We start from the raw sequence: 55,422 nt of genomic DNA, 5'->3' as shown, positions 1-55,422 counted from the left end.
TGGACGTGCCCCCCGACCTGACCCAGCTGGCCAAGGATGGCCGCGCCCAGGTGCAGGGCGGTGTGGTCAGCGCCTCGGCGATGCAGCAAACCGCAGCGGCCGGGCCTGCCAGCAACACCGCACTGGTGGCCAATGTGGCCATCGCCAAGACCGGCGACGTCAGCCTGGAGCGCTCCGGTGACCAGCGCTGGCTTCTGACCAGCCTGACGCCCGAACAGCTGTGGCCCGTGCTGCGCACCTTCTGGCAGGAACGCGGCATGACGGTCAAGCTCGACCAGCCCCAGGTAGGCGTGATGGAAACCGACTGGGCCGAGAACCGCGCCCGCATCCCGTCTGACGGCCTGCGTCGCTTCCTCGGCCCCATCCTGGACAATCTCTACTCGTCCGGCGAGCGCGATATGTACCGCACCCGTGTCGAACGCACGGCCAAGGGCACCGAGATCTACATCGCCCACAAGGGCCTGCAGGAAGTGGCCACAACCCGCGCCAAGGATGACTTCCGCTGGGCCGCGCGCCCGTCGGAGCCGCAGCTCGAGGCCGAGATGCTGTCGCGCCTGATGCTCAAGCTCGGTGGCAAGGAAGAAGCCACCACGGCCGTGGCCAGCTCGGCCAAGCCGGTGGCCGCGAGCCCGTCCACCGCCGGCCTCAGCGAGAACCGCTCGCTGGCCGATGTGCCCAACTCGCTGCAGGTCAAGGACGGCTTCGATCGCGCCTGGCGCCGTGTCGGCCAGAGCCTGGACCGCAACGGCTTCACCATCGAAGACCGCGACCGCGTGCAGGGCCTGTACTTCCTGCGCTATGCCGACCCGACCAAGGCCGGCAAGGAAGAGCCCAACTTCTTCGCCAAGCTGTTCGGCGCCAAGGTGGATACCACCGCCGGCCGCTACCGTGTCTCGGTCAAGTCGGTGGGTGAGGTCAGCACCGTGCAGGTGCTGGACGACAAGGGCGCCGTGCAGTCAGATGACATTGCCAAGCGCATCATCAGCTTGATGATGGACGACCTCCGCTAGGCCAGGCGACTGCCCCTCAGGCCAAGCCCGTCAGCTGATTCAGCTCGACGGGCTTTTCACTTCCAAGCACCCAAATCCCATGCGCCTGCGCAATCTCGGCAGCGGCAGCACCGGCAACAGCACCCTGGTGGAGGCCTCGCAAGGCATCACCACGACGCGGGTACTGGTGGATTGCGGCTTCTCGCTGCGCGAGCTGGAGCGGCGCCTGCAGTGGGCGGGCACCACCGCGGCCGAGCTGGACGGCGTGTTCATCACCCACGAGCATGGCGACCATGTGGGCTGCGCCTTCACGCTGGCGCGCAAACATGGCGTGCCGGTCTTCATAAGCCGCGGCACCTGGCGGGCGGTCGATGAACCCGAACTGCCAAAGGGCAAGCTCTTCTTCGCCCAGGACAGCCAGGCGATTGCACTCGGAGATCTGGAGCTGCAGCCCTATGCGGTGCCCCATGACGCGCAGGAGCCGCTGCAGCTGATCTGCAGCGATGGCCGATCAAAGCTCGGGATACTCACCGACGCCGGCTCCATCACCACGCAGATGCAAGGCCTGCTGCAGGGCCTGGACGCGCTGCTGCTGGAGTTCAACCACGATCTGGAGATGCTCAGGCACTCCAGCTATCCGGCCGGGCTGAAGAAGCGCATCGCCGGCAGCCATGGCCATTTATCGAATGACAGCGCCGCCGAACTGCTGGCGGCGTGCAAGCATGCAAATCTGCAGCACGTGGTGGCGGCTCACCTGAGCGAGCGCAACAACCGCCCAGCGCTGGTGCGCGAGCTGATGGGCAAGGTGCTGGGCCTGCCTGCCGCAGGCTTGGCGGTGGCCGACCCCAAGCTGGGCCTGGACTGGCTGCAGATCGAATAGGGGTCAGCCCCTGAAACGACAAAAGCCGCCCGAGGGCGGCTTTTGCAGTGATCGCGAATCCGATTACTTGCTGGCAGCGGCAGCCATTTCGGAAGCAGCACCGGCAACAGCGGAGGCAGCACCGGCCATTTCGGAAGCGGCACCAGCCATTTCGGAAGCGGCAGCAGCCATCGGAGCCGGAGCCGGCGCAGGAGCGGCGACTTCTTCCTTCTTGCCGCAGGCGGCCAGGGCAACAACAGCGATCAGGGATGCCATCAGAATCGACTTTTTCATACTCGTCCTCAATCTATTAGATTCAAACAATTACCGGTAATTGAGGGGTCCCTCCGAACCGCAGAGCCCCAACATGCTTTTCAAGACGATAGAAAGCTCGAGCGTTTCTATTGCCTAGCCTCGGATTGTAGCCTGAGGCAAACCCTGAGCGTCAGAGGCCCAAGGTCGTGCTGGCAAATGATGGGGTCGATCGTTGCGCAATTGCGTCAACCAGATCCCTGGCCCGGATCTCGTCGGCCCTTTCGTAGGACACGCTGCCGCGCCACACCTGCTTGTCGAACAAGCGCACCGTCACCACCGTGGGCGCCAGCATCAGCGTGGGCAAGACCTCCTGGGTTTCGTCCCCGTCCTCACCGTACTGGCGGGCGTCCAGCACATGGCTGAAACGGGTGCGCCATTGCACGAAACGGCTGTGCGAATGACGCACCTCGTCATAGGTCTGGGCCACCATCACCAGCCGACGGTGCGGCAGACACCAGCGCGTCAGCGCATCCAGCACGGCGGGCTCGCTGAGTGGCCAATCAGCGTAGTCGCTGTCGCACCACCACATCTCGCGGCAGCCCTTCTCGGCGGCCAGCTCAAGGCCCTGACGCAGGGCCTCGATGAAGTCACTGCGGGTGGTGAAGATGCGGTGGCTGGGTTCTGGCATAGCGGCTCCTGTGGTTACCGTCATGGGCAAAGGGCAGTTTCTAGGGTTTTGTCTCTAGACGGCAATGCGTACCCAACCATCCTCGGCCCATTGCTGCAACAGATCAAGCGCGCCTTCCGACAGGCGCGCCAAGTCGGCCGCCGACAGGCACCGCGCATCGGCCAGACGGCGCATCAGCTGCGCGTCCTTGCCTGCGGCGCGGTAAGACTCGCCGTTGATGAAGACATGGGCCTTGTCGTACATCATCCGTGTGCGACGGTCCAGGCACGCGCCCTGACCTTCGGCCAGGGGCTGGCCGGGGTCGAACCAGACGCGGGGCTTGGGCTCGGTCAGCGCCTCGCCCAGGGCCCGCTCCAGCGCCAGCGGCTCGTCCAGCGCTCGCTGCGCCGCATCGCGGGCGAAGGCCAGCAGGGCCTCGGGCACCAGGCCGGGGGTCAGCGTAGCCGGCTCCTTGGGGTCGGTGTAGATGCGGTTGCTGCGCGGTTCGTCCTCATCGTCCATCAGGCGCTGCAGCAGTTCGCGCGCCAGCTCGGCACGCCAAGGCGTACGAAAGCCGACCGAGCAGGTCATGCATTCGCCGATGGCCACGCCGTCATGGGCCCAGCCGGGCGGGAGATAGAGCATGTCGCCCGGCTCGAGCACGAACTCCTGCTCGGGCTCGAAGTTGGCAATGATCTTCAGCGGCACATCGTCGCGCAGCACGGCGCCGGGCTGGCGGCCGATGCGCCAGCGCCGCTGGCCCTGGACCTGGATCAGAAACACATCGTAGGAATCGAAATGCGGGCCTACGCCACCGCCGTCGGTGGCATAGGAGATCATCAAATCGTCCAGCCGCGCCTCGGGCACGAAGCGGAAGCGGCTCAGCAACTCGTAGGCCGCCGGCACATGCTGCTCCAGGCCCTGCACCAGCAGGGTCCAGCCGGCCTTGGAAAACGGCGGCAGCTTCGGAATGGGCCCCTGGCGCATGGCCCATTGGCCGCCGAAGGCGCTGACCAGGCGGGACTCGACGTCCTCGCTGGCGGCCAGGCGGGCCAGCTCGGCGCGGGTGGCCGGTGGCGAAATGCCGGGCAGGGCCTGGCGGACCAGCAGCGGCTTCTTCTGCCAGTGCTTTTGCATGAAGGCGGCGGGCGAGAGGCCGGCCAGCAGTGCGGTGGGTGCGTTGATATCCATGCCCCGCATTGTGCTTGCAGCGGTCATCCCCGGGCTTGACGTCTGGCAACCGGGCATACCAAATGGTGAAACCAAGGAGGCTGGCGGGCTTGGGGATGGATTCGCGTTGGGTCGCCTTGGGGGAGCAAGCTAGGCGCAAAGCACAGCCGGGTTGTACACCCGGCGCGCATTTGCAACGACGCATGTGCCCCCAAAGCGACCCAACCCGAAGGGCCGAAGCGGGTTGCCCGGCCATTCGTTGTTGCCGAAGCCTTGTGGGGGCCATCCCACGGCGGCTCCGGCGCCTAGTCTGGCCGGACAACTCGCTTCGGCGCGAACCCATCCCCAAGCCCGCCAGCCTCCTACTGTGCGATCATGCCGCCCATGCAAATTTCCAACCCCTGTGTCGTCTCCCTGAGCTGGCGACTAGATGATGCCCAAGGTCAGCTGATCGACGAGCTGGCCGAGCCGATGGAGTTCTTCTACGGCGGCAATGACCTGCTGGCAAAGGTCGAGGAAGCCATAGCCGGCAAGGAGGCCGGCTTCGAGGCCAGCCTGCATCTGGAGCCCGAGCACGCCTTTGGTGACTACGACTCGAGCCTGGTCTGCTTCGAGGCGCGTAGCCTGTTCCCCGAGGAGTTGTCGGCAGGCATGCAGCTCGACGGCCTGCCCGAGGGCGCCGTCACGCCTGACATGCCCGCAAGTACCCTGTACACGGTGACCGAGGTCTATCCCGAGCATGTGGTGCTGGACGGCAACCACCCGCTGGCCGGTATCGCGCTGCGCATGCATCTGAAGGTCGTGGCCGTGCGCGCCGCCACCGAGGAAGAAGTGGGCAGCGGCAGCGTCGGCGAGCCGGTGTTCAGCCTGCTGAGCATGCAGCCCCCCAGCCAGCAAGTGCACTGAGGGCCGACGGGGCCGGCCCCGTCACAGCATCGATCCAACAGGCGCTGCACGCGCCAACTAGGCGGCAATGCACCGCCTGCAGCGGGGCGCCCGGCCGCGACGACGGGCGCACGCCACCCGGAGCAAGAACTCTATCCAACGTAACCCCTAGCTCTTGGGGGAGCGTTGATCCGACCGTCATTGACCACGCGCAACGACGGCCCGCGGGCCCGGGGGGAGCATGACTGCAAAGGCAACGCCAATATGCAGTCCACCCTCCGGAGCACCCATGACCAGACTCATCAAGCCCCTGCTTCTCGCCCTTGGCATCGGTCTGACAAGCGCAAGTTTTGCCGCCGACAAGTGGGTCTCGGTGCCATCAACGCCGAGTTCTGATCAGCGACTGGTCATCAATGGAGGAAATCTCGGTGCCAGTGCGCCGGTCACCCTGCGCATCAAGCACCCCGGGGGTGGCGTCACCGTTCACCAGACCGTGGCCGATGCCCAGGGCAAGCTCAAGTTCGAGTACACGCTGAGCATCACCGGCGGTTACGGCGTTGAGGTGTTCGATGCGGCGGGTCAGCTGATTGGCAGCGGCCGCTTGGGCTTCATGCGCTGAAGGGCCTGCCATGACCAAGACCTTGCTTGCCTTGGCCCTGCTCTGCGCCTCGATAGGCAGCACCATCGCCGCGCCGGCGCAACCGCTGCTCTTTGTGTCCAACCGCGGCGGCAACGCGCAAATCCACGTCATGAATGCCGACGGTTCGGGCGAACATGCGCTTACCCGTGGCCCGGCCGAGAACACCGAGCCCGCCTGGTCACCGGACGGCAAGCGCATCGTTTTCACCTCCTACCGCGATGGCAACGCCGAGGTCTATGTGATGCAGGCCGACGGCAGCCGGGCCACGCGCCTGACCGTCAATGACCAGGCCGACAATGCGCCGGTCTGGTTGCCGGACGGCCGCATCGTGTTTCGCTCGCTGCGCAGTGGCTGGGCCAATTTCTATGCCATGCAAGCCGATGGCGCGGACGTCACACCGCTCACCACGGGCGACGGCGACAAGGGCCCCCCGGTGCCCTCGCCCGATGGGCGCTGGCTCGCCTTCGTGGCCTTCAGCGAAAAGGGCGGGTCGGAGATCCATCTCATGCCCGCCGCCGGAGGCAAACCCAGAGATCTGACCAGCGCACTGTCCAAGGGTGGCAAGAGCTTTCCGTCCTGGTCGCCGGACAGCCGTCGTCTGGCCTATGTGGAGGCCAAGTCACCGGCGATGAACGTGCAAGTCGTCAATGTGGACGGCACGCAGCCGGCCAAGCTCACCGACAACGCCTACACGAACGCGTTTCCCATCTGGGCGCCGGACGGCCGGCGCATTGCCTTCGTCTCCAGCCGTGAAGGCACACGCACCGAGATGGCCCGGGGCGACATCTATGTGATGAATGCGGATGGCAGCAGCGTCGTCAACCTCACCCACCACCCGGACGAGGACAACTATCCCGCCTGGGCGGCCGACGGCAGCGCCATCTACTTCGTCAGTCTGCGCGACGGCAATGCCCAGCTGTATGCCGTTCCACTGAACGGTAATGCGCCCTCCCGGCTGACCCACAACAGCGGACATGACGTGGGGGTGCGCCCCCTGCGGCTACAGCCGCCCACACTCACCCACTGACCGACGATTTACCGACGGAGCTCATTCATGACAGTAAAGCCGCACCTCCGACTCACCCCCTTGGCGCTGATGCTGGTACTGGCCAGTGGCAGCACCATCGCCGGCACCAAGACCTACACGCTCGACGCCGACTTCGATCTGGGCACGCTGATCGGCTTGAACCACAGCGCGCCCAACGCGAACCAGTTGCAGCTCAATGTCACCGGCACCAGCTTCCCGGTGCTGTGGATCGCGAACGCCGGTGAGGACACCCTGTCGAAGATCGACTCGAAACAGCAGGGCGGTTCGCCCGGGCGCGAAGTGGCGCGCTACCGCACCTGGTTCAATTCAGGTGCCTATGCGCACGATGCCTGGAGCGGTCCGGCCCCTTCGCGCACGGCGGTGGACAAGGACGGCAATGCCTATGTGTTGAACCGCTGGTTTGGCGGCCACCCCACGGTCCTGAAAATACTCAACAACAGCTCGGTGGATCGCAACGGTAACGGCGTGGTTGACACGTCCGTCGACACGAATGCCGACGGCAAGATACAGACCGCCGAGATGCTGCCGCTGGTGGACGACAACGCCAACGGACTGATCGACAACAGCGAACCCAGGGATGAGCGCGTGGCCTGGGCTCGACGGGTGCCGGACGGCAGCTATGCCAATGGCATCACGCGCAGCAACGGCATCGGCCGCGCCCTGTGCATCGGTACCGACGGGCACCTGTGGGTGGGCCTGTACAACAATGCCGAGTACTTCAAGATCAGCGCGGTGGACGGCAGCACCCTGGCCGGCCCCGTGTCGACCAACGGACGCCCGAACTACGGCTGCCTGATCGATGCCAACGGCACGCTGTGGGGCGCCAACTGGGACCAGGCCACACTGACCCGCATCGCCAACACCGGCAGCAACAGCGGCCCCCACGAGGTGCGCAGCATCCCTATGCCCAGTGCCGTCTATGGCCTGGCGCTGCGCCGTGATGCCAACAACGTGACCCATGTGATCATGGGTGGCTCATGCAACAGCTATGTCGAGCATGTGGACGATGGCACCGACAACTGGGTGCGCCCGGCCAAGGCCAACTATTGCACCTACGCCGTGGGCACCGACAACGACGGCAGCATCCTGGTGAGCAAGCGTGACGGTGGTGTCGTGAAGTTCGATGCCACCGGCGGGGTGCTCTGGGACAAGGTCAGCCAGGTGGGTAGCGCCGACAGCCGCGGCGTGATCGCCGACTCCGAGAATGCCATCTGGCAGGTACACCGCGCCACCCACAATATGGCCAAGTATTCCGGCAGTAACGGCGACTTCCTCGGCGTCATCGGTGTGGGCTATGAGCCCTACACCTATAGCGACGCCTCGGGCACCGCGGCGCTGAGCATCACCACCAAGACCGGCAGCTGGACTGTGGACCATGACGGCGGCGTCAATGGCAGCGCCTGGGGCAGGGTCTCGTGGTCGGCAATGATGCCCAGCGGCACCGGCCTGTCGGCCGAGGTTCGCTCGGCGGACGACAAGGCCCAGCTGGCCGGCAAGCCCTTCCAGGCGGTGACCAGCGGCGCAGCATTCACCGGCCAGTCCGGCCGCTACCTGCAGGTGAAGATGACCTTCAACGCCAACCCGCAGAACCAGTCGCCGGTGCTGTACGACGTGACCGTCACCGGCGCAGCGCTGGGACGCTGTGATGCCGACATGGATGGCGACATTGACCAGAACGATCTCTCGCTCATCAGCCGCGCCCGGGGCACGCCGGCCAGCGGGCCGAATGACCCGCGTGATGGCGACGGCGACGGGCGCATCACGCCCAATGACGTCAAGGCCTGCCTGCCCAAATGCACTGCCACCAGCTGCGCCGTTCGCTGACCGATCCACCCAAGGAGCACGACATGACCCCTTTCTTGCGCAAGACACTCGTCGCTGCCGGCCTCGCCCTGGGCCTGCTGGGCGGCGCCCAGGCCGTACCGCTGGCCGACCTGCTGGGCGGCAGCAGCCTCACGGCAGGCAATCTGATCTTCGACAGCTTCAGCGTCACGGCCTTCAGTGCCAGTGACCCCGCGCGCAGCTTCAACCCGGCCAATGTCGACGTCAGTGCGCTCACCGACGGCGGCGCCCACCCCGGCCAGGGGCTGTTGTTCACGGTCAGCAATGAGGAGCTGGGGGTCGTCGGCGACGACGTCTTCGCCTTTGTCGACCTGGCCCTGAGCTTCCGCGCCAGCACCACCAGCGCGGGCTGGCTCATCAAGGGCGCCACCACCACGATAGCCCTGGCATCCGTCGGCTCGAGCACCGGGCTGAACGATGGCAGCAACGACAACGGCAGCTACATCCACGAGACCTATGGCGGCGGCGCCGGCCTGAGCGACCTCGGGGTGAATGCGGTTGAGTTCAGCTACCTGAACAGCCTCCAGACCAGCCTGCTCACCCAGAGCGCGGCCTTTGCGCCGGTCAGTCAGGTCTGGGCCGCCAAGAACATCCTGGTCTGGGCCACCGAGGCCACGGACGATGCGAGCCTGACGAGCTTCGAGCAGCGCTTCTCGCCGTCACCGATACCCGAACCCACGACGGTCTTGTTGCTGGTGACCGGATTGGCGGTTCTGTTGACGGCCCGCCGGTCGCGGCTCTGACGCCTCGTCAAGCGGACTCGGCTCCGATAGGTTCGGCAAGGTCCGGGAACGGCGCTCGCACAGCCGTGCCCAGCGACGTTGCTGAACGTTTCGGTCCGCTTCAGGCATTCCACTCGGTCAGGACTGCACTGGCGCCGGACCGAGCTGGCTGCCGCTGCCATGCAATGCGCCGCCCTCGCCCTCCCAGGTCGTGACCTCGGTCGGCTTGGCCTTGGCGGTAGCCATCTGCCCCTGCAACTGACGGTTGCGTCGATAGATCTGAAATTGCCAGACAAGCAGTCCGGTCGCCGCCCAGGCTGACCACCGACGTTTGACCCAAGTCCTTGTAGGACTGCATCCCGACTGCCCGAAGCAACTGTGGCGGGGCTGCGCCAGCCGTTGACAGGTTTGCCGCCGTAAGCAGGCTCCTACAACCAGCACCCGCCTTTGCTGACAGCGGCTTGAGGAGTGGGCCTGCCGGTGTCTGCCAGCCGCATCCGTAGAGTCGTGTCATCGCAGCGAATCGTCGGTGCGAATGACCAAGATCCGGCTTCCGGGTCGATCCTCAAGGGGTACGAAATGCTGCACTACGCCGTCGTGTTCTTCGTCATCGCCCTGGTTGCCGCACTGTTCGGCTTTGGTGGCATCGCCGCCGGTGCTGCGGGCATCGCCAAGATACTGTTCTTTGTCTTCGTTGTCTTGGCCGTGGTCACCTTCCTTGTCGGTCTGATGCGGCGCTGACGCGCACAGACCCTCTTCGTCCAACTCATCCAAGCAGGAATTCATCATGAACAGAACCATCAGTACCGAGGTCAATGCCTTCTCCGATCAAGCCAATACCAAGGTTGATCAGGTCGCTTCGGCCGCCCACGCGGCCGTCAACAGCGCGCAGGCCAGCCTCAACGACCTCGGCCAGGCGGCACCGGCTGCGTTGAGCCGCGCTGCGGCCCAGGTTGATGACATGGCCCGCCGCACGCTGGATCGCGCTCGCCAGGCCAGCGGCCAGGTGCGGGATCAAGTGCACCGCGCAGGTGACATGACGGTCGGCTACATCAAGGACGAGCCGGTGAAGTCGATCCTGATTGCCGCCGCGGCAGGTGCCGTCGCTGCAGGCATCTTCAGCTGGCTGACCCGCTCGCGCGCACGCGGCTGAAGTCCATGATCCATCCGTTGATCTAGACCCTGGCCATGCGGCCCGAGCTTCTGGCCGAGCATCTCGGTGCCTATGCCCAGCTTGCCACGGTCGAGGCCAGCGAGATGACGGCGCAGTTGCGCCTGCGGGCGCTGCTGGTCGGACGCATGGCCCCTGCTGCCCCACCGCCTGCCAAGTCTGGCGGCGCAGACGCACCAGTTGAGGCGGATCGCAGCTCCTAGCCTTTGCCCGTGCTGCCGAATCCGCCCGCGCCCCGGTCCGTCACGGTGGAGAACTCCTCGACCACCTGCAGCGCCACCTGGACCACCGGCTGGAACATCAGCTGGGCAATGCGCTCGCCCGGTTGAACGACATAGGGCAGCTGACCATCATTGGCCAGAATCACGCCGATCTCGCCGTGGTAATCGGCATCGATGACGCCTATGCCCTGGGCCACTCGCACGCCATGCTTGAGCGACAAGCCGGAACGCGAGGCCACGATGGCCACCAGGCCTGGATCCATCATATTGATTGCAAGTCCGGTTTTCACCAGCGCGCGGCCGCCCGGCTCCAGGGTGATGGCCTCGGCGATGCAGGCGCGCAGATCCAGGGCGGCAGACCCATCGGTGGCGTAGCTGGGCAGCGGGATGCTGTCGCCCAGCAGAGCGTTCACGATGCGGGTTTCAATACGCCTGAGCATGGATTCTTCCTTCAATCAATCAGTGTGTCTTGGTGCCGAGGCGGGCCGCGATCTCGCGCACCAGCTCGCGGGCGAGGCTCAGCTTGTCGGCGGTGGCCAGCTCACGTTGGCCTTGCGCATCGACCAGCACCAGCGTGTTGTCGTCGCGGCCGAAGGTGGCCGGGCCGAGATTGCCGACCACCAGCTCGACGTTCTTGCGCACCAGCTTTTCACGCGCATGCTTGACCAGATCCTGGCTCTCGGCGGCGAAGCCGACGCAAAACGGGCGCTGGCCGGCCGGCAGGCGCGCCACGGCGGCAAGAATGTCGGGGTTCTCGGTCAGCTCGAAGGTCGGCGCCAGCTTGCTGCCGTTCTTCTTGATCTTGTGCTCGGACAGCTCGGCCGGCCGCCAGTCGGCGACGGCCGCCGTGGCAATGAACAGCTCATGGGCGGCGGCGCGGGGCAGCACCGCATCATGCATCTGCTGGGCGGTCTGCACATCGATGCGTTGCACGCCTCGCGGCGTGTTCAGATGCACAGGCCCGGCCACCAAGGTGACCTGGGCGCCGGCCTCGGCCGCGGCGCGGGCGATCGCAAAACCCATCTTGCCGCTGGAGCGGTTGGTGATGCCGCGCACCGGATCGATGGGCTCGAAGGTCGGGCCGGCGGTGATCAGCAGGCGCTTGCCGGCCAGCAGCTTGGGCTGGAAGAAGCTGATCACCTCGTCGCGCAGATCCAGTGCCTCGAGCATGCGGCCGTCACCAATCTCGCCGCAGGCCTGGTCGCCGACGTCCGGGCCCAGCAACGTGGTGCCGTCCTCGCGCAGCTGGCGGATATTGCGCTGCGTGGCCGGATGGGCCCACATCTCGCGGTTCATCGCCGGGGCCACCAGCAGCGGGCAACGCTCAATCGGCCGTGCCAGGCACATCAGGCTCAGCAGATCGTCGGCCCGGCCCTGCACCAGCTTGGCCAGGAAGTCGGCGCTGGCCGGCGCCACCAGGATGGCATCGGCCTCGCGGCTGAGGTTGATATGGGCCATATTGTTGGCCTCGCGGGCGTCCCACTGGCTGGTGAAGACGGTGCGGTTGGACAGCGCCTGCATCGTCACCGCAGTAATGAATTGCTCGGCCGCCTCGCTCATCACCACCTGCACGGTGGCGCCGGCCTTGATCAGCGCGCGGGTCAGCTCGGCGGCCTTGTAGCAGGCGATACCGCCCGACAGGCCCAGCACGATGTGCTTGCCCTGGAGTTGGAGTGCTTCAGACATGGCCGCGACTGTAGCGCACGCCTTCGCCCCGCGGGCCGCACCGGGCTTTCACTTGAAGTCGCGGCTGCGGCTGACCAGGCCATCCATCAGATGGCTGTGGTCGATGATCATGGCCGCCACCAGATGCTTGACCTCGCCCTGGCATTGCCACTGGCCATAGACCGTCATCAGCCGCGCCGCCAGCAGCGGCTTGCGCTGCGTCTCGACCACCCGGGGCCAGACGATGATGTTGATCTGGCCGGTATCGTCCTCCAGGGTGACGAACATCGTGCCCTTGGCCGTGCCGGGCCGCTGGCGGTGGGTGACGATGCCGCTGGCTCGCGCCAGCCGGCCGTTCGGGAACTGGTTCAGCACCACCGCAGGCTGCACCTTGAATGCGTTCAGCTGCTCGCGCAGCAGGGCCAGCGGATGCGGGCCCAGGGTCAGGCCCGAGCGGCGGTAGTCGGCCTGCGCTTCCTCGGCCACCGTGGGCGCGGCCAGCCGCGCCTCCTCGGCTTCTTCGGTGCGGGCTTCGCGCAGCATCGCCGTGGGCCGCGTGTCCACGCCGGCCACGGCCCAGGCGGCCTGGTGGCGATGGCCGGCCAAGGTGTGCAGGGCATCGGCATCGGCCAGGGCGTTCAGGTCATGGGCCGTGAGCTGGGCGCGGCGGCAGAGATCTTCGACACCGGCAAAAGGCCGTGCGGCACGCGCGTCAACGATGCGCAGAGCCGCATCCCTGCCCATGCCCTTGATGCTGTTCAGGCCCAGGCGCACGGGCTGCAGCGGGCGCAGCAAGGCCCGCGTTTGATCGCTCAGCTCGGCGTCCGGTTCGCCAAAATAAGGCAGCCCGCCCTCGCCAGGCACCAGCTTGGCCTCCCAATCGCTGAGTTCGATACGCGCAGGCAAGACCTGAACCCCGTGCTCCCGCGCATCACGCACCAGCTGCGCCGGCGCATAAAAGCCCATAGGCCAGCTGTTCAGCAAAGCAGCCAGGAAGACGTCGGGGTGATGGCATTTGATCCATGCGCTGATATAGACCAGCAGCGCAAAGCTGGCCGCATGGCTCTCCGGAAAACCGTATTCGCCAAAGCCCTGGATCTGCTTGAAGATGCGCTCGGCGAACTCGGGCTCATAGCCCTTTTTCACCATCCGGCCGACCAGCCGCTCATGGAACGGGCCCAGGCCGCCCTTGCGCTTCCAGGCCGCCATCGAGCGGCGCAGATCGTCTGCTTCACCCGGTGAGAAATCGGCCGCCTTGATGGCCAGCTGCATCACCTGCTCCTGGAAGATCGGGATGCCCAAGGTCCGGCCCAAGGCCTGCTCGACTTCCGGGCTGGGGTAGTCCACCGGCTCCTCGCCGCTGCGCCGCCGCAGATAGGGATGGACCATGCCGCCCTGTATCGGCCCGGGCCGCACGATGGCCACCTCGATCACCAGATCGTAGTAACACTGCGGCCTCAGGCGCGGCAGCATGCTCATCTGCGCGCGGCTTTCGACCTGGAACACGCCAACGCTGTCGGCCTTGCACAGCATCGCGTAGGTGGCTTTGTCGTCGTCCTGCGGAATGAATTCCATCGGCAGAGGCTTGCCGTCCGGCAGGGGAATCTGCAGCTTCTGCGCCAGGAAGGCCAGCGAGCGCTTGATCGCCGTCAGCATGCCCAAGGCCAGGATGTCCACCTTCATGATGCGCAGGGCGTCCAGGTCGTCCTTCTCCCACTGCACGACGCTGCGGCCCACCATGGCGGCCTTTTCCACCGGCACCAGATCGGACAGCCGCTCGCTGGCGATCACGAAGCCACCCGGATGCTGGCTCATATGGCGCGGGAAACCCACCAGGTCGCGGGTCAGCTGCATCCACAACTTCACCAGCGGCGCGTCGACGTCGAGGCCCTGCTCTTTCAAGCGCGTCTGGCCGACCTCGCCGCCATCGAACCATTGCTGCATCTTGGCCACCGCATCGATCATGGCGATGTCTATGCCCATCGCACGGCCCACGTCGCGCAGGGCACTGCGCGGCCGGTAGGTGATGATCACCGCCGTCAGCGCGGCGCGGTGGCGGCCGTACTTTTTGTAGATGTACTGGATGACCTCCTCGCGCCGCTCGTGTTCGAAATCCATGTCGATGTCGGGCGGCTCGCCGCGCTCGGCGCTGATGAAGCGCTCGAACAGCAGGTTCTGGGAATGTTTGCGGCCCACCGCCGTCACGTGCAGGCAGTAACAGACCGTAGAATTGGCTGCGCTGCCGCGGCCCTGGCACAGGATGTTCTGGCTGCGCGCCCAGCGCATGATGTCGGCCACGGTCAGGAAATACGGTTCGTATTTCAGCTGGGCGATCAAGGCCAGTTCATGGTCGATCTGCTGGCTCACCTCCGGCGGCACGCCCTGCGGATATCGCTGGGCCGCGCCGGCCTCGGTCAATTGGCGCAGGTAGCCGGTGGGTGTCTGGCCCTCGGGCACGACCTCGCGGGGATAGTCGTAACGCAGCTCATCCAATGAGAAGCTGCAGCTGGCTGCCCATCTCACCGTGGCCTCCAGCCATTCCGGCCGGTACAGCTGACCGAGGCGCGCGCGCGAGCGCAGATGTGCCTCGGCATTGGGTTGCAGCGCATAGCCACTCTCGGCCACGGTCTGCTTCAGACGCGTGGCGGTCAGCACATCCTGCAGCGGCTTTCGGGAGCGGACGTGCATCAACACATCGCCCACGGCCAGGATGGGCAGGCCGGTGAGGTCGGCCACACGGGGCAGCAGTTCCAGCAGCAGCTTGTCGTGCGCACAATGCAGCAAGGGCAGGCCCAGCCCTGCGCGCTCCCCGAACCAGGTCTTGAGCCATATCGCCTGAGCCAGCAGCGCCTCGAAACCATAGTCCGGGTCGGGCACCAGGATGGCCTTGCAGCCCGGCAGGCCGGTGATGGTGGGCGCGTCCGGCACGCGGCCCTGCAGATCGGTGGCGTGGGCCAGATACTGGCCCTTCGCCGCCCGGCCGCGGGCCACGGTGATCCATTGACACAGATTGGCATAGCCACGGCGTGTCTGGGCCAGCAGCACCAGACGCATCGAGAGCCCGCAGTCCCGTGTCGGCGTCAGCCGCATCTGCGCACCGATGATCAGCGGCAGGCTGCGCGTCCTGGCCTCCACATGGGCCCGCACCACGCCCGACAGCGAGCATTCGTCGGTGATGGCCAGGGCCGCATAACCCAGCTCCGACGCGCGCGCCACCAGCTCCTCGGGGTGCGAGGCACCCACGAGAAAGCTGAAATTGCTGGTGCACAGCAATTCGGCATAGGACGGCAGCGATGTCATTGACGGAGTCTGATCGGAAGCGGTTTGATGACTGTATTTATGTACAGTATATTTCCCAACTCCCTGGCTTCAAGGCAAGGGATAGAGAATCAGCACTGCACAACACAGGAGGCACCGATGTGCAGGAACATCAAGACGCTGTTCAACTTCGAGCCCCTAGCCACCGAGGAAGAAATCCGCGCCGCCGCGCTGCAGTTCGTGCGCAAGCTCAGCGGCTTCAACACCCCGTCAAAAGCCAACCAGCAGGCTTTTGAGCGCGCCATTGAAGAGGTGACGGCGGCGGCCGATCGTCTGATCAGCGACCTGGTGACAAACGCCGAGCCGCGTGACCGCGCGCTCGAAGCGGCCCGGCTGCGCGAGCGCACGCTGGCGCGCTTTGGCAGCAAGTCCTGAATACCTTGTCGTGCAGAATCGCGCCCCGACCCACAAACCGACATCTGACCTCCTGGAGGAGACCCCATGACATCCGCCCTGCTCGTGATCGACGTTCAACGCGGCCTGTTCGATGCCGCACCCCGGCCCGAGGATGCCGACACAGTGCTGGCCCGCATCAACACCCTGGCCGCCGCCGCCCGCCAGGCCGGCGCGCCGGTGATCTTCATCCAGCACGAGCGGCCCGGCAGCGCCCTGGCCCACGGCAGCCCGGGCTGGGCGCTGGAGCAGAGCCTGCAGGTCGAGGCCGGCGACCTGATCGTCGCCAAGACCACGCCCGACTCCTTCTTGCGCACCGAGCTGGGGGCGAAGCTGGAGGCCGCCGGCGTCACGCGCCTGGTGGTCTGTGGCTATGCCAGCGAGTACTGTGTGGACACCACCACCCGCCGCGCCGCCGGCCTGGGCTATGCGGTCGATCTGGTGGCCGACACCCACACCACCCACGACAAGGCCCACGCCACGGCGGCGCAGATTCGCGCCCACCACAACGCCACCCTGCCGGACCTGACCAGCTTCGGCCCGGTGATACGTGCCCTGCCCGCCGCCGCCATCCGTTTCGGCGCCTGAACCGCCCGCCCCCTCAAGGAACACCATGACGACGACAAGCCACGCTGCCGGCACCTTCGAGGTGAAACTGATACCGCAGACACCGGACGACAGCGGCGCAGGCGCGCCCGGACGCATGCTGATAGACAAGCAGTTCCAGGGCGATCTGAGCGGCAGCAGCAAGGGCCAGATGCTGGCGGTCCGCTCGGCGGTCCCGGGCTCGGCCGGCTATGTGGCGATGGAGCTGGTGACCGGCACGCTGGCCGGCCGCAGCGGCAGCTTCGCCCTGCAGCACAGCGGCAGCATGGACCGGGGCGCCTCGTCACTGAGCATCCATGTCGTGGCCGACTCCGCCACCGGCCAGCTGACGGGTCTGAGCGGCAAGATGGACATCAAAATTACCGACGGCCAGCATTTCTACACCTTCGACTACCTGCTGCCCGCCCTGCCCTGAGGGCAAAGGGCGCGGCAGCGGCGCTCATTTGTCACGAACTCCGGCGCTAATCCTCCCATCCGAGGCTCGGGCATGGCGTACGCTCATGGAGCCGCACCGACCGACCAGCAGAATGTGCACACCAGGCCCGGGCGCAGGACATATGAGGTGAGGAGAAGTCGTCATGCAATTTGATATCCAGGAACTGCTGAGCACCTACCTGCTCCCCTTCGTCATTGCCGTGCCCTTCGCCATCCTGCTGTTCGTGCTGGCGCTGCGCCGTGGCGACGACACCCCTGCGCCGCCTGCGCCCAAGCCCGCCAGCGAGCCGCCCCCGTCGCCAATCACCGAAACACCGGTCACCGAGCAACTGCCCGGAGCCATTCTGCTGGTCGATGACTCGGCCGTGGCGAGGGCCAAGCTGCGCAAGCTGTTTGTCGGCGCCGGCTACCAGGTCGAGGTCGCCGGTGACGGCCGGGAGGCGCTTGAGGCCCTGGCCACCGGCTACTTCTCGGTGCTGATCACCGATCTGGAGATGCCCAATATGGACGGCTTCGAGTTGATCGCCGCCGTGCAGGGCAGCCTGGAAACCGAGGACCTGCCCATCATCGCCATCACCGGCCACGACGAGCTGTCGGCCCGCGTGCATGACTATCAAGGCCTGTACGGCATCTTCAAGAAACCCTGGAACGATCGCGAGCTGCTGAAGCGCGTCGAGGCCCTGGCCTCGCTGCGCAAGCGGCCCAGGATCCATTGACTCGCTTGACATGAACCTGAGCATCACCCTGGAGCGTCATGACGCCCCAGGCGTCGCGGCCCTGATTGCCGATCTCGACGCCTACCAGCGCACTCTTTACCCGGCCGAAAGCTGCTATTTGCTGGACCTGTCCAGCGTGCCCGAGCCGCAGCTGCGTTTTGCCGTGGCGCGCAACGCAGCGGACGAGGCGGTGGCCTGCGGCGCGCTGGTCATCTATCCCGGATACGGCGAGCTCAAACGGATGTTCGTGCGCGCTGATCAGCGCGGCCTGGGCCTGGCCAAACAACTGCTGCAACGGCTGGAGGCCGAGGCCCGGCATGCGCAACTGCCGCTGCTGCGCCTCGAAACCGGCCCGCTGCAGCATGAGGCCTTGGGCCTGTACGAGCGACTGGGCTACCAGCGCCGCGGACCGTTCGGCGACTACCGCGAGGACCCCTTCAGCGTGTTCATGGAGAAGGCACTGGCCGTGCCGGTCTAGCCCTCTGCACGTGACTGTGCCCTGCCATCGGGGCAGCGGCGGCCGGGTAGCCAACCGACCTCCAACTCCATGTGAATGCTGGCGTGACGGCTCATCAGACGAAGCACACGGCCTCGATATTGTGGCCATCGGGGTCGAGCAGAAAGGCCGCGTAGTAGGTGGCGCCATAGTCCGGGCGTGGGCCAGGAGCGCCGTTGTCGCGCCCGCCGGCTGCGAGCCCCTGCGCATGAAAGCGCTGCACGGCCTCGCGATCGGCAGCTCGCAGTGCCACATGGGCGCCAGCGTTGATGCCCTTGCCGTATTGGTGCAGCCACAGCGCCGGAGCGCCATCGGGGCCGAAACCGGCATAGTCGTCGCCGCTGGAGGCCAGGCCATGGCCCAGCGCACCCAAGGCTGCTTCGTAGAACGTGATGCTGGCTGCCAGGTCGCTGACCTTGAGCCCGATGTGGTCGAACATAGGATTCTCCTCAATGAAGAGGTGATCTTAGGGAGGGTCTCCCAGACGTTCTTGGAGAATCTTGCGGTCGCCCCGCGCCATTTGCCGAAAGGCCCGGGGCGAGACGCCCGCTGCGCGGTGAAAGCTGCGCACGAAGTTGGACAGGTCGGCGAAACCCACATCCAGCGCCACATCGGTGACGGGCCTGTCCTCGTCGGCCAGCAGCCGTGCCGCCTTGCGCAGCCGGGTGCGCACCAGGTACTGGTGTGGTGTCACGTCGAAGACGGCCGCGAACATGCGGAGATAGTGATAGACGCTCAGCCCCGCGGCGCGGGCCATATCGTCCAGGACTATGGGCAGGGCGCTGTGGGCGTCTATCCACAGGGCCGAGGCGACCGCTCGCCTGTGGTCCGTCGGCGCGGCGTGCGCTGGCGGCCGCCGGGTGCCGGCCAGCAGATCGATGAATCGTGCGGCCAGGGCAAGCCCCACCTCGTCCAGCGCGATGTCGTGCCGCTGCGTCACGGCGGACTGGGCCAGCTCGCCCAAGGCGGCCAACTCGGCCAGCGGCGCCACAGCGCCCGACTGCCAGCGGGCATGGCGCCTGCGCACCTCGTCCACCACCTCGGGGGCGAAGAAGAAGGCCAGGCATTCGTCGCCACCGTCATGATGATCATGGGTGCACAGGTACTCATCGTCCGGGCGGCCCACCAGCACCGAGCCCGGGATCAGCTGAAAATGCCTGCTACCGCAGGTACAGCCGAAACTGCCCCGGCGCACATACGAGATCGACCAACCCCTGTGGTACTCGGTCTGCGCGGGTGTGCCGGCCCCTGCCCAGCAGAGGTACTCGGCAACACTGATGGCTCCGGCATGCAAGGGCCGAATGGTGGGCATCGCGGGGGCTCCTGATTGGCCGCTCAATCACACCAAGATACTCGGGCACACAGCAGTAATTCGTCCAGTGGTTTCAATGACAGCGGGCATGACCCCCGCAAGACGCCTGACGCGGGCGGCGTATAACGCACGCGCCAGCCTGTTTCGGCCGCAACAGCAACAGGCGGCTGCCGAATTTCGCACTGTCTCGGCAATGCAAAGCCCGCTCATGGACCATCCTATGCGGAAGTCCGCGTCGAGTCAGGTACAGAGCACGGCCCGCCGCAACCATGACGCTACTTTCCGCGGCTCAAGCCAGGTCCGCAAGATCACCGCATACAGCTCACGACAACAGTGTGAGGCGCAGCCAGCCACGGAAACCAGAACTGTTGGTCCACCGGCTGCCGGGCAGCGTCCGAGCAAAGCCAAATCGGCGCTTACCCCTTTGTTTAGCCCTTGAGCATCGGGGCGAGTCGGAAATGAAAAAGGACTTAGAGGCCGAAGCTTCTAAGTCCTTGATTTCTCTTCTTATTTTTGGTCGGGGCGGCGGGATTCGAACTCGCTACCCCTTGCACCCCATGCAATAAATTTGCGGTCTGCCGAGGTTCGGGGAGATTCAGATTTAGGTCGAAACACCCATATAAATCAACACCTTAGAAATATACGTCGTTCGACGATGCTTGCCAAAGCACGCCACTAGCCGGCAGAATTCTGTTGCCCATTCTGTTGCCGGAACGGGCTGCAAAGGGGTAGCGATGGCGAGAACTGCAAAACTCAAGGTGCTGACCGACAAGGCCGTGAAGGCCTACATGGCCGGCACCGCGGCCACGCCGCTGCACGATGGCGGGGGCCTGTACCTGCGCAAGCGCGAGGCGGCGGCCTACTGGTATCTGCGCCTGACCGACCCCGCCAGCAAGGCCCAGCAGTGGCACCGCATGTTCCCGGAAGACGCCGCCGGCCACTACCCGTTCAAGACCCTGGCCGATGCCCGTGAAGAGGCCGGCAAGCTTTGGCGCCAGCGCTCCGAAGGCAATGACCCGCGCGCAGCGCGCAAGCAGCACATCGCCGCTCAAGCCGAGCAGGCGCGCGACGCGGCCGAGCAGGACCGGCGCCGCATCACCGTGCGCGACCTGTTCGACCATTGGGCTCGGGTCGAGCTGGCCCCGCATGTGCGCAGCGACGGCAAGCGCAGCGGCCGCAAGGATGGCGGCGACTACATTCGCCAGCAGTTTGAACGGCGCATCTTCGGCACGCTGGGCACCGTGGCCGTGGCCAACGTGCGCAAGGCCGACGTGCTGGCCCTGCTGGACGAGGTGACGGCCGCCGGCAAGCTGCGCACCGCCAATGTGCTGCTGGCCGCGCTCAAGCAGATGTTTCGCTTTGCCCTGGCCCGCGACATGATCGAGCGCAACCCGCTGGACACCATCACCAAGCGCGACGCGGGCGGCAGTGAAACCGAACGCGAGCGCACCCTCACCGCCGACGAGATCACGGCCCTGGCCGCCGCCCTGCCCGCTGCCCGCATGAACGCGCGCAGCGTGGCCGCGATCTGGCTGATCCTGGCCACCGGCGCGCGCGTGGGCGAGGCGATGAACGCCGACTGGGCCAATGTCGATCTGGACGCCGGCACCTGGCACCTGCCGGAAACCAAGAACGGCCGCGACCACACCATCCACCTGTCCGCCTTCGCCCTGGCCCAGTTCACCGCACTGGCCGCACTGAAAGAAGACGACGATGCGGGCAAGCCGCTGCCCTGGGTGTTTCCGAACACTGCCGGCACCGGGCCGGTCTGCATCAAAAGCTTCGGCAAGCAGTTGGCCGACCGCCAGCGACCGCCAGAGAAGCGGCTGCAGCACCGCAGCAAGAACACCGAGGCGCTGAGCCTGCCGGGTGGGCGCTGGACGGCACACGACCTGCGCCGCACCGCCGCCACGCTGATGGCCGACCTGGGCATCAGCGGCGACGTGATCGACGAGTGCCTGAACCACGTCATCGAAAGCCGCGTGCGCCGCACCTATGTGCGCAACCGCCGGCCGGCCGAGCAGGCCCGCGCGTTTGACGCCTTGGGGGCGAGGCTAGCCGCGTTGGTGCGGGGCGAGGCAGAGCAGTCAAACGTCATCGCCTTGGAAGGCGTGCGAGCAGCGTAGAGTTGGCCTTCGTTGCACCTAACCGCGCGACGTCCCGGCCCAGCGGCCCGAGATGATGCAGGTGTGGGCGGACCATTTGGACAAACTGCGGGTAGGTGCCGAGGTGCTGCCCTTTAGGGCGGCATAAAGTCGAATTTAGCTGCACCTACCTTGATGCTCGAAAGCACGTGTCGGTAATCGACTCGTGCGGCGGCTTGCAGCGGCGTGTTTCAGCAGGGGCAAATATTGGACGACAACAACGAGCAACAAGTTGCACCCATCGACCCGCAAGGGGCATTCAGGTCAGTCATTGAAGTGGGCCAAGAGATTGAACATGCCCTAGAAACGACGAGACAGAAGGCACTGTTCTACTTGGCTAGTGCCTTTGGGGAACACAGATTCACTCTCCATGAAAGGGTCGGAGCATCAGGAACCTTGCAGTCTCGTCAGTATGACGACGTTGTCAGAGTGCAACTCGACCAGTTGGAGCAATCAGGGTACTCCTCTGAGACCGATTCAGACACTTCGCCTTGGGCGAATATGTGCATCTCTGCCGCCGACGCCGCTACTTTGGTGGGACACGCGCGTGAACTGGGGGCAGGGGGTTACGGTGCATGGCTGGACGCTTGGAGCGCGAGGATGAAGGACCGGCTGCACGAGTTGATGCAGCAGCGATTGATCCAGCTACAAAAACTTGCTCAAGAGAAGCCCGAATCTGTTTTTCGTTTGATATGTGAGTCGGTGATCAACAAGGGCGGGCCGCTGTTCGCTTCGACAGCATTCCGATCGTTCGATGGCAAAGAGCGGCCTAGCTATTTCCACGATTTGGCAGTTGTCTGCCTTCGAACGCTGGATAAGGAGGAACCGAAAACTATCGATGGAAAGTACATCGCGCTGTCGGAGTACGTTCTTCAGGAGTTCTCGCTGCACGTGTACTTTCATCGAGATGATCTTCAGTCCTATGACCCAGATCGAATAATGCATGACGCATTTGATCAACCAGCCGACAGCTTTTCTGAAGCCCTATGGCGTGCGGCGGAGTTGGTCTATCACGGCGTACCGTTGGTGCGATTCACAGCGGATGGCCCCCAAACAGTAATCGAGCCCGATGAGCTCTATGTTTTTCTCAGCAAGAAGGGTGAACTGCAGGATGTCAGTAGCTCCTTTACGAGCCTCCCAGAGTGGACCAAAGGCTTGGCCTTTGAGTTGAGCCATCTAGAGGCCCACAACCTAATGTTCGCCGCCGCAGATCAGTTGACCCATGTGCAAGTGCTGGCGCGCAGATCTGCGCTGCGAAGGATGTTGGCACTGCCTGTCCCCGCGGCGAACGGCATCGACGGACTGACACTGCCTACACATTCGAAACTTCTGCTGTTGATGAGGCAAATCGTGGACAGGTACTACGGCCCCAACTTTCAAATAGACGAAGTTGATTCTTGGCCTCGGCAGAAAGATGTTGTGGATTGGCTCAAGGCTCAGGGGTTGAGCGAGCGTGAGGCGATGGCTATCGACATCGTTTCCAGACCAGATCGCTTGCGCAGTCGGTAGGCTTAGGGTGCCCCTCGGGGTCCCGAGGTTGCCCTTCGGCAGGGGTTGGGTCACACATTGCGTACATGTTCAACCGACGTGAGGCGCAAATGTCCGCAGTCAACCCATCCGCATCGGGGCCGGAAGCCAAGCCCCGAAAGACGACAGCCCAACCGCTGCACGCGGCGCAAATTCAAGACGCGCTGCTGAAGCTCCAAACCGTATCGGCCCTCACCGGCCTGGGCAAGACCAGCATTTACGAGCGCATAAAGACCGGCGAGTTCAAGCCGGTGCGCCTGGGCACGCGCTGCACGCGCTTCCGCGCCAGTGACGTGAATGCCTGGCTTCAGGCCCAAGGCAAATAAGCGGGGGCCATATGGACGAAAAAAAGACCACCCCCGAAAAGGAAGCGGCCCTCAAAAGTTTGCGCGATCAGTTTACCGGCCTGGACGCGGCCACGCAGAAGACCCGCCTGCTGGCCGCGCTGCAGTTGTTCCCGGTGACGACGTTCGAAGCCTCGCGCTTTCTCGATGTCTATCATCCCGCCGGCCGCATCAGGGACTTGCGCGACGACGGCCACGAGATCCTGACCCTGTGGACCGACACCACCACCGAGGCCGGCGTGACGCATCGCATTGGACGTTACGTGTTGGTGCGCATGGCACAGCAGGAGCAGGCAGCATGATGCCCGGCGACGACTGGCTGGCGCGGCTGCAATGCCTGGCAGCGCGATTTCCACAGTATGGCGTGGGCGCCGACCTGGCCGGGCTGGCGCTGGCCGATCTGTGGGGCGTGTATTGCTTCCTGCAGCGCATGGCGGAGCGCTGACCATGGGGCGCTCCACCACGTTCGAAAAGGACGACATGGGCGCGCACGCCAGGCTGTATGACCAGATTGCGCACGCACCGGCCTGGCTCGCGCTGGGCTTCTCGGCGCGTGCGCTCTACATGCAGTTGCGCGTGAAGCTCAAGCACACCAACAACGGCAATATCGAGGCCACGCTGGGCCAGCTCAAGCACTCGGGGTTCAGGTCGTCCAGCACGCTGGCCAAGGCGCTGCGCGAGCTGGAAACCGTGGGCCTGTTGGCCAAGACGCGCCAGGGCGGCATCACGGCCGGCGGGCGCCTGTGCAACCTCTATCGCTTCACCGACAAGCCGACGATGGAGTTCCCGAAGCTGTGCCTGCGCGCCCTCAAGGCGACGCACGACTGGCGGCAGTGGGCCGGCGTGCGCGAGGCCAAAGCGGCGGTGCGTGCCGCCCACGCCGGGGCCAAGCGGCCCAGCTCCGACAGCGTGGGCGAAAACGCAGGCAAGCCCCAAGAATCGAAGCGTATCGGTTCGAACAGCGAAGCCTTGGGCGCGAATCTCAGTTCGAAGTCTGGGCCTAGGGCGGCCGGCTCGGTTCGAAAACCGAAGCTGGTGCAGGTGGCGTGATCGACTGCCAAGTGATTGATGTCAAAGGGTTTTCGGAGCAATACGCGGGCGCGCACGCGAGGGCCGGCCAGGGCTCGAAAAACGAACACCTTTGCATTGTTGCCAGGGGTGCGGGGATTGCGGGGCGCTGACAGCAGCCGCAACAGCATGGCCGGCGCCTTTGATTTCCGATTCAAAGACCAGGCATTTTCTGCGCGTGAGAAACCCAGTGGTTCGCTTTCGCGGCTCGCCCCGACTTTTCACCCCCCCACCGGGCAGGCAGTGCGGCTTCGCACAGGGGCGCGCAAGCCTGTTCATTTGCCGATTGATTTCGATTTCTGTGGAGTTCCAAGCATGGGTACAGGTGGCGCAAGAAACTGGGCCGGGCGGCCGGGCTGGCGGCCAAAGGCCGAGCATCACCGCAGTCTGGACGTGCGGCGCTTCGCGGCCGAGAACATGCTCAGGCCGGGCGCCTGGACGTGGCGCTGGCTCGACCCGGCAACCGAGCAGGAGGTGGCCAGCATCTCGATCATTGGCACGGTGGGCCGGCTGACGCTTTCGTACACAGCGGACGGCGAGGCGATCCGCACCGAGGTGGCCATCGTCAAGACGGCCTGCGGCTTCGGTGGCGCGCGGCCGTGGTTTCAGTGCCCACGCTGCGGCTCGCGCGTTGCCAAGCTCTACCTGCGCGCCAAACGCTTCGCGTGCCGGCATTGCCATCGAATGAGCTATGCCAGCCAGTCGAACGACATTTGCGGCCGCACCTGGGGCAAGCAGCGCAAGCTCGAAGCCAGGCTAGAGGCCAACTGGCAGCGGCCCAAGCACATGCACCTCAAGACCTATGCGCGCCTGCTGGCGGCGATCCTGGCCTGCGAACAGGCCCGCGACGACTGGCTGGCCGGCGCGATGGTGCGGCTGATGGGCGGGCTGGACGATTTGCGCAAGCGCTTCCCCGATTTGGCCGGCGTGTAGTCCACACGGCCTGTGGGGGCAGAAGCACCGCTGCTGGCTCGCGCCAATTGGCACGGCAAGCAGTCGGAATTCTGTTGCCCATTCTGTTGCCGGAATCGGAAACCGGACGCACAAAGGAAAAAGGACTTAGAGGCCGAAGCTTCTAAGTCCTTGATTTCTCTTCTTATTTTTGGTCGGGGCGGCGGGATTCGAACTCGCGACCCCTTGCACCCCATGCAAGTGCGCTACCAGGCTGCGCTACGCCCCGACTAAGCCTCGTATTCTAACCCAGAATTTCGGGCCTCAGACCAATAACAGTGCGCGGATCGAAATAAGTTCGGCGCGCACTTGGGGCAGGCTCAGTTCGCTGCCCGGTTGGGCGCGACGCTCGGCTTCGTCTGCCACGGCCAAAGGCTCATCTTCGCCTTCGGGAAACTCGGAATCCAAGGGCAACTCGGCATCGAGCACCTCGCGCAGGCCCGCCTCGCCGCGGTGGCCATTGAGCTCGGACAGGCGGTTGCGTGCGCCGCTGATGGTGAAGCCCTGGTCGTACAGCAGGTCGCGGATGCGCCTGATCAGCAGGACTTCATGGTGCTGGTAATAGCGCCGGTTGCCGCGCCGCTTCATCGGCTTGAGCTGGGTGAACTCCTGCTCCCAGTAGCGCAGCACATACGGCTTCACGCCGCACAAATCGCTCACCTCACCGATGGTGAAATAGCGTTTGGCAGGAATGGCGGGAAGCGCATTTTCCATTGAAATCAAAGACTTCGAGGCAGGACGCTAGACTTTACTCGAACTCTTCCCCGAGCGGAACATCGCCTTGCACAACGCCCTTGAGTTTGTGGCTGGCATGGAAGGTGACGACGTTGCGCGCCTTGATCGGAATCGCCTCGCCGGTGCGTGGGTTGCGCCCCGGGCGCGGTGCCTTGCGGCGGATATTGAAGTTGCCGTAACCCGACAGCTTGACGTCCTTGCCCTCGACCAGGGTGGCATGAATGATGTCGAAGAAGGCCTCGACCATGTCCTTGGACTCGCGCTTGTTCAGCCCCAGCCGCTCGAACAACAGCTCGGCCAGTTCGGCCTTGGTCAGCGTGGGCGTCTCCAAGGTCGGCAACAACAGACGCGAGGGGCTGGGCTTGGGTTCGGTTGTCATGGCGGCGTCGGGTTATCGGTTCTTCTATCAGCCGCGCAGGCGGGCGTTCAGTTTCACACGCAGGGCTTCCACCACCGCATTGATCACCGGCTCGATGCGCTCGTCGGTCAGCGTGACCTCGTCGTCCAGCAGCTCCAGACGCACGGCCATGCTGCGCTCACCGGCCACCATGTCGGTGCTGGCCGAGCTGGGCTTGTAGACGTCGAACAACCTCGCCGAACGCAGCAGCGGGCCGCCGGCCTCGGTGATGGTGGCGATCAGGGCGTCGTGGCTGACGCCCTCGCCGACGATCACCGCCAGGTCGCGCAGCACCAGCTGCTGGCGCGGCAGGGCCACGGCGGCGGGCAGGTCGCGGGCCAACACGGCCTCCAGATTCAGCTCGAACAGCACCGGGGCACTGGGTAGCTCATAGCCCTGGCGCCATTTCGGATGCAACTCACCCAGCACGCCAACGACCTCGCCATTGACGAGGATGTTGGCGCTGCGACCGGGATGCAGGGCCGGGTGGATGGCGGGCTCGAAACGCACGGCGCGCGGGGCCAGCAGGGCCTCGATATCGCCCTTGACGTCATAGAAATCGACGGCCCGCTCGCGCACACTCCACTGCGATTGCTCGGCGCTGCCCCAGGCCAGGCCGGCTAGGCGCATAGGCTGCTCGATGCCCGCCACCGAGGTGTCACCGGTCTTGGCCGCGGCGTCCCGCAGGAACACGCGGCCCAGCTCGAACAGACGGGCGCGCGGCGCCTTGCGGGTCAGGTTGTAGCGCAGCGTGTTGACCAGGCTGCCCAGCAGGCACGAGCGCATCACCGACAAGGGCGAAGCGATCGGGTTCAGCACGCGGATCGGGTTCGCGTTGCCGGCCAGCTCGGTTTCCCAGCGCTCTTCGACAAAGCTGAAGTTGATGGTCTCGAAATAACCCAGATCGGCCATCGCATGGCGCAGCGCATGGCTGCTGCGGCGCGACTCGGAGCCGACCTTGCCTTGGATCGGCGCCACCGGCGGCGTGTTCGGCAGCTGCGGATAGCCCAGCACGCGGATGACCTCTTCGATCAGATCTTCCTCGATCTTGATGTCGAAGCGAGTGCTCGGCGGCGTCACGGTCAGCACGCCAGGCGCCTCGGTGAAGCTCAGGCCCAGGCGGCGGAAGACCTCGGCGCAGTCCTGCTGCGTCACCGGCATGCCGATGACCTTGGCGGCGCGTGCCACGCGCAGGCTCACCGGCTTGGCCTCGGGCAGTGCCAGCGTCTGGTCGTCCATGGGGCCGGCCTGGCCGCCGCAGATGTCCAGGATCAGCTGGGTGATGTGCTCAATATGCTCGACCGTCAACGCCGGATCGACGCCGCGCTCGAAGCGATGGCCGGCGTCGGTCGAGAAGTTGTAGCGGCGCGAACGGCCCGACACAGCCTCGGGCCACCAGAAAGCAGCTTCGACGTAGATGTTCTGGGTGTCGTCCGACACGGCTGTGGCGTCGCCGCCCATGATGCCGGCCAGCGATTCGACCGACTGGCTGTCGGCAATCACGCCGACCTTTTCATCGACCGTGATGGTGTTCCCGTTCAGCAGCTTCAGGCTCTCGCCGGGCTTTCCCCAGCGCACGGTCAGGCCGTCATGGATCTTGTCCAGATCGAAGATATGTGAGGGCCGGCCGTACTCGAACATCACATAGTTCGAGATGTCCACCAGCGGGCTGACCGAGCGCTGGCCGCAGCGCTCCAGGCGCGCCACCATCCAGGCGGGGGTCTGCACCTTCGTGTTGACGCCGCGGATGATGCGACCCGAGAAGCGGCCGCACAGATCGCTGGCCTGCACGGTAACGGGCAGCTTGGCATCATGCGCGGGCACCACCGGCGGGAAGCTGGGCTGCAGCAGCGGCGAGCCGGTCAGGGCCGACACCTCGCGGGCCACGCCGAAGACGCTCAAGGCATGGGCCAGGTTCGGCGTCAGCTTCAGGGTGAACAGCGTGTCATCCAGATTCAGGTGCTCGCGAATGTTCTGGCCTATGACCGCGTCGGCTGTCAGCTCAAGCAGGCCGCCATGGTCTTCGCTGAGCTTCATTTCGCGGGCCGAGCACAGCATGCCGAAGCTCTCGACGCCGCGCAGCTTGCCGACGTTGATCTTGAACGGCTTGCCGTCCTCGCCTGGAGGAAGCTCGGCGCCGACGGTGGCCAGCGGCACCTTGATGCCGACCCGCGCATTCGGCGCGCCGCAGACGATCTGCAGCAGCTCGGGGCCGCCGGCATTGACCTTGCAGACTCGCAGCTTGTCGGCGTTCGGATGCTGCTCGGCCTCGACGATCTCGGCCACCACGATGCCGCGGAAGGGCGGCGCCACCGGGCGCAACTCCTCGACCTCGAGGCCGGACATGGTCAGCAGCTCGGCGAGTTCTTGGGTGTTCAGCGCGGGATTGCAAAAGGCCCGCAGCCAGGATTCTGGAAATTGCATGGACGGGACTCGTTTACTTGAATTGCGACAGGAAGCGGAGATCGCCGTCGAAGAACTGGCGCAGGTCGTTCACGCCATAACGCAGCATGGCCAGGCGGTCGATGCCGGAACCGAAGGCGAAGCCGATGTAGCGCTCGGGGTCCAGCCCCATATTGCGTATCACCTGCGGATGCACCTGGCCCGAGCCCGACACCTCCAGCCAGCGGCCCTTCAGCGGACCGGAGCCGAACATCATGTCGATCTCGGCGCTGGGTTCGGTGAAGGGGAAGTAGCTGGGGCGGAAGCGGATCTCCATGTCCGTCGTCTCGAAGAACTGCTGCATGAAGTTCACATAGACGGCCTTCAGGTCCTTGAAGCTGACGTTCTCGCCGACCCACAGGCCCTCGACCTGGTGGAACATAGGCGAATGCGTCGCGTCGCTGTCCACCCGGTAGGTGCGGCCCGGCGCGATCACGCGGATATCGGGCATATGCTCCTGACCGGCGTACTTGCGCGCATGGGCCTGGGCATAGCGGATCTGCATCGGCGAGGTGTGCGGGCGCAGGTTGTACCAGCTGCCCTGCTCGTCCTTCATGTCGACGTAGAAGGTGTCTTGCATCGACCGCGCCGGATGGTTCTCCGGATTGTTCAGCGCCGTGAAGCTGAACCAGTCGGTCTCGATCTCGGGGCCGTCGGCGACCTCGAAACCCATCGATCCGAAGATCGCCTCGATGCGCTCCATCGCGCGGGTGATCGGGTGCAGCGCGCCGGTGCCACGCTGGCGGCCGGGTAGCGTCACATCCAGCGCCTCGGCCTTCAGCTGCGCCTCCAGCTCGGCGTCGGCCAGCGCCTGGCGGCGGGCGGTGAGCGCGTTCTCGATGCGCTGCTTGACCAGATTGATCTCGGCGCCGCGAGACTTCTTCTCTTCGGGCGAGAGTGCGGCCATGCCCTTGAGCAGCTCGGTCACGCGACCGGCCTTGCCCAAAAAGCGCGCCTTGGCATTCTCAAGCTCGGCCGGCGTGGCGGCCGTCGCGAATTCGCCCTGGGCGCTGAGCACCAGTTGATCGAGGTCGTTCATCGGATCGCAGTGAATAGAAAAGCAAATAAAAAAGGCCGAACACCAGGTGTCGGCCTTTGGAACTCGCCCCAAGCGCAAGAGCGCCAGGGGCGGCTGTCACCGCGCAGGCCTTGCGGCCCGCACGGCTTCAGCTTCAAGCGAGATGGGCCTTCACCTTGGCGACGATGCTGCCAAAAGCAGCGGGGTCACGCACGGCCAGATCGGCCAAGACCTTGCGGTCGATGTCGATCTGGGCCTTTTTCAGGCCGGCCACAAACTTGCTGTACGTCAGCCCCAACTCACGGCTGGCCGCATTGATACGGGCAATCCAGAGCTGGCGGAACACGCGCTTGCGGGTACGACGGTCACGGTAGGCATATTGCCCAGCCTTCATTACCGCCTGTTTGGCGATACGGAAGACATTCTTGCGGCGACCGCGGTAACCCTTGGCAAGGGCGAGGACTTTCTTGTGACGGGCACGGGCCGTTACACCACGTTTAACGCGAGGCATATATCTTCTCCTTCAGTCAGAGGCCAGCAGAGGGCAACATTTGGGCGATGGAGCCCATATCGCTCTTATTCACGTTGGTCGCGCCACGCAAATGGCGTTTGACCTTCGTGGACTTCTTCGTGAGGATGTGGCGCTTGAACGCCTGGCCACGCTTGACGGTGCCACCCGGACGGACGCGGAAACGCTTTTTCGCGCCGCTCTTGGTCTTCATTTTGGGCATGACTGCTCCTTTTAATTTGCTCCAGCAGGCGCCAGCAAACTTCTTGCCGGACTTGTAAGCCCGCTGGGGCTTCTTGCAAACCACCGATGACCAAATCGATGGTTCGAACTCTTGATTCCCTAGCGATGCATCAGCGCTTTTTCGGCGCCAGCACCATGATCATCTGCCGGCCTTCCAGCTTGGGCATGTTCTCCACCACAGCCACGTCGGACAACTCGTCGCGAATGCGTTCCAGCAAGCGCATGCCGATGTCCTGGTGGGTGATTTCACGACCGCGGTACCGCAGCGTGACCTTGCCCTTGTCACCGTCTTCGGCGATGAAGCGGCGCAGATTGCGCATCTTGATCGCGTAGTCGCCCTCATCGGTGCCGGGGCGGAACTTCACTTCCTTGACCTCGATGACCTTTTGCTTAGACTTGGCCTCGGCCGCGCGCTTCTGCTCTTGGTACTTGAACTTGCCGTAATCCATCAGACGGCACACCGGGGGATCCGCCTGCGCGGCAATTTCCACCAGATCCACGTCCAATTCGCTGGCCATGCGCAGCGCTTCTTGGACACTCACAATACCCAGCGGCTCATTCTCCGGCCCGTTCAAACGGACTTCCGGGGCCATGATCTCGCGGTTCAGCCTGTGCTTCCGTTCAGGAATGGCACGACGGTCGGCAAAAGTAGCGATGGTGCTTACCTTTCAAAGAGCCTCAAGGCAGAGAGACCCAAACAATGGATTTGCGCGCCCCGGCAGCTCTTTCAAGCCTTCTGGGCGATGTCACTAGCCAGCTTCTGGATGAAGTTTTCTAGGGGCATCACGCCGAGGTCCTGGTTGCCCCGAGCGCGCACCGCAACGGCCCCGCTTGCCTTTTCCTTGTCGCCAACGACAAGGATGAACGGAACCTTTTGCAAAGAATGCTCGCGGATTTTATACGTGATTTTCTCATTCCGCAAATCGGCCGTTGCTCTAAGCCCTTGTTTTTGCAGCGATTTCACGATTTCCTGGACGTAATCGGCCTGCGCGTCGGTGATATTGGCCACCACCACCTGCACCGGAGCCAGCCAAGTCGGCAGCGCGCCGGCATGTTCTTCGATCAGGATGCCGATGAAACGCTCCAGCGAACCGACGATGGCGCGGTGCAGCATCACCGGTGTCTTGCGGTCGCCAGCCTCGGTCACGTACTCGGCGCCCAGGCGCTCGGCCATGAAGAAGTCCACCTGCATCGTGCCGCACTGCCACTCGCGGCCCAGCGCGTCTTTCAGCGTGTATTCGATCTTCGGGCCATAGAAAGCGCCGTCACCGGGCGAGATGATGAATTCGCAGCCGGAGCGGCGCAGGCTCTCGATCAGCGCTTCCTCGGCCTTGTCCCAGCTTTCGTCCGAGCCGATGCGAGCCTCGGGACGCGTGGCGACCTTGTAGAGGATCTTGCTGAAACCGAAATCGGCATAGACCTTCTGCAGCAGGGCCGTGTAGTTGACGCACTCCTCCAGGATCTGGTCTTCGGTGCAGAAGATGTGGCCGTCGTCCTGCGTGAAGGCGCGCACGCGCATGATGCCGTGCAGGCCGCCGGTGGGCTCGTTGCGATGGCATTGGCCGAACTCACCGAAGCGCAGCGGCAGGTCGCGGTAGCTCTTGATGCCCTGCTTGAAGATCAGGATGTGGCCGGGGCAGTTCATCGGCTTGAGCGCGTAGTCACGCTTCTCCGACTCGGTCGTGAACATGTTCTCGCGGTACTTCTGCCAGTGGCCCGTCTTCTCCCACAGGCCCTGGTCAAGGATCTGCGGGCCCTTGACCTCCAGATAGCCGTTGTCGCGATAGACGGCGCGCATGTACTGCTCGACGCCTTGCCAGACCGTCCAGCCCTTAGGGTGCCAGAACACCGTGCCGGGCGAATGCTCGTCGATGTGGAACAGGTCGAGCTCCTTGCCGAGCTTGCGGTGGTCGCGTTTCTCTGCCTCCTCCAGCATCTTCAGATGCTGCTGCAAATCGTCCTTGCTGGCCCAGGCCGTGCCATAGATGCGCTGCAGCATCTCGTTGCGATGATCGCCGCGCCAGTAGGCGCCGGCCACCTTCATCAGCTTGAAGTGCTTGAGCTTGCCCGTGCTGGGCACGTGGGGGCCACGGCACAGGTCCTCGAACTTGCCTTCGCGGTAAAGCGACACATCCTGGTCGGCCGGGATGCTGGAGATGATCTCGGCCTTGTAGTCCTCGCCCAGGCTCTTGAAGTAGGCCACCGCCTCGTCGCGCGGCAGCACGCGGCGCTCGACCTTCTCGTCCTTCTTGGCCAGCTCGGTCATCTTGGCTTCGATGGCGACCAGATCCTCGGGCGTGAACGGGCGCTTGTAGGCGAAGTCGTAGAAGAAGCCATGCTCGATCACCGGGCCTATCGTGACCTGGGCGTCGGGGAACAGCTCCTTGACGGCATAGGCCAGCAGGTGGGCCGTCGAGTGGCGGATAACCTCCAGGCCGGCGGGGTCCTTGTCGGTGATGATGGCCAGTTGCGTGTCGGCCTCCATCAGGTAGCTGGTGTCCACGACGCGGGCGCCTTCGCCCTGCCCCACGCGGCCGGCCAGAGCGGCCTTGGCCAGACCGGCGCCAATCGAGGCGGCCACATCGGCCACGGTCACGGCCTGTTCAAACTCGCGTTTGGAACCGTCGGGCAATTGAATCGAGATCATAGAAAACTCCGCAAGGGTGGCCGAAAAGGGCCCGGAAAACAAAAAAGCGCGGCATCGGCCGCGCTTGATTGATATGCAAAAGACGTGGGTGGTCGCGGCCGACTAAACCATGGTGGTGGTTGAGGTCGTAGTTCGCGGTGTCATAACCATGGCGCCTTTCCCCAGTTCTTGCAAATTCAGGATAGCTCCATTGTAGGTCAACTTGATCAGCGGCTCAGGTGCGGTGCAGGCGGCCATTCTCCAGACGCACCCGGTCTCCGACCTTTAGGCCGTCAAGCTCGCGGAAATCGTATTGCGCTTCACCGCCATGGTCGAGGCGCACGCGCACACGGTAGACCGTGTGGCCGCCACCGCTGCCATCACGCTCGATGGCATCACCGGCAATGGCGCCGCCGATCACGCCGATGGCCGTCATGGCCGCCCGGCCGTTGCCGCTGCCCATCTGGTTGCCGACCACGCCGCCGATCAATGCACCTGCCAGGGCACCACCGCCGGAGCCCTGCTTGGCCCCGGCCTGGGCCTGCTCGATGCTGCGCACCGTGCCGTACTGGGTTTGTTGGCCTTGGGCGGGCACTGCCGCCGGGTACTGGCCGTAGCGGTCTTGATCCCGGTGGCGCTGGTGGGCGCAGGCGCCCAAGCCAAGGATGATGGGAACGAGTATCAGAAGTCGGGACAGGCGGTTCATGGACGCTCCACTGGGATTGGTTCGGGGCCTGGCCCCGCGCGAGGATTCAACGGTGGCCGAGGCCCATCGGTTGAACACCGTTACATCTGGCTACATCACAGTGCCAAGCTGGGCACGCTGCTCAACTGCGTCAGCGCGGCGAATTCGTCGCGCAGGCGCTGGCTTTCGTCGACAGCACCTTGCCAGGCCTTGACCCGACCCGGCACGTCGAGCGCGTAATGCGTGAAATCGTTGCGGTCGGGCAGCTTGGCATTGGGCAGGGAGCGTACCCACTCGGGGTTGGGCGTCAGCAGCACGACGTTGTCCAGCGCCGCGGTGGCGCGATGGCGGTGCTTCAAGGCCTTGTCCAGCCAGCCGGGCACCACGGTCTTCTGGAAGTGCGGATAGAGCACCAGCCCCGGCTCGCTCATCTGCGCGTAGTTCAGGTGCAGGTGGTAGTCGGTGATGCCGCCGTCCCAGTAGGCGCCCAGCGGTGCGCCGGGGATGTCATGCACCGCCTGCAGCCAGAACGGGATCGAGCAACTGGCCAGCAGGCTGGGCTGGAAGTTGGTGGCAGCTAGCGCCACGACTTGGCTGCGATAGTCGCTCAGCGGCAGCGGAAGTGCCTCGCGGGGGTCTGAAAACACGACCCGCTCCAACCAGGCTCCCATGGCCCGGCGCTGCAGCAGATTGGCCGCGAACGCGCCGGCATAGCCCAGCGGCGTGCGCAGGCGCCCCTCGCGACCGAGGATGTGGCGGCCCCGCGAGGCGAAGATGTGAAGGCGGTAGCGCGGATGGCTCAAGACCTGGCCCTCGCGGCCACCGAAGCACTCGTCGAGCTTGGCCGCAAAGCCCTGGGTCACGGCCTGGGCGGTGGGCCGTTTGCCGGGTTCACCAGCGTACTGCTGATGGATATAGCCCTGGGCCAGCGCCTCGAACTCGGCCTGCGGGTCGGCCAGGCAGGCGGTGGCCATGCGCCAGGCACCGATCGAGGCACCCAGCAAATGGATAGTGTGGTCGGTGCCACCCAGCCAGGGGCCGAAGATGAACTGGTCCAGCGGATTGAGGATCAGGCCCTTGGGCCCGCCCGCCGCGGCCGGGACGATGCGCACATCGCTGGCGCGCAGGCCGTGCTCCAGCAGATGCCGGCGCGCCTTGGGGCCGGCGTGAACGTGCAGTGCCTGCATCCGCGCGGCGTCAGGCCTGCTCTGCGGCTTGCAGGGCGGCCAGCGCATCGAGCACGTCCTGCTCGCTGGCGGCCTCGCCGCGCTGCACCGGAGCCTCGGCCAGCGCCGCCGCCCCTTCCTGCTTCAGCCTGGCCACCCACTGGCCCGCCGCCTTGCCCTGCTCCAGGCCGGCGCTTTGCAGCAGCACCCTGCCCTGCGCATCGGTCAGCTTGAAGTAGAACTTGCCATCGGGCTCGCGGTATTGCTTGAACACCGGCAGCGCGGACTTTGCCTTCGCAGCCACGGCCGCCTGAGGCGCCGCCGCCACGGCGGTGAAACGCCGCAGGCCAACCGCCTCGCGCAGCTGCGCCAGGAAAGGTGCGGCAATGGCACGCGCCTTGGCCGCGCCTTCGAGCAGGATGGCCTCGATCTTCTCCGGATGCGCCAGCAGCGCGTCGTAGCGCGCGCGCATGGGGCCGATCTCGGCCTCGATCAGGTCGTACAGCCGCTGCTTGGCCTCGCCCCAGGCCAGGCCCTCGCGCAGCTGCTGGCGGAACTCCGCACGCTGAGCCGGGGTGGCGAAGGCGTCATAAATCGTCACCAGATGCGAGCCGTCCGGGTCCTTGGGTTCGCCGGGCAGTTTGGAGTCGGTGACGATGCGCGCAATCGCCTCTTTCAGGCCCTTGGCGCCACCCTCGAACAGCGGAATCGCGTTGTCGTAGCTCTTGGACATCTTGCGGCCGTCCAGGCCCGGCAGCAGGGCCATTTCCTTCTCGATGTCCGCCTCGGGCAGGACGAAGAACTCCCTGCCCTGGCCGAACAGATGGTTGAAGCGCTGGGCCACGTCGCGCGTCATCTCGATGTGCTGGGCCTGGTCCTGGCCGACCGGCACGCGGTGAGCATTGAACATCAGGATGTCGGCGGCCATCAGGATCGGGTAGCTGTATAGGCCCATCGTGATGCCGGCATCCGGGTCCTCGCCCGCGGCCAGATTGGCATCGACCGCGCCCTTGTAGGCATGCGCCCGGTTCATCTGGCCCTTGGACGTGACGCAGGTCAGCAGCCAGGTCAGCTCCGGGATCTCGGGGATATCGCTCTGGCGGTAGAAGGTCACGCGCGAGGTGTCCAGCCCGGCGGCCAGCCAGGTGGCGGCGATCTGCAGGCGCGAGGTCTCGATGCGGTCGGGCTCGTCGCACTTGATCAGGGCGTGATAGTCCGCCATGAAGAAGAAGCTCTCGGCCCCGCTCTCGCGGCTGGCCGCAATGGCCGGGCGCACCGCCCCCACGTAGTTGCCCAGGTGCAAGGTGCCCGTGGTGGTGATGCCGGTCAAAACGCGCTGAACCATTGCTCTTCTCTCTGTCGTGATGCGCCGAGTCTACTTTTATCAGGACTTCAGCTTGGCGAAGGCCGCGGCCATCGCCGAGGGGCCACTGGCCTGCGGCGCGGGCCGTGCAGCACCGCCGCCCGAACGCTCATTGCGCGCGGCCGGCCGGAAGCTGTTGTCGCTCTTGTTGCCACCCTTCGGCGCGGGCGTTGCGTCGAGCTTCATCGTGATCGAGATGCGCTTGCGGGCCAGGTCCACCTCCAGCACCTTGACGCGCACGACGTCACCGGTCTTCACCACCTCGCGCGCGTCGGTGACGAAGCGGTTGGCGAGCTGACTGACGTGGATCAGGCCGTCCTGGTGCACGCCCAGATCGACGAAGGCGCCGAACTGGGCGACGTTGCTGACCGTGCCTTCGAGAATCATGCCCGGCTGCAGGTCCTTGATGTCCTCGACGCCCTCGTTGAAGCGGGCCACCTTGAAGTCGGGGCGCGGATCACGGCCGGGCTTCTCCAGCTCGGCGAGGATGTCCTTGACCGTGATCGCACCGAACTTGTCGTCGGCAAAGGCCTCGGGCTTCAAGCTGCGGATCACGTCGCTGCGGCCCATCACCTCGACGGCCGGCTTGTTGACGGCCTTCAGGATGCGCTCGACCACCGAATAGGTCTCGGGGTGCACGCCAGAGAAGTCCAGCGGGTTGTCGCCGCCGCTGATGCGCAGAAAGCCTGCCGCCTGCTCGAAGGTCTTGGCTCCGAGGCCGGCCACATCCATCAGCTGCTTGCGGTTCTTGAACGCGCCGTTGCTGTCGCGCCAGCGCACGATGCTGGCCGCCACCGCATTGCTCAGGCCCGACACGCGCGACAGCAGCGGCGCCGAGGCGGTGTTCAGGTCCACTCCAACGGAATTCACGCAGTCCTCGACGACGGCGTCCAGGGTGCGGGCCAGCTCGCTCTGGTTGACGTCATGCTGGTACTGGCCGACGCCTATGCTCTTCGGATCAATCTTGACCAGCTCGGCCAGCGGATCCTGCAGCCGGCGGGCGATGGAGACGGCCCCGCGCAGGCTCACATCGAGATCCGGCAGCTCCTTGCTGGCGAACTCGGAAGCCGAATAGATCGATGCCCCCGATTCGCTGACCACCATCTTCTCGATGTGGGTGCCGGGCGCCAGCTGCTGGATGCGCTTGATCAGATCGGCGGCCAGCTTGTCGGTCTCGCGGCTGGCCGTGCCGTTGCCGATGGCGATCAGGTTCACGCCGTGGGTCGCGCACAGGCGGCCCAAGGTGTGGATGGAGCCTTCCCAGTCCTTGCGCGGTTCGTGCGGATAGACGGTATGGGTGTCCAGCACCTTGCCGGTGTCGCTGACCACGGCCACCTTGACGCCGGTGCGTATTCCGGGATCCAGGCCCATCACGACGCGCTTGCCGGCCGGGGCAGCCAGGAGCAAGTCGCGCAGGTTCTCGGCAAAGACCTTGATCGCCACCTTCTCGGCGTCGTCGCGCAGGCGGCCGAACAGATCGCGCTCGAGGCTCAAGGAGAGCTTGACCTTCCAGCACCAGCTGATGCTCTTGCGAATCAGGTCGTCGCTGGCGCGCTTGGCGTGGCTCCAGCCGAGGTGGCGGGCGATGCGGCCTTCGGCCAGGCTGGGTTGCCCAGGCACCAGTTCTTCATCGAGCACCAGCTTGGCGTCCAGGAACTCCTGGGTGCGGCCACGGAACACGGCCAGCGCGCGGTGCGAGGGCACGGTCTTGATGGACTCCTCGTAGTCGAAGTAGTCGCGGAACTTGGAGATGTCGGGGTTATTCTCGTCCTTGCCGGCCATCAGCTTCGACTGGAAACGGCCCTCCTCCCACAGCCACTCACGCAGCTTGCCGACCAGGGCCGCATCCTCGGCCCAGCGCTCGGACAGGATGTCGCGCACGCCGTCGAGCACGGCATAGGCATCGGCGAAACCGCCATCGGCGTTGATGAAGGCTGCCGCCTGTTCAAGAGGATCCAGCGATGGATCGGCGAACAGCTTGTCAGCCAAGGGCTCGATGCCGGCCTCGCGGGCGATCATCGCCTTGGTGCGGCGGCGCGGCTTGAACGGCAGGTAGATGTCTTCCAGCTCCTGCTTGGTCGGCACCGTTTCGATCGCAGCACGCAGCTCCGGCGTCAGCTTGCCCTGCTCCTCGATGCTCTTCAGCACCGCGGCGCGGCGCTCCTCCAGCTCGCGCAGATAGCCCAGGCGGGCTTCCAGATCACGCAGCTGGGTGTCGTCCAGGCCGTCGGTGGCCTCCTTGCGGTAGCGGGCAATGAAGGGGACGGTGGCGCCCCCGTCGAGCAGCTGCACCGCGGCAGTGACTTGCGCCGGCCGAACTTTCAGCTCGGCCGCGATTTGAAGCAGGATCTTTTCCAAGGCGGGACTCAGTGCGTAGAAAGAAGCAAGGCGAGAAATGGGGAGCGCGAGTTTGCCACAGGGTGACGCCAGGCCCTCAAGCTTCGGAGGAACCGGCCGAAATGACAAAAACGACACCACTCCCGCCCCATCTGACAGGAGCACCCATGTTCGACAAACCCCGTGTCCTGGCCCTTTCCAAAGGCCTCATGGACGGCAGCTTCGAGGCCGACCTCTTCTACCGCAAGCTGACCCATGCCCTGGCCGAGGAGATGGGCTGCACGCGGGCCAGCCTGTGGCGCTACCCCGACCCCCTGCTGCGCGACAGCATCGAGTGCCTGCGCCTGTATGACCGCACCGACGCCCAGTGGAGTGCAGGTGCGGTCCTGAAGGAGGACGACTTCGGCCCCTACTTCGAGGCCATGCGCCAGGACAATCTGATCGTTGCCGCCAACGCCCGCGCCAACGCCGTGACCAGTTGCTTCAACGAGATCTACTTTGAGCCTCTGGGCATCTACTCGCTGCTGGACGTCGGCATCAATATCGGGGGCGCGCCCTACGGCCTGTTCTGTTGCGAGAACACGACCGACATCCTCGAGTGGACAACGGCCCATATCGAGTACCTGCGCCAAGTGGGCACCCTGCTGGGCTTTGCGCTGAAGAAGGCCCAGGGTGAGCAGGGCGGGACGGCATTTGAGCAGTGATGGGGTCAAGTTGCGCGCATCCGAAAGCGCCCGGCAAGGGGGCCATGACGCTGCCGTGAGCCGGCGCCCTTGATCGCCCCATGAACAGGCTCAGGCCGCCGCGCGCGCCTCACCCAGGATGCGACACAGGGCCGCGTCGAGACTCGCCACCGTACGGTCGATGTTGTGCAGTTTGTCCAGGCCAAACAGACCGATGCGGAAGGTCTTGAAGTCGGCCGGCTCGTCGCACTGCAGCGGCACACCGGCAGCCGTCTGCAGGCCCTCGCCGAGGAAGGCCTTGCCCGTGTGCAGGCCGGCGTCATCGGTATAGCTGACGACCACGCCCGGTGCCTGGAAGCCCTCGGCGGCGACACTGCGCAGGCCCCTGGCGGCCAGCAGCGTACGCACCTTCCGGCCCAGCTCCTGTTGCTCGGCGCGCAGCTTGTCGAAGCCGTAGGCCTTGGTTTCAAGCATCACGTCGCGGGTGACGGTCAGCGCATCGGTGGGCATGGTGGCGTGGTAGGCATGGCCGCCGCCCTCATAGGTTTCCATGATCTGCAGCCACTTTTTCAAATCGGCGGCAAAGCTGCTGCTGGTGGTGGCATCGATGGCGGCGCGGGCGCGATCGCCGAGCATCACGAAGGCGCAGCAGGGCGAACCGCTCCAGCCCTTTTGCGGCGCGCTGATCAGCACGTCCACGCCGGTGGCCTGCATGTCTACCCAGATCGCGCCGGAAGCAATGCAGTCCAGCACGAACAGGCCGCCGACCTCGTGGACGGCGTCGGCCACGGCCTTCAGATAAGCGTCGGGCAGCAGGATGCCGGCGGCGGTCTCGACGTGGGGCGCAAACACCACCGCAGGGCGCTGTTCGCGGATCGCGGCCACGACCTCGTCAATCGGTGCCGGCGCAAAAGCCGCCTGACGACCGCTGGCCACCGGCCGCGCCTTCAGCACCGAGTGTTCGGTCGGGATGTGGCCCATGTCGAAGATCTGCGTCCAGCGAAAGCTGAACCAGCCATTGCGTATCACCAGGGCCTTCTGGCCGGTGGCGAACTGGCGGGCCACCGCCTCCATGCCGAAGGTGCCGCTGCCCGGCACGACGATGGCCGAGCGAGCCTTGTAGACCTCCTTCAAGGTGCCCGAGATATCGCGCATCACCTGCTGGAACTTGGCCGACATATGGTTCAGCGCGCGATCGGTGAACACCACCGAGTATTCGAGCAGGCCGTCGGGATCGATTTCGGGCAGCAAACCGGGCATGGAAGTCCCCTTTTTTGGATGGAGAAAGGCTGGTCAGCCAGCTTAGCACCGCCCGCGCAGGAAGGCCGCCGCGCCCTGCCCGGCAACCCTACCGCTGGCAAGGCTGGCCGTCAGCAGATAGCCACCGGTAGGCGCTTCCCAGTCCAGCATCTCCCCGGCCACGAACAGGCCGGGCCTGGTGTGCAGCATCAGGCCTTCGGTCAACCCCTCGAAACGCACACCACCAGCGGTGCTGATGGCTTCGGCCACCGGCCGGGCGGAATGCACGGAAACCGGCAGGGCCTTCAGCGCGACGGCCAGCTGCTGCGGGTCGTTATAGGCCTCCTTGCCGAGGAACTCATGCAGCAGGCCGGCCTTGACGCCCTGTAGCCCCAAGCGGCTCTTCAGGTGCGTGGCCAGCGAGCGCGGACCGCGCGGGCGGGTGACCTCGGCGAGCACGAAGGCGGCATCACGGTCGGGCAGCAGGTCCAGATGGAAGGTGGCGCGGCCCTGGGCGGCGATCTCGTCACGCAGCTGGGCCGAGACGGCATAGATCAGGCTGCCCTCGACACCGGTGGTGGTGACGACGAACTCGCCCTGGCGGCGGAACTCGCGGCCATCGCTGCCGGTGAACTGCAGCGCCACCGGCTTGATGGGCTCGCCGGCGAAGCGGCTGCCGAAGACGGCGCTCCAGCCGGGCGCATCCGGATGGGCCGGGGTGGGCGCCACATCGAAACCGCAATTGGCCGGGCGCAGCGGCGCGATGTCCACACCCAGCGGTGCCAAGACCTGGCACCAGCTGCCGTCCGACCCCAGCTGCGGCCAGCTGGCGCCGCCCAGTGCCAGCACGACGGCGTCGAAGCGCTCGGTGACGTCGCCCTGCGGCGTGCTGAAGCGCAGCGCGCCGTCGTCTGCCCAGCCCTGCCAGCGGTGGCGCATATGGAATTGCACGCCGGCCTCACGCAGCCGGTGCAGCCAGGCGCGCAGCAAGGGCGCGGCCTTCAGGCTGGTCGGGAACACGCGGCCCGAGGTGCCGACGAAGGTGTCTATGCCCAGGCCCTTGGCCCAGGCGCGGGTCTGCTCCGGGCCAAAGGCGCGCAACATAGGCTCGATCTGGGCGCGGCGCTCGGCAAAGCGGCTGCAGAAGGGCTCGAAGTCTTCCGAGTGCGTGAGGTTCAGGCCGCCCTTGCCGGCAAGCAGGAATTTGCGGCCCACCGAGGCCATGGCATCGAACACATGGACCTCGACGCCGGCCTCGCGCAGCTCCTGCGCGGCCATCAGCCCCGCGGGCCCGCCCCCGATCACGGCACAGCGGGGTGATTCGGCGGGGGGTGTGGACATGGGCGACCTCAGGCAATCAGGGCGCGCGAGTGTGCCACAGGCGCCAGTCAGTTGGTGCCCGAGCTTGCCGGGTACGGCAAGGTCCGGCACTCAAGGTCTTAGGCTGTGGCGCGCAGCGCCGCCCTCAGCTGCGCCCCCAGCTCGGGCTTGCCGGCAAAGGGGTCGGTCGGGTTGCGCTGCAGCATCACGTCTTCCAGCCGGGTCTGCACCGTGGCCAGCGACTTGGGATGGCTGAAGATATAGAACCGGTCGGCCTCGACGGCATCCATCACCAGCTGGGCGACATGGGCCGCGGTCAGCTTGCCGCTGGTCACCGCCTTGCCGCTCATGGCCTGGCCGATCAGCTGGCTCTGGGTCGGTTTGGCATCTGCCTCGGACAGCTCGGCCGGGCGGTTGCGCTCGCTCTGATGGATGCCGGTGGGCACGAAGAAGGGGCACAGCACCGAGGCGCTGATCTGGTCGGTGACCAGGCGCAGGTCCTGGTACAGCGTCTCGCTCATCGCCACCACCGCATGCTTGCTGACGTTGTAGACGCCCATATTCGGTGCATTGAGCATGCCGGCCATCGAGGCGGTGTTGACGATATGGCCCTCATAGGCCGGATCGGCCTTGGCCGCCGCAAGCATCATCGGCGTGAACAGGCGCACGCCATGGGCCACACCCATCAGATTGACGCCTATCACCCACTCCCAATCCTTGAGCGTGTGCTCCCAGATCAGGCCGCCGGCACCGACGCCGGCATTGTTGAACACCAGGTGCGGCGCACCGAAGCGCTGCTGCACCGCATCGGCCAGCGCCTGCATCTGCTCGGCCTTGGCGACGTCGACACGCTGCGCCAGTATCGGCACACCGCTGGCCTTCAACTCGGCGACGGCCTTGTCCAGCGCGTCCTGCTGCACATCGCACAACACCAGATTCATGCCCTTGACGGCGGCCAGGCGCGCCAGCTCCAGCCCGAAACCCGAACCCGCGCCGGTGATGACGGCGGTCTTGCCTTGAAATTGCTTCATATGTGCTGCTGATTAATCCTGGGCTTTTCGTAATTGATACCCGATGCGCGGGAAATGGACATGCACGGTGCCGGCGCGTTCGTCCTGGCGCTGGATCGTGACGCGCTCATGGCTCAGGCCCACCAGCATGCCGTCCACCGGGTCCTGGGCATAGTCGATGGGGGTCACGGTCACCGCCTCATCTTCCTCATAGCCCAGCTCCGGATTGATGGATACCGGCGCGTGGTGACCGCGGCTGGCCGCCAGGGCGATGGCCTCGGCACTGCTCATGGCCTGGTAGACGCCGTGACCGAAGGCGTTGACGCGCTCGAACCAGGCCCCCAGCCGCTCGAAAGGCCGCAGGATGCCGGCCACCGCGGGCGCCCGGCGTATGTACCAGACGCTTTGCGCCACCGAGAAATCGGCCACGCTGGCCTCGGCCCCGCAAAGGAAGGCGCGGCCATCGTGCAGCAGCGCGTCCAGCCAGACCAGATAGCTGTGCAGCTGGGCGGCGGCGTCACGGGTGCTTGGGCGCTTCATGCCTGCCGTCATCGCGGCGCGATCGGCGGCGAAGGCCTTCATGAACTCGGGGGGCGCGCCCTTGAAGATCTCGGCCGCACCGGCCGGCTGCATGGTGTACGGAATTGCCACCCAGAACAGGTCTGTGTCGGCCCACTGGGCGAGAATCTGGCCCGTTCCGGCGGCGGCAGCCGGGTAGATCGTCGGCTCCGGATGGTGCTGCTCGATGACCTGGCAGATCAGCGCCGTGTCACAGTAGATGTCGGAGCCGATCTGCAGAAACGGCGTGCGCCGGTAGCGACCGGTCAGCGCCAGCACATCGGGCTTGGGCATTACCACCGGCACGATCACCGAGCGCCAGTGCATGCGCTTGTAGCCCAGCACCAGCCGGACCTTCTCCGAGAACGGCGACCCGGGATAGTGATGAAGTATCAGCTCGCTCATGGTGCTCTCCAGAATCAGATGCCGGGGCGGCGCATGTCCACATGGGCAATGCCGTCTTCGACATATTGCTCGCTGACGGGCACAAAGCCCAGCCCCCCGTAAAAGGATTGCAGATGGGCCTGGGCCGACAGGAACAGCGCCCGGCCCGGCCACAGCTTCTCGCACTCGACCAGCGCCTGGACCAGCAACTGGCGACCCAAGCCGCCACCGCGTGCGGCCGGCGCGGTGACGACACGGCCAATCACCGGCTCCTCCGACTTCAGGCCAGGCGGCAGCAGGCGCAGATAGGCCTGCAGCCGGCCGTCATTGCGCCCTGACAGATGCCAGGCCTGCGGGTCCAGCCCGTCGGGGTCCAGATAGATGCATTGCTGCTCGATCACGAACACCTCGGAACGCAGCTGCAGCGCCTGGTACAGCTCGGCCGCCGTCAGCCCTGAAAAGGGCTTGCAGGTCCAACTCAAAGCCATGGTGAGGTTCAGATCAGCTTCACCAATTGTTTGCCGAAATTCTTGCCCTTCAGCAGGCCCAGAAAAGCCTCGGGGGCGGCGGCAATGCCTTCGGCCACCGTCTCGCGGTACTTCAGTTTCTTGGTGGCCACCAGCGTGCCCAGCTCCTTCAGCGCCTCGGGCCAGATGTCCATGTGCTCGCTGACGATGAAACCCTCTATCTTCATGCGGTTGGTGAGTATCAGCTGCGGATACTGCATCGGGATCGGCTCGCCGTTGTAGCCCGAGATCATGCCGCACATGGCGACGCGGCTGAAGGCATTGGCACGCAGCAGCACGGCGTCGAGAATCATGCCACCGACGTTTTCGAAATAGCCGTCGATGCCGTTCGGGCACTCGGCCTTCAGCGCCGCCGACAGCGACTTCAGGTCGCGATGCTGCTTGTAGTCAATGCAGGCGTCGAAGCCCAGCTCCTCGACCACCTGGCGGCACTTTTCCGGCCCGCCGGCCAGGCCCACGGCACGGGCACCACGCACCTTGGCCAGCTGGCCCACGGCGCCGCCCACGGCACCGCTGGCGGCGCTGACGACCACCGTCTCGCCGGCCTTGGGGTTGATGATCTTCACCAGGCCGTACCAGGCGGTGACGCCGGGCATGCCGACGGCGCCGAGGTAGGCCGACAAGGGAATATGGGTGGTATCCACTTTCTGCAGCGCACCGCGCTGCTCGGCGCTGACCAGCTGGTACTCCTGCCAGCCGCCCATGCCGACGACTTTGTCGCCGACCTTGAAATAGTCATTGCGCGAGGCCACGACCTCGCCGGCCGTGCCGCCGATCATCACCTGGTCCAGCGGCTGCGGCTGGGCATAGCTCTTGCCCTCGTTCATGCGGCCGCGCATATAGGGGTCCAGGCTCAGATAGTGGTTGCGCACCAGCACCTGGCCCTCGGCCAGTTCGGGCAGGGGCAGCTCGACCAGCTTGAAGTTGTCGACACTGGGCTCGCCGGTGGGACGCGAGGCCAATTGGATTTGGCGATTGATCTGGCTCATGGTGTCTCCTTGCACATCGATTCGGAATCGACGGATTGAACCATGTGCGCCGCCCTGCCGGCGTCCCTTTGGCGACAAGGAGTGCCGCCCGCCACTGCGACGGCTCGCCCGCGATATTTTTTTCATTTTTGTCATATCCCGGGGCTAGACTGCACCCGATATGGGCGAGATGAAACAATGGATCCAGCGCGTCTGGCTGGCCGCCTGCCTGCTTCTGCCGGGCTTGGTGGCGGGCGACAACCTGCGCATCTGCCAGGCCGACAGCAGCCGCTACGGCTACCGCATCGCCCTGGCGCAGCTGATACTGGACAAGACGCGTCTGCCCGGGACCCGCATCGATCGCCTGCTCCCGCTTGCCACCGGCCGTGACCCCAGCCAGGACCGCTGTCTGGCGCTGCTGCGTCAGGGCGAGGTCAGCCTGCTCTATCTGCCCCCGTCCGAGGAGCGGCTGGCCGAGTTCGATGCCATCAAGATCGATCTGCACCAGGGCATCCTGGGCTACCGGCTGCTGCTGATACACAGGAAGGATCAGGAGCTCTTTGCGCAGGTTCAAGGGCTGGAGCAGTTGCGCAATCTGGTCGGCGGTTTCGGTGCGCAGTGGACCGATTTCAAGCTGTTCGAGCGCAACGGTCTGCCCGTGGTCGGCGTGAGCCAAACCGAGAACCTGCTGGCGATGCTGGAGGCCGGCCGCTTCCAGTATTTCCACCGCGGCCTGCACGAAGCCTGGGCAGAGCTGGAGCAGCACCCTGAACTGACCCAGCTGATGGTCGAACCACGGCTTGCCCTGGCCTATCCGCTGCCGGTGTACTTCCTGTTCAACAAAAAGGATGTGGCACTGCGACAGCGCTTCGAGCGGGGCCTGCAGATCATCCGCAACGACGGCTCGTTCAAGGCCCTGTTCCTGCGCGAGTTCGGTCCGACCCTGGCCCGGGCGCAGCTCAAGCGCCGGCTCATCATTCGCATCGACTATCCGCTGCCTGCCGGTGTGCCGCCGGCCGAGCCGCCGTTCTGGCTGAACTGAGCCGGTGCGCTGATGGAGTGCGCCGATCATTGAAATGCAAAAGCGGTCAAAAGCGCTTCTTTTTGCACATCGTGAATCGGCCTGATTGAGTTGGAATAGATGACCTGCCGGGCCACGGGAACTTCATCCATGCAGCTGTCAAACTACAAGACCTCCGTCAAGCTCGTCGCCGCCTTTCTGGTGGTGGCGCTGATAGGCGCCTTCATCGGCCTGTTCGCCGTCGGCAATATGAGTGCCATCAACGACGCCGACACGGTGCTGTATGAGCGGGAGACCATAGGTCTGTCGCTGATCAAGGAGGCCAATGTCGAGCGCCTGAAGAGCGTGGTGGCGTTGCGCGACGCCATCCTGGCCACGGATGGAGAGGAGCGCGAGGCCTTTCTGGTCAATGCCCAGAAGGGCAAGGACCTGGCCCTGAGCCTGGTCGACCAGGCCGCGCCGCTGTTCGGCACCGAGGCGGGCAAGCAGGCGCTGAGCCAGGTGCGCAGCGAGTGGGACAAGGACAGAGCCGCTACCGAGAACCTGATCAAGCGCATCAAGATCACCGACCTGACGACCTCCAATGACACGCTCAAGTACCTGAAGGGCGAGTTCGCTCCGCCCAGCATCGCCCTGGGCAAGGCCCTGAGCCAGCTGTCGCAGCAGAAGGAGCAGAACGCCAAGAAGGTCTCCGACGACAACGACGCGCTGTATCAGCGCAGCCGCAACATCACCTATGTGCTGATCGTGGTCGGCGTGCTCGCCGGCATCGGGCTGGGCATTGGAATCAGCCGCCATGTCACCCGTCCGCTGGCCGAGGCGGTGAACGCCGCCCAGCGCATGAGCGACGGCGACATGACGGTCAGTCTCAAAGCCAGCGGCAAGGACGAGACCTCGCAGCTGCTGCAGGCCCTGGAGGCGATGCGCGAACGCCTGCGCGACATCGTTGCCGTGGTTCGCGGCAATGCCGAGAGCGTGGCCACCGGCAGCGCCGAGATCGCCCAGGGCAATGCCGATTTGAGCCAGCGCACCGAGGAGCAGGCCAGCGCGCTGGAAGAGACCGCGGCAACGATGGACGAGCTGGGCGCCACCGTGCGCAACAACGCTGACAGCGCCCAGCAGGCCAATCAGCTGGCCCTGGGGGCCTCCGAGGTGGCGGCCCGCGGCGGCGAGGTCGTGGCCCAGGTGGTGCAGACGATGGGCGGCATCAACGAGAGTTCACGCAAGATCGCCGACATCATCTCGGTCATCGACGGCATCGCCTTCCAGACCAATATCCTGGCGCTGAATGCCGCAGTGGAAGCGGCGCGCGCCGGCGAGCAGGGCCGCGGTTTCGCCGTCGTGGCCAGCGAAGTGCGTTCGCTGGCCCAGCGCAGTGCCGAGGCGGCCAAGGAGATCAAGTCGCTGATCGGCACCAGCGTCGAGCGGGTCGAGCAGGGCACGGCCCAGGTCGATCAGGCCGGCCGGACGATGGAGGAGGTGGTGGCCGCGATACGCCGCGTCACCGACATCGTCGGCGAGATCAGCGCCGCCAGCCGCGAGCAGAGCTCGGGCGTCAGCCAGGTCGGCGAGGCCATCACGCAGATGGACCAGGTCACCCAGCAGAACGCCGCCCTGGTGGAAGAAAGCGCCGCCGCGGCGGAGAGCCTGAAACAGCAGGCCGGCCAGCTGGTGCAGGCGGTGGCGGTGTTCAAGCTGAACGCCCAGCACTGAAGCTCAGGGGGCCGGCTCCTTGCGCTGCAGCGTCTTCAGGCTGCGCCGCTGACCCGGCAGCGCCTTCAGGTACTTGAAGGTAGCGGTGGCATGGGCGCAGAGCTTGCCATCGTCACCGAACACCGAGCCCTCGGTGAAGGCCATGGTCGTCGAGCGATGCAGCAGCTTGCCGACGGCGCGCAGGCAGCCCTCGCCGGGGCGCATGAAGCTGGTCTTCATCTCGATGGTGACAACACCTGGCCCCATGCCCGGCAGGTCCATGTGCACGCTGCGCGCCGCATGGGCCATGGCCACGTCCAGCAGTGTCATCAACACGCCACCGTGGGCCACCTCCCATGAGTTGAGATGGCCCTCGTTCAGATCGACGCGCAACTCGGCCAGGCCACCGCCCATGCTGTGCAGCTCGAAGCCGAGCTGCTCGACAAAAGGTATGTGGACCGGGAACTTGAGCTTCATCATCGCGTCAGGACCCATGAATGGCGCTGACGCCGCCGTCCACCGCCAGGATCTGGCCGGTGATGTGCTTGCCCGCAGCACTGGCAAACAACAGGGCTGCGCCCTTCAGATCATCCTCGTCGCCAAGGCGGCGCAGCGGCGCATGCTCGGCCAGGTTTTCGGCACCAACCTTGGCCAGCAGGCCCTGGGTCATCTTGCTCGGAAAGAAGCCCGGCGCCAGCGCATTGACGGTGATGCCGTGCTGTCCCCACTCGCCGGCCAGCGCACGGGTGAAGTTGACCACCGCCCCCTTGCTGGTGTTGTAGGCGATCGTCGTCATCATCGCCGGGTTACCGCTCAGGCCGGCGATGGAGGCGACGTTGATGATGCGACCAAAACGCTGCGGAATCATGCTGGCCTTGGCCACCGCCTGGGCGAACACGAACAGGCTGCGGATGTTCAGGTTCATGACCTTGTCCCAGGCCTCCAGCGGATGCTCCTCGGCCGGTGCGCCCCAGGTGGCGCCGGCATTGTTGACCAGGATGTCGATATGACCCAGATGCTGCACTGCCTTGGCCACGACCTCGCGGGCCTGGGTCGGGTCACTGGCGTCGGCGGCCACATAGCTGACCTCGATGCCGCGTCCCTGCAAGTGGGCCATGGCCTGCTCCAGGTCATCGGCCTTGCGCGACGTCAGCACGAGCTTGGCACCGGCCTCGCCCAGCGCCTCGGCAATCTGCAGGCCCAGGCCGCGCGAGCCGCCGGTGATCAGCGCCGTGCGGCCGCTGAGATCAAACAGGGTTTGGACGGGTGTGCTCATGGCTTGACTCGCTAGAAGAAAAGGAAACTCAGGGGCCGGGCATGCGCGAGCGGATCACCAGCAGCACGGCGCCCACCGCCACCGCCAGACCGCCGCCACTCAGAAACCCGAGGCTCAACAATTCGGCCTCGCGGGGCAGGAACAGCGACAGGCAGACCGCCAGCAGGCCGCCATAGATCAGCACCCAGATGGTGGTGTGCAGCCGGCTGTGGTCGGGGTGCGTTTCGGGGCTGGGATCAGAAGCAGTCATGGGGCAGGTCCTTGCAAAGTGGCTCTCGCGTGCGCACCACTTCCAGCCAGGCTGCCACCTTCGGTAGCTCGTAGCCGTAGAAATAGCGCGCTGCCGCGAGCTTGCCACGATAAAAGGCCTGCTCCGCATTGTTTTGTGCCACCAGGGCCAGCTCCAGCCAGACCCAGGCCAGCACCACATGGCCGAAGGCCTGCAAGTACGGCGTGGCATTGGCAAGTGCCTCCTCCGGCAGGCCGGTGGCCCAGGCGGCCTTGGTAGCGGCGCCCAGGGTCTGAAGCGCTGCGGCCAGGCGGTGGGCCATGTCCACCAGCTCAGGTACCTGCTGGGCCCGGGCGATCGTGTCGTTCACCCGCTTTGCCAGCAGGGTCAAACCGGCGCCGCCATTCATCACCACCTTGCGGCCCAGCAGATCCAGGCCCTGGATGCCATGGGTGCCCTCGTGGATCATGTTCAGGCGGTTGTCGCGCCAGTACTGCTCGACGGGAAAGTCCCGTGTGTAGCCATAGCCGCCCAGCACCTGGATGGCCAGCGAATTCGCTTCCAGGCACCACTCGCTGGGCCAGCTCTTGGCAATAGGGATCAGCACATCCAGCAGCTGGCTGGCCTGCTCGCGGGCCTCGTCGTCGGCCGTATGCAGCTCATCGACCAGGCGCGCGCAATACAACTCCAGCGCCAGCGCGCCCTCGACATAGCTCTTCTGCGCCAGCAGCATGCGCTTCACATCGGCATGTTCGATGATGGGCAGCTGCGGCGCGCTCGCGTCCTTGCCGGCCGGCCCGGTCGCCCTGCCCTGCGGTCGCTGCTTCGCATATTCCAGACTGGCCTCATAGCCGGCATAGCCCAGCATCGTGGCGCCAAGGCCGACGCCGATTCGTGCCTCGTTCATCATGTGGAACATGCACTTGAGCCCCTCGCCGGGCTTGCCGACCAGATAGGCTATAGCACCGGCGCCGTTCTCGCCGAAGTTCAACAGGCAGTTGGTCGTGCCGCGGTAGCCCAGCTTGTGGTTCAGGCCCGCCAGCTGCACATCGTTGCGCTCGCCGGTCAGTTCGGCCCGCTCGTTGACCAGGTGCTTCGGGCAGATGAACAGCGAGATACCGCGCGTGCCCGGCACCGTCTTGCCATCCGGCCCCGGGATCTTCGCCAGCACCAGATGGATGATGTTCTCGGTGATCTCGTGCTCGCCGGCCGAGATCCACATCTTGTTGCCCTTGAGCCGGTAGCGAGGGCCCAAAGCGTCGGTCTCGTCTTCCAGCACAGCCCGCGTCGCCACATCGCTGAGGCTGGAGCCTGCCTGCGGCTCGCTCAGGCACATCGTGCCGAACCAGCGACCGGAAAACTCGTTCTTGGCAAAGACCTCTCGCTGCAGCGCCGTGCCATGGGCCATCAGCAGATTGGCATTGCCATTGGTCAGCATCGCATAGCCGCCCATGGCCACACTGGCCTTGCTGAAGAAGGCATTGGCCGCCATCTCGATCACGCAGGGCAGTTGCATGCCGCCGAGTTCGTAGTCCTGCGCGGCCGCCAGCATGCCCGAGCCGACATAGGTCAGCATCGCTGCATGGGTGGCCTCGGGCAGATGCACCTTCACGCCGTCGAAGTGCGGCTCCTGCGTGTCGGCCAGGCGGTTGAACGGCGCGAACTTCTCGCGGGCAATCTTCTCGCAGGTGTCGAGCACCGCCGTGAAGGTCTCGTCGGAATGCTCGGCGAAGCGCGGGCGCTGCGTCAGGGCCTGCACCTTGAGCCAATCGTTGAGCAGGAAGTCCAGGGTTTGGCGCATGGCAGTGTCTCGGGTGGATTGTTGCGAGGCCCCCGGATTGCATCCGGGCTACAAGGCCACCACATGCAATCCGGAACGACCCATCTCTCCGTAGCCCGGATGCAATCCGGGACTGCCAGCCTCAGAGAACCTCGAAGATCCCGGCAGCGCCCATGCCGCCTCCGATGCACATCGTCACGCAGACGCGCTTGGCGCCGCGACGCTTGCCTTCGATCAGCGCGTGTCCCGTCAGGCGCTGGCCCGACACGCCATAGGGGTGACCCACGGCGATCGCGCCGCCGTTGACGTTCAGGCGGTCCATCGGGATGCCCAGCGTGTCGGCGCAATACAGCACCTGCACGGCAAAGGCTTCGTTGAGTTCCCACAGATCGATGTCGGACACGGTCAGACCCAGCTTCTTCAAGACCTTGGGTACGGCGAAGACCGGACCTATGCCCATCTCGTCGGGCTCGCAGCCGGCCACGGCAAAGCCGAGGAAGCGGCCCAGCGGCTTCAGGCCATGGGTCTCGGCATACTGCTCGCTGACGACCACGCAGGCACCGGCGCCGTCCGAGAACTGGCTGGCATTGCCGGCCGAGATCACACCGCCGGGCAGGGCCGAGCGCAGGTCCTTGATGCCGTCATAGGTCGTGCCCTCGCGCAGGCCTTCGTCGGCACTGATGGTGACTTCCTTGGTCATCAGGCCCATCACCTTGTCGGCCACGCCGGCGGTGGTGGTGACGCTGATCATCTCGTCGGCAAACTTGCCGGCGGCCTGGGCGGCGCAGGCGCGCTGCTGGCTCTGCGCACCGTACTGGTCCATGCGCTCGCGCGAGATGTTGTAGCGCTTGGCCACCTGCTCGGCCGTCTGCAGCATGCTCCAGTAGATCTCCGGCTTGTTCTTGACCAGCCAGGTGTCGGCGTACATATGGCGGTTCGCCTCGTTCTGCACGCAGGAGATGCTCTCAACGCCACCGGCCACATAGACGTCGCCCTCGCCAGCGATGACGCGCTGCGCGGCCATCGCAATGGTTTGCAGGCCGCTGGAGCAGAAGCGGTTGATGGTGACACCGGCCACCGTGATCGGCAGGCCGGCGCGCAGCGCGATCTGGCGCGCGATATTGCCGCCGGTCGCGCCCTCGGGCGTGGCGCAGCCCATCAGCACGTCCTCGATATGGCCGGCCTCGATGCCGGCGCGCTCAACGGCGGCCTTGACGGCAAAGCCGCCCAGGGTCGCGCCATGGGTCATGTTGAAGGCGCCCTTCCAGCTCTTGGCCAGCGGGGTGCGTGCGGTGGAAACAATGACTGCTTTACTCATGATGTTCTGTTCTCGCTTGAATGGTTGGGCTCAAGAGAAGCTCTTGCCTTCGGCGACCAGGCGCTTGATCAGCGGCGCCGGCTCCCAGAAGGCGGCGTCATCGAGCGGGTTCTTGGCAAACTTCTTCATCGCCTGCACGACGTTGAACAGGCCGACCGTGTCGGCGTAGCACATCGGGCCGCCGCGCCACAGCGGGAAGCCGTAACCGGTCAGATAGACCATGTCCACATCCGACGCGCGCTGGGCGATGCCCTCCTCCAGCAGATGCGCGGCCTCGTTGACCAGCGCGAACACCAGGCGGTGGACAATCTCGTCGTCACTGATCTGGCGCGGCGTGATGCCCTTGGCGGCGCGGTGCTTCTCCAGCATCTCGGCGACCACCGGCGACGGGATCGCGTCGCGCTTGCCGGCCTGGTAGTCGTACCAGCCGGCGCTGGTCTTCTGGCCGTAGCGGCCGAGCTCGCACAGCAGGTCGGCGCTCTTCGAGTAGTTCAGATTCGGCTTCTCCTGGTAGCGGCGCTTGCGGATCGCCCAGCCGATGTCATTGCCGGCCAGATCGCCCATGCGGAACGGGCCCATCGCGAAGCCGAACTTCTCGGCCGCCTTGTCCACCTGCTGCGGGCTGCAGCCTTCGTCCAGCAGGAAGCCCGCCTGGCGCGAGTACTGCTCGATCATGCGGTTGCCGATGAAGCCGTCGCAGACACCGGAGACGACCGCCGTCTTCTTGATCTTCTTGGCCAGCTGCATCACCGTGGCCAGCACGTCCTTGGCTGTGGCCGCGCCGCGCACCACTTCCAGCAGCTTCATCACATTGGCGGGGCTGAAGAAGTGCATGCCCACCACGTCCTGCGGACGCTTGGTGAAGTTGGCGATTTTGTTGACGTCCAGGGTCGAGGTGTTGGAGGCCAGGATCGCGCCGGGCTTCATCACCTCGTCGAGCTGCTTGAACACCGCTTCCTTGACGCCGATCTCCTCGAACACCGCCTCGATGACCAGATCGGCAGAGCCGATGTCGGCGTAGTTCAGGGTCGTGCTCAGCAGGGCCATGCGCTGCTGGTACTTGTCTTCTTTCAGCTTGCCCTTCTTGACCTGGGCCTCGTAGTTCTTCTTGATCGTGGCCACGCCGCGGTCCAGCGCCTCCTGCTTGGTTTCCAGGATAACGACCGGAATGCCGGCATTCAGGTAGTTCATGCTGATGCCGCCACCCATGGTGCCGGCGCCGATCACGGCGACCTTGTCGATCTTGCGGATGGGCGTGTCGTCAGGCACATCGCCAATCTTGCTGGCGGCGCGCTCGGCGAAGAAGGCGTGGCGCAGGGCCTTGGACTCGGGCGTCTGCATCAGCGCCAGAAAGCCCTCGCGCTCGGCCTTCATGCCGTCCTCGAACTTCATCGAGACCGAGGCGGCCACCGCTTCCAGGCAGCGCAGCGGTGCCGGGAAGTTTTTGCTCATGCCGCCGACCATATTGCGGGCGAACTGGAAGTAGGCCTCGGGGCTGGCGTGGCGCGCCTTCAGGTCACGCACCCTTGGCAGCGGGCGCACATCGGCGACCTCACGGGCCAGCGCCAGCGCGCCCTCCATCAGGTCACCCTCGATGATCTTGTCGAACAGTTTCTGGCCGGGCACCATGGCCAGCATCTCGCTGTTCACCGGCTCGCCGCTGACGATCATGTTCAGTGCGGGCTCCACGCCCAGCGCGCGCGGCAGGCGCTGCGTGCCACCGGCGCCGGGCAGCAGGCCCAGCTTCACTTCCGGCAGGGCGATCTTGGCGCCCGGTGACGCGACCCGGTAGTGGCAACCCAGCGACAGCTCCAGGCCACCGCCCATGCAAACGGAGTGGATGGCAGCCACCACCGGCTTGCTGCAGTTCTCGACCACGGCAATCAGGCTGTGCAGATTCGGTTCGGCCAGGGCCTTGGGGCTGCCGAACTCCTTGATGTCGGCGCCACCGGAAAAGGCCTTGCCGGCGCCGGTGATGACGATCGCCTTGACGGCGGCATCGTTCTCGGCCTGCTCGATGCCGGCGGCCGCGGCCCGGCGGGTCTCGTGACCCAGGCCGTTGACCGGCGGGTTGCTCAATGTGATGACGGCAACGTCACCCCGGACTTCATAGCTGGCGCTCATGCATGACCCCTTTAATTCCGCGAATGCAACCGAAAGGCCCGGGCACTGCCAGGGCCTCGAAATAGAACGACCGTTCGATTCTAGGACGAAGCTTCGAACTGTCCATGTCCCGGCCGTGACATGGCCGCGGGCGCGGGACAAGGGCGTTCAGTCGTCCGCCCGCGCGGCCAGCTGTGCCATCAAGCGCGCCAGCTCGCCGCTGGCGCGCATCTGGGCCAGTTGGGCGTCCAAGGCGCGAGCGAACTCGGCCAGCTCTGGTCGATTGAGCAGCGACTGCTGCGAGAAGCCGATATAGGCCGGCTGTACCGAAAGCACGAACGGTGGCTCCA

The 55,422-nt window shown here is 65.4% G+C and carries 58 protein-coding genes and 1 tRNA gene (2 of these 59 only partly in view); 25 read left to right on the top strand and 34 right to left on the bottom strand.

Going from position 1 to position 55,422, the window contains the following annotated elements:
• Together bamC and DES47_RS01030 are read left to right on the top strand one after the other, a co-directional pair.
• Positions 1-1,010, top strand: partial view of an outer membrane protein assembly factor BamC gene (gene bamC, locus DES47_RS01035; protein ID WP_243748106.1) — the 3' portion only. Its footprint begins 154 nt before the window's first position; only the last 1,010 of its 1,164 coding nucleotides appear in the window; its start codon lies off the left edge, out of view; its stop codon occupies positions 1,008-1,010.
• Positions 1,011-1,089: 79 nt separating this feature from the next.
• Positions 1,090-1,869 (top strand): MBL fold metallo-hydrolase, encoded by a 780-nt coding sequence (locus DES47_RS01030; RefSeq protein WP_133698812.1) that lies wholly within the window; start codon positions 1,090-1,092, stop codon positions 1,867-1,869.
• Positions 1,870-1,932: 63 nt separating this feature from the next.
• On the opposite strand, the gene DES47_RS01025 is transcribed toward DES47_RS01030, so the two are convergent.
• The 3 genes from DES47_RS01025 to DES47_RS01015 all read right to left on the bottom strand — a co-directional run bounded on the left by DES47_RS01025 (position 1,933) and on the right by DES47_RS01015 (position 3,961).
• Positions 1,933-2,142 carry a hypothetical protein gene (locus DES47_RS01025; protein ID WP_133698811.1) on the bottom strand — a complete coding sequence of 70 codons (210 nt, stop codon included), beginning with the start codon at positions 2,140-2,142 and terminating at the stop codon, positions 1,933-1,935.
• A 151-nt stretch (positions 2,143-2,293) separates the two neighbouring features.
• The gene (locus tag DES47_RS01020; RefSeq protein WP_133698810.1) at positions 2,294-2,791 is read right to left on the bottom strand and encodes a hypothetical protein; all 498 of its coding nucleotides are present in this window, start codon (positions 2,789-2,791) and stop codon (positions 2,294-2,296) included.
• A 54-nt stretch (positions 2,792-2,845) separates the two neighbouring features.
• On the bottom strand, positions 2,846-3,961 hold the full coding sequence (locus DES47_RS01015; protein ID WP_133698809.1) for a JmjC domain-containing protein: 1,116 nt from the start codon (positions 3,959-3,961) through the stop codon (positions 2,846-2,848).
• 363 nt (positions 3,962-4,324) lie between these two features.
• Here DES47_RS01015 and DES47_RS01010 point away from each other — a divergent pair, with 363 nt between their 5' ends.
• The 8 genes from DES47_RS01010 to DES47_RS00975 all read left to right on the top strand — a co-directional run bounded on the left by DES47_RS01010 (position 4,325) and on the right by DES47_RS00975 (position 10,451).
• Positions 4,325-4,846 carry an FKBP-type peptidyl-prolyl cis-trans isomerase gene (locus DES47_RS01010; protein WP_133698808.1) on the top strand — a complete coding sequence of 174 codons (522 nt, stop codon included), beginning with the start codon at positions 4,325-4,327 and terminating at the stop codon, positions 4,844-4,846.
• 268 nt (positions 4,847-5,114) lie between these two features.
• The gene (locus DES47_RS01005) at positions 5,115-5,444 is read left to right on the top strand and encodes a hypothetical protein (RefSeq protein ID WP_133698807.1); all 330 of its coding nucleotides are present in this window, start codon (positions 5,115-5,117) and stop codon (positions 5,442-5,444) included.
• Between the two features lie 10 nt (positions 5,445-5,454).
• Complete coding sequence (locus DES47_RS01000) at positions 5,455-6,492, top strand: PD40 domain-containing protein (RefSeq protein WP_133698806.1); 1,038 nt, start codon at positions 5,455-5,457, stop codon at positions 6,490-6,492.
• A gap of 27 nt (positions 6,493-6,519) precedes the next feature.
• Entirely contained in the window at positions 6,520-8,337 is a 1,818-nt protein-coding gene (locus DES47_RS00995) for an NHL repeat-containing protein (protein ID WP_133698805.1), read from the top strand.
• A gap of 23 nt (positions 8,338-8,360) precedes the next feature.
• Positions 8,361-9,098, top strand: coding sequence for a PEP-CTERM sorting domain-containing protein (locus DES47_RS00990; protein WP_166651801.1), 738 nt, complete (start codon positions 8,361-8,363; stop codon positions 9,096-9,098).
• A gap of 558 nt (positions 9,099-9,656) precedes the next feature.
• Positions 9,657-9,818, top strand: coding sequence for a DUF1328 family protein (locus DES47_RS00985; protein WP_133698803.1), 162 nt, complete (start codon positions 9,657-9,659; stop codon positions 9,816-9,818).
• Positions 9,819-9,864: 46 nt separating this feature from the next.
• Positions 9,865-10,230 (top strand): hypothetical protein, encoded by a 366-nt coding sequence (locus DES47_RS00980; RefSeq protein WP_133698802.1) that lies wholly within the window; start codon positions 9,865-9,867, stop codon positions 10,228-10,230.
• 35 nt (positions 10,231-10,265) lie between these two features.
• A complete protein-coding gene (locus DES47_RS00975) occupies positions 10,266-10,451 on the top strand; it encodes a hypothetical protein (protein WP_133698801.1) in 186 nt (61 codons plus the stop codon).
• Here DES47_RS00975 and dut read toward each other — a convergent pair.
• From dut to DES47_RS00960, 3 genes are read right to left on the bottom strand one after another with little or no spacing between them, the layout of a single operon-like run.
• Entirely contained in the window at positions 10,448-10,909 is a 462-nt protein-coding gene (gene dut, locus DES47_RS00970) for a dUTP diphosphatase (protein ID WP_133698800.1), read from the bottom strand. The genes DES47_RS00975 and dut overlap by 4 nt on opposite strands.
• 19 nt (positions 10,910-10,928) lie before the next feature.
• Positions 10,929-12,155, bottom strand: a complete 1,227-nt coding sequence (coaBC, locus tag DES47_RS00965) for a bifunctional phosphopantothenoylcysteine decarboxylase/phosphopantothenate--cysteine ligase CoaBC (protein ID WP_133698799.1) — start codon at positions 12,153-12,155, stop codon at positions 10,929-10,931.
• Between the two features lie 48 nt (positions 12,156-12,203).
• Positions 12,204-15,434 (bottom strand): error-prone DNA polymerase, encoded by a 3,231-nt coding sequence (locus DES47_RS00960; protein ID WP_133698798.1) that lies wholly within the window; start codon positions 15,432-15,434, stop codon positions 12,204-12,206.
• Between the two features lie 117 nt (positions 15,435-15,551).
• On the opposite strand from DES47_RS00960, the gene DES47_RS00955 reads away from it, so the two are divergent.
• From DES47_RS00955 to DES47_RS00935, 5 genes are all read left to right on the top strand, one after another.
• Positions 15,552-15,827 carry a DUF2277 domain-containing protein gene (locus tag DES47_RS00955; RefSeq protein ID WP_133698797.1) on the top strand — a complete coding sequence of 92 codons (276 nt, stop codon included), beginning with the start codon at positions 15,552-15,554 and terminating at the stop codon, positions 15,825-15,827.
• A 66-nt stretch (positions 15,828-15,893) separates the two neighbouring features.
• Complete coding sequence (locus DES47_RS00950; protein WP_133698796.1) at positions 15,894-16,433, top strand: cysteine hydrolase family protein; 540 nt, start codon at positions 15,894-15,896, stop codon at positions 16,431-16,433.
• Positions 16,434-16,458: 25 nt separating this feature from the next.
• Positions 16,459-16,866 (top strand): DUF3224 domain-containing protein, encoded by a 408-nt coding sequence (locus tag DES47_RS00945; RefSeq protein WP_133698795.1) that lies wholly within the window; start codon positions 16,459-16,461, stop codon positions 16,864-16,866.
• 163 nt (positions 16,867-17,029) lie between these two features.
• The gene (locus tag DES47_RS00940; RefSeq protein WP_133698794.1) at positions 17,030-17,602 is read left to right on the top strand and encodes a response regulator; all 573 of its coding nucleotides are present in this window, start codon (positions 17,030-17,032) and stop codon (positions 17,600-17,602) included.
• A gap of 10 nt (positions 17,603-17,612) precedes the next feature.
• Positions 17,613-18,080 (top strand): GNAT family N-acetyltransferase, encoded by a 468-nt coding sequence (locus DES47_RS00935; protein WP_208114875.1) that lies wholly within the window; start codon positions 17,613-17,615, stop codon positions 18,078-18,080.
• A gap of 94 nt (positions 18,081-18,174) precedes the next feature.
• On the opposite strand, the gene DES47_RS00930 is transcribed toward DES47_RS00935, so the two are convergent.
• Positions 18,175-18,537, bottom strand: a complete 363-nt coding sequence (locus tag DES47_RS00930) for a VOC family protein (protein ID WP_133698793.1) — start codon at positions 18,535-18,537, stop codon at positions 18,175-18,177.
• Positions 18,538-18,564: 27 nt separating this feature from the next.
• Positions 18,565-19,410 carry a helix-turn-helix transcriptional regulator gene (locus tag DES47_RS00925; RefSeq protein WP_133698792.1) on the bottom strand — a complete coding sequence of 282 codons (846 nt, stop codon included), beginning with the start codon at positions 19,408-19,410 and terminating at the stop codon, positions 18,565-18,567.
• 734 nt (positions 19,411-20,144) lie between these two features.
• Between DES47_RS00925 and DES47_RS00920 the strand changes: the two genes are divergently transcribed.
• The 7 genes from DES47_RS00920 to DES47_RS00895 all read left to right on the top strand — a co-directional run bounded on the left by DES47_RS00920 (position 20,145) and on the right by DES47_RS00895 (position 25,426).
• Positions 20,145-21,536 carry a tyrosine-type recombinase/integrase gene (locus DES47_RS00920; protein ID WP_133698791.1) on the top strand — a complete coding sequence of 464 codons (1,392 nt, stop codon included), beginning with the start codon at positions 20,145-20,147 and terminating at the stop codon, positions 21,534-21,536.
• A 225-nt stretch (positions 21,537-21,761) separates the two neighbouring features.
• Positions 21,762-23,063, top strand: a complete 1,302-nt coding sequence (locus DES47_RS00915; RefSeq protein ID WP_133698790.1) for a hypothetical protein — start codon at positions 21,762-21,764, stop codon at positions 23,061-23,063.
• Between the two features lie 89 nt (positions 23,064-23,152).
• Positions 23,153-23,407, top strand: a complete 255-nt coding sequence (locus DES47_RS00910; RefSeq protein ID WP_133698789.1) for a helix-turn-helix transcriptional regulator — start codon at positions 23,153-23,155, stop codon at positions 23,405-23,407.
• Between the two features lie 11 nt (positions 23,408-23,418).
• The gene (locus DES47_RS00905) at positions 23,419-23,727 is read left to right on the top strand and encodes a helix-turn-helix domain-containing protein (RefSeq protein ID WP_133698788.1); all 309 of its coding nucleotides are present in this window, start codon (positions 23,419-23,421) and stop codon (positions 23,725-23,727) included.
• The gene (locus DES47_RS28595) at positions 23,724-23,870 is read left to right on the top strand and encodes a hypothetical protein (RefSeq protein WP_166651788.1); all 147 of its coding nucleotides are present in this window, start codon (positions 23,724-23,726) and stop codon (positions 23,868-23,870) included. The genes DES47_RS00905 and DES47_RS28595 overlap by 4 nt, the downstream gene beginning before the upstream one ends.
• 2 nt (positions 23,871-23,872) lie before the next feature.
• Positions 23,873-24,475, top strand: coding sequence for a hypothetical protein (locus DES47_RS00900; protein WP_133698787.1), 603 nt, complete (start codon positions 23,873-23,875; stop codon positions 24,473-24,475).
• Between the two features lie 147 nt (positions 24,476-24,622).
• Complete coding sequence (locus DES47_RS00895; protein ID WP_133698786.1) at positions 24,623-25,426, top strand: IS1595 family transposase; 804 nt, start codon at positions 24,623-24,625, stop codon at positions 25,424-25,426.
• Positions 25,427-25,596: 170 nt separating this feature from the next.
• On the opposite strand, the gene DES47_RS00890 is transcribed toward DES47_RS00895, so the two are convergent.
• From DES47_RS00890 to DES47_RS00830, 13 genes are all read right to left on the bottom strand, one after another.
• Positions 25,597-25,673: transfer RNA gene (locus tag DES47_RS00890), tRNA-Pro, on the bottom strand.
• Positions 25,674-25,708: 35 nt separating this feature from the next.
• Complete coding sequence (locus DES47_RS00885) at positions 25,709-26,158, bottom strand: MerR family transcriptional regulator (protein WP_133698785.1); 450 nt, start codon at positions 26,156-26,158, stop codon at positions 25,709-25,711.
• Positions 26,159-26,192: 34 nt separating this feature from the next.
• Positions 26,193-26,558 (bottom strand): integration host factor subunit alpha, encoded by a 366-nt coding sequence (locus DES47_RS00880; RefSeq protein ID WP_133698784.1) that lies wholly within the window; start codon positions 26,556-26,558, stop codon positions 26,193-26,195.
• 27 nt (positions 26,559-26,585) lie between these two features.
• Complete coding sequence (gene pheT / locus DES47_RS00875; RefSeq protein WP_133698783.1) at positions 26,586-29,000, bottom strand: phenylalanine--tRNA ligase subunit beta; 2,415 nt, start codon at positions 28,998-29,000, stop codon at positions 26,586-26,588.
• A gap of 13 nt (positions 29,001-29,013) precedes the next feature.
• Complete coding sequence (gene pheS, locus DES47_RS00870) at positions 29,014-30,057, bottom strand: phenylalanine--tRNA ligase subunit alpha (protein ID WP_133698782.1); 1,044 nt, start codon at positions 30,055-30,057, stop codon at positions 29,014-29,016.
• A 133-nt stretch (positions 30,058-30,190) separates the two neighbouring features.
• Positions 30,191-30,547: a 50S ribosomal protein L20 gene (rplT, locus tag DES47_RS00865; RefSeq protein WP_133698781.1), complete on the bottom strand. Its 357-nt coding sequence runs from the start codon at positions 30,545-30,547 to the stop codon at positions 30,191-30,193.
• Positions 30,548-30,563: 16 nt separating this feature from the next.
• Positions 30,564-30,767, bottom strand: a complete 204-nt coding sequence (gene rpmI, locus DES47_RS00860) for a 50S ribosomal protein L35 (RefSeq protein ID WP_133698780.1) — start codon at positions 30,765-30,767, stop codon at positions 30,564-30,566.
• Positions 30,768-30,897: 130 nt separating this feature from the next.
• Positions 30,898-31,443: a translation initiation factor IF-3 gene (gene infC, locus DES47_RS00855; protein ID WP_133698779.1), complete on the bottom strand. Its 546-nt coding sequence runs from the start codon at positions 31,441-31,443 to the stop codon at positions 30,898-30,900.
• 71 nt (positions 31,444-31,514) lie between these two features.
• Positions 31,515-33,434: a threonine--tRNA ligase gene (thrS, locus tag DES47_RS00850; protein ID WP_133698778.1), complete on the bottom strand. Its 1,920-nt coding sequence runs from the start codon at positions 33,432-33,434 to the stop codon at positions 31,515-31,517.
• A gap of 214 nt (positions 33,435-33,648) precedes the next feature.
• A complete protein-coding gene (locus tag DES47_RS00845; protein ID WP_133698777.1) occupies positions 33,649-34,119 on the bottom strand; it encodes a glycine zipper 2TM domain-containing protein in 471 nt (156 codons plus the stop codon).
• 95 nt (positions 34,120-34,214) lie between these two features.
• Positions 34,215-35,285: a patatin-like phospholipase family protein gene (locus tag DES47_RS00840; protein ID WP_133699667.1), complete on the bottom strand. Its 1,071-nt coding sequence runs from the start codon at positions 35,283-35,285 to the stop codon at positions 34,215-34,217.
• 10 nt (positions 35,286-35,295) lie between these two features.
• Complete coding sequence (locus DES47_RS00835) at positions 35,296-36,609, bottom strand: tryptophan--tRNA ligase (protein WP_133698776.1); 1,314 nt, start codon at positions 36,607-36,609, stop codon at positions 35,296-35,298.
• A 39-nt stretch (positions 36,610-36,648) separates the two neighbouring features.
• Positions 36,649-38,985: a Tex family protein gene (locus tag DES47_RS00830; protein ID WP_133698775.1), complete on the bottom strand. Its 2,337-nt coding sequence runs from the start codon at positions 38,983-38,985 to the stop codon at positions 36,649-36,651.
• Between the two features lie 146 nt (positions 38,986-39,131).
• On the opposite strand from DES47_RS00830, the gene DES47_RS00825 reads away from it, so the two are divergent.
• On the top strand, positions 39,132-39,668 hold the full coding sequence (locus DES47_RS00825; protein WP_166651800.1) for a GAF domain-containing protein: 537 nt from the start codon (positions 39,132-39,134) through the stop codon (positions 39,666-39,668).
• 90 nt (positions 39,669-39,758) lie between these two features.
• Here the strand turns inward: DES47_RS00825 and DES47_RS00820 are convergent, their stop codons facing one another.
• The 6 genes from DES47_RS00820 to DES47_RS00795 form a co-directional block, all read right to left on the bottom strand.
• Entirely contained in the window at positions 39,759-40,907 is a 1,149-nt protein-coding gene (locus tag DES47_RS00820) for an aminotransferase class V-fold PLP-dependent enzyme (protein WP_133698773.1), read from the bottom strand.
• A 42-nt stretch (positions 40,908-40,949) separates the two neighbouring features.
• Positions 40,950-42,227 (bottom strand): TIGR03862 family flavoprotein, encoded by a 1,278-nt coding sequence (locus tag DES47_RS00815; RefSeq protein WP_133698772.1) that lies wholly within the window; start codon positions 42,225-42,227, stop codon positions 40,950-40,952.
• 98 nt (positions 42,228-42,325) lie between these two features.
• Entirely contained in the window at positions 42,326-43,237 is a 912-nt protein-coding gene (locus DES47_RS00810) for an SDR family oxidoreductase (RefSeq protein WP_133698771.1), read from the bottom strand.
• Positions 43,238-43,249: 12 nt separating this feature from the next.
• Positions 43,250-44,179, bottom strand: a complete 930-nt coding sequence (locus tag DES47_RS00805; protein ID WP_133698770.1) for a glutathione S-transferase family protein — start codon at positions 44,177-44,179, stop codon at positions 43,250-43,252.
• A 14-nt stretch (positions 44,180-44,193) separates the two neighbouring features.
• Positions 44,194-44,646 (bottom strand): GNAT family N-acetyltransferase, encoded by a 453-nt coding sequence (locus tag DES47_RS00800; protein ID WP_133698769.1) that lies wholly within the window; start codon positions 44,644-44,646, stop codon positions 44,194-44,196.
• A gap of 8 nt (positions 44,647-44,654) precedes the next feature.
• Positions 44,655-45,674: an NADP-dependent oxidoreductase gene (locus DES47_RS00795; protein WP_133698768.1), complete on the bottom strand. Its 1,020-nt coding sequence runs from the start codon at positions 45,672-45,674 to the stop codon at positions 44,655-44,657.
• 169 nt (positions 45,675-45,843) lie between these two features.
• Between DES47_RS00795 and DES47_RS00790 the strand changes: the two genes are divergently transcribed.
• Both DES47_RS00790 and DES47_RS29495 read left to right on the top strand, forming a co-directional pair.
• Positions 45,844-46,695: a substrate-binding periplasmic protein gene (locus DES47_RS00790; protein ID WP_166651799.1), complete on the top strand. Its 852-nt coding sequence runs from the start codon at positions 45,844-45,846 to the stop codon at positions 46,693-46,695.
• A 129-nt stretch (positions 46,696-46,824) separates the two neighbouring features.
• On the top strand, positions 46,825-48,387 hold the full coding sequence (locus DES47_RS29495) for a methyl-accepting chemotaxis protein (RefSeq protein WP_133698766.1): 1,563 nt from the start codon (positions 46,825-46,827) through the stop codon (positions 48,385-48,387).
• 3 nt (positions 48,388-48,390) lie between these two features.
• Here DES47_RS29495 and DES47_RS00780 read toward each other — a convergent pair whose 3' ends face one another.
• The 7 genes from DES47_RS00780 to DES47_RS00750 form a co-directional block, all read right to left on the bottom strand.
• Positions 48,391-48,846 (bottom strand): PaaI family thioesterase, encoded by a 456-nt coding sequence (locus DES47_RS00780; protein ID WP_425057395.1) that lies wholly within the window; start codon positions 48,844-48,846, stop codon positions 48,391-48,393.
• 4 nt (positions 48,847-48,850) lie between these two features.
• Complete coding sequence (locus DES47_RS00775) at positions 48,851-49,642, bottom strand: SDR family oxidoreductase (RefSeq protein ID WP_133698764.1); 792 nt, start codon at positions 49,640-49,642, stop codon at positions 48,851-48,853.
• Positions 49,643-49,670: 28 nt separating this feature from the next.
• Positions 49,671-49,892, bottom strand: coding sequence for a hypothetical protein (locus tag DES47_RS00770; protein WP_133698763.1), 222 nt, complete (start codon positions 49,890-49,892; stop codon positions 49,671-49,673).
• Positions 49,879-51,672 (bottom strand): acyl-CoA dehydrogenase, encoded by a 1,794-nt coding sequence (locus DES47_RS00765; RefSeq protein WP_133698762.1) that lies wholly within the window; start codon positions 51,670-51,672, stop codon positions 49,879-49,881. The genes DES47_RS00770 and DES47_RS00765 overlap by 14 nt, the downstream gene beginning before the upstream one ends.
• 121 nt (positions 51,673-51,793) lie before the next feature.
• Positions 51,794-52,969 (bottom strand): acetyl-CoA C-acyltransferase, encoded by a 1,176-nt coding sequence (locus DES47_RS00760; RefSeq protein ID WP_133698761.1) that lies wholly within the window; start codon positions 52,967-52,969, stop codon positions 51,794-51,796.
• A 30-nt stretch (positions 52,970-52,999) separates the two neighbouring features.
• Positions 53,000-55,093, bottom strand: a complete 2,094-nt coding sequence (locus DES47_RS00755) for a 3-hydroxyacyl-CoA dehydrogenase NAD-binding domain-containing protein (protein WP_133698760.1) — start codon at positions 55,091-55,093, stop codon at positions 53,000-53,002.
• Positions 55,094-55,240: 147 nt separating this feature from the next.
• Positions 55,241-55,422, bottom strand: partial view of a substrate-binding periplasmic protein gene (locus DES47_RS00750; RefSeq protein ID WP_133698759.1) — the 3' end only. 616 nt of this gene lie beyond the right edge of the window; the window shows 182 of its 798 coding nt (coding positions 617-798); the start codon falls outside the window, past its right edge — the gene reads right to left on this strand; it ends in the stop codon at positions 55,241-55,243.

The organism is Roseateles toxinivorans, assembly GCF_004362525.1.
In the GTDB taxonomy this organism is placed as follows: domain Bacteria; phylum Pseudomonadota; class Gammaproteobacteria; order Burkholderiales; family Burkholderiaceae_C; genus Paucibacter; species Paucibacter toxinivorans.
Note: the sequence above shows the minus strand (reverse complement) of the source record. Positions and strands in the feature narration are given on the sequence as shown.

Coding starts and splice junctions, on each gene's coding strand:
- DES47_RS01030 (WP_133698812.1), top strand. CDS start 1,090: ATGCGCCTGCGCAATCTCGGCAGCGGCAGCACCGGCAACAGCACCCTG.
- DES47_RS01025 (WP_133698811.1), bottom strand. CDS start 2,142: ATGAAAAAGTCGATTCTGATGGCATCCCTGATCGCTGTTGTTGCCCTG.
- DES47_RS01020 (WP_133698810.1), bottom strand. CDS start 2,791: ATGCCAGAACCCAGCCACCGCATCTTCACCACCCGCAGTGACTTCATC.
- DES47_RS01015 (WP_133698809.1), bottom strand. CDS start 3,961: ATGGATATCAACGCACCCACCGCACTGCTGGCCGGCCTCTCGCCCGCC.
- DES47_RS01010 (WP_133698808.1), top strand. CDS start 4,325: ATGCAAATTTCCAACCCCTGTGTCGTCTCCCTGAGCTGGCGACTAGAT.
- DES47_RS01005 (WP_133698807.1), top strand. CDS start 5,115: ATGACCAGACTCATCAAGCCCCTGCTTCTCGCCCTTGGCATCGGTCTG.
- DES47_RS01000 (WP_133698806.1), top strand. CDS start 5,455: ATGACCAAGACCTTGCTTGCCTTGGCCCTGCTCTGCGCCTCGATAGGC.
- DES47_RS00995 (WP_133698805.1), top strand. CDS start 6,520: ATGACAGTAAAGCCGCACCTCCGACTCACCCCCTTGGCGCTGATGCTG.
- DES47_RS00990 (WP_166651801.1), top strand. CDS start 8,361: ATGACCCCTTTCTTGCGCAAGACACTCGTCGCTGCCGGCCTCGCCCTG.
- DES47_RS00985 (WP_133698803.1), top strand. CDS start 9,657: ATGCTGCACTACGCCGTCGTGTTCTTCGTCATCGCCCTGGTTGCCGCA.
- DES47_RS00980 (WP_133698802.1), top strand. CDS start 9,865: ATGAACAGAACCATCAGTACCGAGGTCAATGCCTTCTCCGATCAAGCC.
- DES47_RS00975 (WP_133698801.1), top strand. CDS start 10,266: ATGCGGCCCGAGCTTCTGGCCGAGCATCTCGGTGCCTATGCCCAGCTT.
- dut (WP_133698800.1), bottom strand. CDS start 10,909: ATGCTCAGGCGTATTGAAACCCGCATCGTGAACGCTCTGCTGGGCGAC.
- coaBC (WP_133698799.1), bottom strand. CDS start 12,155: ATGTCTGAAGCACTCCAACTCCAGGGCAAGCACATCGTGCTGGGCCTG.
- DES47_RS00960 (WP_133698798.1), bottom strand. CDS start 15,434: ATGACATCGCTGCCGTCCTATGCCGAATTGCTGTGCACCAGCAATTTC.
- DES47_RS00955 (WP_133698797.1), top strand. CDS start 15,552: ATGTGCAGGAACATCAAGACGCTGTTCAACTTCGAGCCCCTAGCCACC.
- DES47_RS00950 (WP_133698796.1), top strand. CDS start 15,894: ATGACATCCGCCCTGCTCGTGATCGACGTTCAACGCGGCCTGTTCGAT.
- DES47_RS00945 (WP_133698795.1), top strand. CDS start 16,459: ATGACGACGACAAGCCACGCTGCCGGCACCTTCGAGGTGAAACTGATA.
- DES47_RS00940 (WP_133698794.1), top strand. CDS start 17,030: ATGCAATTTGATATCCAGGAACTGCTGAGCACCTACCTGCTCCCCTTC.
- DES47_RS00935 (WP_208114875.1), top strand. CDS start 17,613: ATGAACCTGAGCATCACCCTGGAGCGTCATGACGCCCCAGGCGTCGCG.
- DES47_RS00930 (WP_133698793.1), bottom strand. CDS start 18,537: ATGTTCGACCACATCGGGCTCAAGGTCAGCGACCTGGCAGCCAGCATC.
- DES47_RS00925 (WP_133698792.1), bottom strand. CDS start 19,410: ATGCCCACCATTCGGCCCTTGCATGCCGGAGCCATCAGTGTTGCCGAG.
- DES47_RS00920 (WP_133698791.1), top strand. CDS start 20,145: ATGGCGAGAACTGCAAAACTCAAGGTGCTGACCGACAAGGCCGTGAAG.
- DES47_RS00910 (WP_133698789.1), top strand. CDS start 23,153: ATGTCCGCAGTCAACCCATCCGCATCGGGGCCGGAAGCCAAGCCCCGA.
- DES47_RS00905 (WP_133698788.1), top strand. CDS start 23,419: ATGGACGAAAAAAAGACCACCCCCGAAAAGGAAGCGGCCCTCAAAAGT.
- DES47_RS28595 (WP_166651788.1), top strand. CDS start 23,724: ATGATGCCCGGCGACGACTGGCTGGCGCGGCTGCAATGCCTGGCAGCG.
- DES47_RS00900 (WP_133698787.1), top strand. CDS start 23,873: ATGGGGCGCTCCACCACGTTCGAAAAGGACGACATGGGCGCGCACGCC.
- DES47_RS00895 (WP_133698786.1), top strand. CDS start 24,623: ATGGCCGGCGCCTTTGATTTCCGATTCAAAGACCAGGCATTTTCTGCG.
- DES47_RS00885 (WP_133698785.1), bottom strand. CDS start 26,158: ATGGAAAATGCGCTTCCCGCCATTCCTGCCAAACGCTATTTCACCATC.
- DES47_RS00880 (WP_133698784.1), bottom strand. CDS start 26,558: ATGACAACCGAACCCAAGCCCAGCCCCTCGCGTCTGTTGTTGCCGACC.
- pheT (WP_133698783.1), bottom strand. CDS start 29,000: ATGCAATTTCCAGAATCCTGGCTGCGGGCCTTTTGCAATCCCGCGCTG.
- pheS (WP_133698782.1), bottom strand. CDS start 30,057: ATGAACGACCTCGATCAACTGGTGCTCAGCGCCCAGGGCGAATTCGCG.
- rplT (WP_133698781.1), bottom strand. CDS start 30,547: ATGCCTCGCGTTAAACGTGGTGTAACGGCCCGTGCCCGTCACAAGAAA.
- rpmI (WP_133698780.1), bottom strand. CDS start 30,767: ATGCCCAAAATGAAGACCAAGAGCGGCGCGAAAAAGCGTTTCCGCGTC.
- thrS (WP_133698778.1), bottom strand. CDS start 33,434: ATGATCTCGATTCAATTGCCCGACGGTTCCAAACGCGAGTTTGAACAG.
- DES47_RS00845 (WP_133698777.1), bottom strand. CDS start 34,119: ATGAACCGCCTGTCCCGACTTCTGATACTCGTTCCCATCATCCTTGGC.
- DES47_RS00840 (WP_133699667.1), bottom strand. CDS start 35,285: ATGCAGGCACTGCACGTTCACGCCGGCCCCAAGGCGCGCCGGCATCTG.
- DES47_RS00835 (WP_133698776.1), bottom strand. CDS start 36,609: ATGGTTCAGCGCGTTTTGACCGGCATCACCACCACGGGCACCTTGCAC.
- DES47_RS00825 (WP_166651800.1), top strand. CDS start 39,132: ATGTTCGACAAACCCCGTGTCCTGGCCCTTTCCAAAGGCCTCATGGAC.
- DES47_RS00820 (WP_133698773.1), bottom strand. CDS start 40,907: ATGCCCGGTTTGCTGCCCGAAATCGATCCCGACGGCCTGCTCGAATAC.
- DES47_RS00815 (WP_133698772.1), bottom strand. CDS start 42,227: ATGTCCACACCCCCCGCCGAATCACCCCGCTGTGCCGTGATCGGGGGC.
- DES47_RS00810 (WP_133698771.1), bottom strand. CDS start 43,237: ATGAAGCAATTTCAAGGCAAGACCGCCGTCATCACCGGCGCGGGTTCG.
- DES47_RS00805 (WP_133698770.1), bottom strand. CDS start 44,179: ATGAGCGAGCTGATACTTCATCACTATCCCGGGTCGCCGTTCTCGGAG.
- DES47_RS00800 (WP_133698769.1), bottom strand. CDS start 44,646: ATGGCTTTGAGTTGGACCTGCAAGCCCTTTTCAGGGCTGACGGCGGCC.
- DES47_RS00795 (WP_133698768.1), bottom strand. CDS start 45,674: ATGAGCCAGATCAATCGCCAAATCCAATTGGCCTCGCGTCCCACCGGC.
- DES47_RS00790 (WP_166651799.1), top strand. CDS start 45,844: ATGAAACAATGGATCCAGCGCGTCTGGCTGGCCGCCTGCCTGCTTCTG.
- DES47_RS29495 (WP_133698766.1), top strand. CDS start 46,825: ATGCAGCTGTCAAACTACAAGACCTCCGTCAAGCTCGTCGCCGCCTTT.
- DES47_RS00780 (WP_425057395.1), bottom strand. CDS start 48,846: ATGATGAAGCTCAAGTTCCCGGTCCACATACCTTTTGTCGAGCAGCTC.
- DES47_RS00775 (WP_133698764.1), bottom strand. CDS start 49,642: ATGAGCACACCCGTCCAAACCCTGTTTGATCTCAGCGGCCGCACGGCG.
- DES47_RS00770 (WP_133698763.1), bottom strand. CDS start 49,892: ATGACTGCTTCTGATCCCAGCCCCGAAACGCACCCCGACCACAGCCGG.
- DES47_RS00765 (WP_133698762.1), bottom strand. CDS start 51,672: ATGCGCCAAACCCTGGACTTCCTGCTCAACGATTGGCTCAAGGTGCAG.
- DES47_RS00760 (WP_133698761.1), bottom strand. CDS start 52,969: ATGAGTAAAGCAGTCATTGTTTCCACCGCACGCACCCCGCTGGCCAAG.
- DES47_RS00755 (WP_133698760.1), bottom strand. CDS start 55,093: ATGAGCGCCAGCTATGAAGTCCGGGGTGACGTTGCCGTCATCACATTG.